Raw genomic sequence first — 57671 nt, forward strand, 5'->3', positions numbered from 1 at the left:
CACATTGGACCGCGGTCCAATGTGGGAGCGGGCTTGCTCGCGAAAGCGGTTTAATAGGCGCTACATATCTTTCAGAAGGTCGGCCATGTCATCGGCATGCTCTTCTTCCTGGGCCAGGATATCTTCGAAGATGCGCCGGGTGGTCGGGTCTTTTTCGCCGATGTACTGAATGATCTCGCGGTAGCTGTCGATGGCAATGCGCTCAGCGACCAGGTCTTCGTAGACCATCTCTTTGAGACTATTGCCGGCCACGTATTGAGCGTGGGAGTTTTTCGACAGCAGATCAGGGTTGAACTCCGGCTCACCGCCCAGTTGCACGATACGCTCGGCCAATCGGTCGGCGTGTTGGGCTTCCTGGGTCGCGTGTTCGAGGAATTCATCGGCGGCGACCTGGGCTTTCAGGCCGCTGGCCATAAAGTAGTGGCGCTTGTAGCGCAACACGCAGACCAGTTCGGTGGCCAGCGATTCGTTGAGCAGGCGCAGCACTTCTTCACGGTCGGCGCTGTAGCTTTCGGTCACCGCGCCGTTCTCGACGTTCTTGCGGGCACGTTCGCGAAGGGTGGTTACATCAGACAAATGCATGTCGCTCATCTCGATCTCCTGGAAGCTAATCCGGTTTGCGTCACCTTCTATAGAAGTGATCGCTACCTAAGGTGTGAGTGATGAGCGCGGCGAAAAGTTTTATGTAGTTTGCCAATCGAAAAGATCGCAGGCACCTACCTTGGAATACGTTCTCCCATAGGCGCTGCCGAAGGCCGCGATCTTGGCAATAGCCCCGACAACGCTGCTTCTTCCTGCAACCACGCAAAAAACGCCCGGACCGGCGGATGCCGTTCGCGTCCCGGCACACACAGTGCAGCGTAACCGGCACCATCGACCTGAACCTCACCCTTGTAAGCCACCAGCAATCCACTGGCCACGCTCTCGGACACCAGAATGTTGCTCGCCAGCACCAGGCCTTGCCCGGCAATCGCCGCTTGCAGGGCGTAATGTTCTTCGTCGTATTCGCGAACCGCTGGCTTCCCCGCAAGCCAGTTCTCGCCGGATTGTGCGCACCAGGCCTCCCAGCCGTGGGCGTACAGTTTGGAGTTATGCCAGCGCACGCTGATCAGCGTCGGCGCTCGGCTGGCGGCCAGGGCGACTTGCTCCGGCGAGCCATAAACACCGAAGGATTCGTCGAACAGACACAGGCCATAAAGGTTCGGGTAATCACCGAGGCTATAGCGCAGCACCAGATCGACGCTGGCGTCCTGATGCAAATCGATGACTTCACAATGGGTATCGAGCCGCAGGCTGATGTTCGGATGCCGGGCGTAGAACCGGCCCAGCCGGGGCACCAGCCATAACGCAGCGAAAGCGGCGGTGGTGGAGATCGTCAGGCTCGCGCCGCTGCGTTGCGGGCGCAGTGTATCGACACTTTGCGCCACTTCCAGCAAGGCACCGTGCAAGCTGTGGAACAGCCGTTCACCGCAGTCCGTCAGGCGAACTTGCCGTGGAAGTCGCTCGAATAACGGCACACCGAGCCAGGTCTCCAGCGAACGGATCTGATGGGAAACCGCCGTCGGCGTCACCGAGAGTTCTTCGGCGGCGGCCTTGAAGCTCAGCAGGCGCGAGGCGGATTCAAAAGCGCGCAGGGCGGTCAGCGGCAGCGAGGCAAACATTGAAAGCTCCATGGATGAAAAAAATTCATTCAGACTGATTTTTGCTCATTTGAAGAGGGACGGCTGCGCGCTTCAAGCTGCAAGCCACAAGCAGTTTGAGTTTAGTCCTTCAGGAGATTCAGATGAGCACAATTCTTGCCGTACATGCCAGCCCCCGTGGCGACCGTTCTCACTCCCGGCGCTTGGCCGAGGTGTTTCTTTCAGCCTGGCAAGCGGCCAATCCGCGGTCGCACCTGACCCGTCGCGAAGTCGGTCGGGCGTTGATTCCGCCGGTCAACGAGGCTTTTGTGGCCGCCGCGTTTTACCCCGAACCCGATGCGCGGCCGCTGTCGATGCAGGCCGACCTGGCGTTCAGCGATGAACTGGTGGGCGAGTTACTCGGTCACGATTTATTGGTGATTTCCACGCCGATGCACAACTTCAGCGTGCCCAGCGGCCTCAAGGCCTGGATCGATCAGATTGTGCGGTTGGGGTTGACCTTCAATCACACACTGGACAATGGCGTCGCTCAATACGAACCGCTGGTGCAGGGCAAAAAGGCGTTGATCGTCACCAGTCGCGGCGGGTTCGGTTTCGGGCCCGGTGGAGAACTTGAGGCGATGAACCATGCCGATCCGTTGTTGCGAACGGCATTGGGGTTCATCGGCATCACCGACATCACGGTCGTGGCCGCCGAAGGCGAAGAATCCGAGGCGCGCACCTTCCAGATCTCCGCCGCCGAGGCCGAGCAGCGTTTGCGGGCGCTGGCCAGGGAGTTCTAGATGGCCTGGCTGTTTTTGCTGATCGCCGCCGGCTTCGAAGTCACCTTTGCCATGGGCATGAAGTACGCCGAAGGCTTCACCCGGCTCTGGCCGTCGATGATCACCGTGGTAGCAGCCGTTGGCGGGATTTACTTCCTGACCCTGGCCATGCGTGAGTTGCCGGTGAGCATCGCTTACCCGATCTGGACCGCCATCGGCTCACTGGGCACGGTGTTTCTCGGGTTTGCGCTGCTCGGCGAAAGTCTGACGGCGGTCAAACTGGTGTCGGTCGGATTGATCGTGGCGGGGGTGGTGGGGCTGAAGTAGGGCGGGATGTCATAGACTGGTCATCTTCGATGCCGATGCTTGGCTGATGTCTTGCATTCAGCCTGGTGTCATCTCACCGATCACAAGGAAGTTTGTCCATGTCGCAAGGTTCTGCCACGCGTTGCCCGTTGGTGCTGGTTCCGGGAATGCTCGGGTTTATCCGTCTGCTGCTTTATCCGTATTGGTACGGAATCATCTCGGCGCTGCGCCGGGGTGGCGCAACGGTGATCGCGGTGCAGGTCTCGCCGATCAATTCCTGCGAAGTACGCGGCGAGCAACTGCTGGCGCGGATCGAGGAAATTCTGCGGGAAACCGGGGCCGAGAAAGTCAACCTGATCGGCCATAGCCAAGGGGCGCTGACCGCCCGTTATGCCGCCGCCAAACGCCCGGACCGGGTCGCCTCGGTTACCTCGGTGGCAGGACCCAATCACGGTTCAGAACTGGCGGATTACCTGCACAAACACTGTCCGGGAGACAGCGCCAAGGGGCGTTTGCTCAGCGTTTTACTGCGCTGGATCAGTGCGCTGATGAGCCTGCTGGAAACCGGTTATCGCGGGCCGAAACTGCCGGTGGATATCCATGCCTCCCATCATTCACTGACGACTGAAGGCGTGGCGCTGTTCAACCAGCGTTATCCACAGGGCTTGCCTGAAACCTGGGGCGGGCATGGGCCGGAAGAGGTCAATGGCGTGCGGTATTACTCATGGTCCGGGACCTTGCAGCCGGGCAAGACCGATCGCGGGCGAAACCTGTTTGATGGGACTAATCGCAGTTGCCGGTTATTTGCCAGGACCTTCGTTCGAGAGGTCGGGCATTGCGACGGAATGGTCGGGCGTTACAGCTCGCATCTGGGGACAGTGATCGGCGATGAGTATCCGATGGATCACTTTGACATCGTCAATCAGTCGTTGGGTTTGGTGGGCAAGGGCGCGGAGCCGGTGCGGTTGTTTGTCGAGCATGCGGCGCGGCTGAAAGCGGCCGGGGTTTAGACCGCGTTATCGTTCTTCGTCGGAACGCCGCCCGGAGCAAGCTCCCACAGGGGAATGCATTCCAAAATGTGGGAGCGGGCTTGCTCGCGAAAGCGTCAGATCAAACGACGCAAGTCTTACGGCCCAATACGGTGGTCCAGCGCTCGGAAAGAATCACCCCGCCCAGCGTCAACACTCCACCGACCAAGTGATACATCGCCAACTGTTCATGCAGCACCACCGCCGCAATCAGCGCAGTAATCAACGGCAGCAGATTGAAAAACAGCGTAGTCCGGCTCGGCCCCAGGCGGATCACGGCCTGCATCCACGCCAATGGCGCAACCATCGAGGCCAACAGGCAGGCGTAAAGCACCAGCGGAATGTTCTGCAGCGTCGGGCCGATCTTCGGTGAAGCGAGGAACAGCGGAAACAGCACCACCACCGCTACCCATACCTGCAAATACAGCAACACCAGCGGCGGTAAACGTAGCTGCCACTTTTTCAGCAGCGTGCTGTAGATCGCGTAGGCCAGGGTGGCGATCAGCATCATCGCGTCACCTAGATTCACGCCATGCTCCAGCAGCGCACCAAGGCTGCCGGACGAGACGACCACCAAAACCCCCGCAAACGACAGCACCGCTCCGCCCAAGGCCCCGATGGTCAGGCGCTGGCCGAGGCTAATGATCGCCATGGCCAGTGACATCAACGGCATCAGCGACAGGATGATGCCCATATTGGTGGCCGAGGTCAGGCTCGCCGCGAAGTACGCCAGGCTTTGGTAAACAGCCATGCCGAGCACGCCGAGCACAAAGATCTTGCCCAGGTTCGGGCGGATCGCTGGCCAATGGGCGATCACCGGTTTGAGCATGAAGGGTGTGAACAGCAGTCCGGCAAGCAGCCAGCGGTAAAAGCCGATCTCGGCGGGGAAGATCGCCCCGGCCGACATTTTGGTGATCACGGTGTTGCCGGCCCAGATGAAAATGGCCAGCAGGGGATAAGCGTATTGCATCAGAGAAAACCAGAACGTTAATGAGGGGCAATTATCCACCTGTCTGGATGCAAGCCTATACTTCGATCCAGACAACCTGCCCCTGATGACGGACAGCATGAACAGTAAACACATCGATCTGCTCGACTTCAGCGAACTGCCTGCCCCGGTGTACTTCCGTTATGCCGACTTTGATGCGCATCGTTATGCCTCGGCGCACCGTCATCCATGGGGCACGCTGGAGTATTCGGCCCATGGCGTATTGCACATGGACATCGGTGGCAGCCGCTTTATGTCACCGCCGCAATATGCGGTGTGGGTGCCGCCGCAGACCGAGCACAGTTTCTATAGCAACCAGCCAATCAACTATCGCGCGGTCTGCCTGGCTCCGCCGATGTGCCAGGATCTGCCGCAACAGGCCTGCACCCTGGCCATCAGCGACATCCTCAAAGCGATCCTCAAAGACTTTGCCGCACGCGATGTGAAGATTCCCGAGCACGACGCTGACAAACGTCTGGCTCAGGTGTTGGTAGATCAGCTGCAACAGGCGCCCATCCACGAGTGTTATTTGCCCTACGCCAGCAGCCCCGGCTTGCTCGGGATACTCGAAGCCTTGCAGGCCGAGCCCGGTGATAACCGGCCCTTGGCGGAATGGGCCGCGCAGATCCATGTCAGCGAACGCACCCTGGCGCGGCGATTCGTGCGTGAGTTGGGTATGAGTTTTGGTGAGTGGCGGCAGCGGTTGCGGTTTCTGGCGGCTATCGAAGCGCTGGACAGCCAACGCAGCATTCAGGAAATCGCCTTCGATATGGGCTACAGCACCGGTTCAGCGTTTATCGCGATGTTTCAACGCCAGGCGGAGTGCACGCCGGAACAGTATCGACGCAGCCACCTTGAGAGCAGGAAGGTGTAACAGGTGTTGTCTACACTCCAGAGCGAGGCCGTGCTCCTCGGCGCGGCAACAAGGAGAAAACTCCATGAAGATGTTGCGTGCCCCTTTGTTGATGATTGGTTTGCTGCTCTGCTCCCAGGGATTTGCCGCCACTGCCCAACAGAACAAAATGACCACCTGCAATGCTGACGCCACCGCAAAAAGCCTCAAGGGTGATGAGCGCAAAGCCTTCATGAGCACGTGCCTGAAAGCGGCACCGGCCGCCAATGACGTCAAAACCCTTACCCCTCAGCAAGAGAAGATGAAAACCTGTAACGCCGATGCCGCCACTCAAGCCCTCAAAGGCGACGCGCGCAAAGCCTTCATGAGTGATTGCCTGAAGAAGAAATAAACAACAGGGTCATGGGTGGGGCGGGAGATTTGTGGGGGACTGTGAGGTCCCCTTCGCGAGCAAGTCGAATCGTCGCACCGCCGCTCCCACATTTAGCCGCATTCCATCTGGAAGAACTCGGTCGAATGTGTGTGCGGGCTTGCTCGCGAAGAGGCCGGCAATGACATTGCAAAAATCCGCCACCATTGCGACCAAGGTCGACCTACACAATCCCTAGTGCTGGCATCGGAACGCTGGCAGACTGCCAATCCTTTTACGCCGTTCGTTTTGAGGCTGTATGCCAACGTTTTCTCAACGTCACGTCTTGCTACTCATCAGTTGGGTCATCATTTTCGGCGGTTTGTTGCTGGTGATACCGCTGCGGTTGCTGCCCAGTCTGCTAGCCGGGCTGCTGGTGTTCGAACTGGTCAACATGCTCACCCCGCAATTGCAGCGACTGATCGAAGGTCGGCGCGCGCGCTGGCTGGCGGTGGCGTTGTTGGGGACGCTGGTGGTCAGTGTGTTGACGCTGATCTTTGCCGGTGCCTTCAGCTTTCTGCTGCATGAAGCGGAAAACCCCGGCGCTTCTCTCGACAAATTCATGGGTGTGGTTGATCGGGCGCGCGGGCAACTGCCGCCGTTCATTGACGCCTATCTGCCCGCCAGCGCCGCCGAGTTCCGCGTGGCGATTGGCGAGTGGGTGAGCAAGCATCTAAGCGACTTGCAACTGGTGGGCAAGGACGCGGCGCACATGTTTGTGACGCTGCTGATCGGCATGGTGCTGGGGGCGATTATTGCCTTGCAACGCGTGCCGGACGTGACCAAGCGCAAGCCCTTGGCCGCCGCGCTGTTCGACCGCTTGCACCTGCTGGTCCAGGCGTTTCGCAACATCGTGTTCGCCCAGATCAAGATTTCCCTGCTCAACACCTTCTTCACCGGGATTTTCCTGGCGGTGGTCCTGCCGATGTTCGGGATCAAGCTGCCACTGACCAAAACCCTGATCGTGCTGACGTTCCTGCTCGGCTTGTTGCCGGTGATCGGCAACCTGATGTCGAACACCCTGATCACCATCGTCGGTCTGTCGCTGTCGATCTGGGTGGCCGTGGCGGCGCTGGGGTACCTGATTTTTATCCACAAGCTCGAATACTTTCTCAACGCGCGCATCGTTGGCGGGCAGATCAGTGCCAAGTCGTGGGAGTTGCTGCTGGCGATGCTGGTGTTCGAGGCCGCGTTCGGCCTGCCGGGGGTGGTGGCAGGGCCGATTTATTACGCGTATCTGAAGAGTGAGTTGAAGCAGGTGGGGATGGTTTGATCCAAGAGATGCAGCGCCTGGGCCGACGCCTTCGCGAGCAGGCTCGGTTTCGGGTCAGTCCATGTTGCCGTAGCGCTTCATCGCTTCAATCGCCAGGCCACTGCCGATACTGCCAAAGATGTTCCCTTCCACATGCCGTGCGTTCGGCAACATCGCCGAGACGCTGTTGCGCAGTGCCGGAATCCCGCTCGAACCACCGGTGAAAAACACCGTATCCACCTGATCGACCCGCACATTGGCATCGTTCAGCAACTGGGTCACGCTGTTGCGCACGCGCTCGAGCAGGTTGTCGATGGCCGATTCGAACAGTGCCCGGCTCAACTCCACGCTCAAACCCGGTTCGATGCGGTCCAGCGGCACATGGCGGCTGTCGGCGTTGGTCAGCTGGATCTTGGTTTCTTCCACTTCCATGGCCAGCCAGTGGCCGGCGCGCTGGTCGATCAGCTTGAACAGGCGATCGATGCCGCCGGTGTCTTCGATGTCGTAACGCATGCTGCCCAGTGCCAGGGTCGACTTCTGCGAATACACCGAGTTGATGGTGTGCCAGGTCGCCAGGTTCATGTGGTGGCTGGTCGGCATGTAAGCGCCGCTCTTCATCCGGCTGCCATAGCCGAACAGAGGCATCAGGCCTTGCAGGCTCAGTTGCTTGTCGAAATCGGTCCCGCCGATGTGTACGCCGCCGGTGGCGAGGATGTCATCGTGACGGTTGTCGTGGGTACGGCGTTCAGGGGACAGACGCACCAGCGAGAAGTCTGACGTACCACCGCCGATGTCGACGATCAGTACCAGCTCTTCTTTTTCGATGGTCGACTCATAGTCGAAAGCCGCCGCAATCGGTTCGTACTGGAACGAAACGTCTTTGAAACCGATGGCGCGGGCCACGTCCACCAGGGTGTTTTCGGCTTCCTGGTCGGCCATTTCATCGTCATCGACGAAGAACACCGGACGACCGAGCACCACTTCATCGAACTCGCGACCGGCGGCGGTTTCGGCGCGCTTCTTCAATTGGCCGATAAACAGCCCGAGCAGGTCCTTGAACGGCATCGCCGTGCCCAGAACGCTGGTGTCGTGCTTGATCAGCTTGGAGCCCAGCAGGCTCTTGAGCGAGCGCATCAACCGGCCTTCATAGCCTTCCAGGTACTCGTGCAGCGCGAGGCGGCCGTACACCGGGCGGCGTTCTTCCATGTTGAAGAAGACCACCGAAGGCAGGGTGATCTTGTCGTCCTCCAGCGCGATCAGCGTTTCCATGCCGGGGCGCAGCCAGCCGACGGTGGAGTTGGACGTGCCGAAGTCGATACCACAGGCACGGGCTGGAGATGCGTTTTTCATGTCTTTCGAGTTCCGGTTAAAAAACGGCCGCGCAGTGTATGTCAGTGCGGCGCAGATTCGAAGGCCGACTATCCGCTAAATCTCAGCGATTAGCGCCTTGATAAGATGCCCCGATGCCCCAAACTTGTCTGCATTGGGCCTGGCAGCCATCGGACGGTCGCAAGAACCGCCCACCGCTGCCGATATAAACTTCTGATGCGCTGCCCGGTCACAACCTTGAGATCGGTCAACCTGGCGGCTGCCAATAAGCGCATGCTGCCGGTGGTGGCGCGATATCGATAACGGATGGTGATCCTTAGATGGACTTCAAAGACTATTACAAGATTCTCGGTGTGGAACCGACCGCGGACGATAAGACGATCAAGGCCGCCTATCGCAAGCTGGCGCGCAAGTATCACCCGGACGTCAGCAAGGAAAAGGACGCCGAGTCCAAATTCAAAGACGCCTCGGAAGCCTATGAAGCGCTGAAAAGCGCCGACAAGCGCGCCGAATACGACGACTTGCGCAAATACGGCCAGCACGGCCAACCGTTCCAGGGCCCGCCGGGTTGGCAGGGTCGTGGCGCAGGCGGTTTCGGCGGTGGTCAGGACACAGGCGATTTTTCGGACTTCTTCAGTTCGGTTTTCGGCAACCGTGGCCCTGGTTTTGGGGGTGGACAGTCGGGCCGTAGCGCCGGGCGTCGAGGGCAAGACGTGGAAATGGAACTCGGGATTTTTCTGGAAGAAACCCTTTCGAACGAATCGAAGAAGGTCACCTTCCAGGTGCCGCAGTACAACGCGGCCGGCCAGCATGTCAGCAACACCAGCAAAAGCCTGAACGTGAAGATCCCGGCCGGCGTGACCGACGGCGAGCGCATCCGCCTCAAGGGCCAGGGTGCACCGGGCACGGGTGGCGGGGCCAATGGCGACTTGTTCTTGATCATTCGCTTTGCGCCGCACCCCAAGTTCGACGTCGAAGGCGAAAACCTGATCATTACCTTGCCGTTGGCTCCGTGGGAGTTGGCATTAGGTACTGAGGTGGCAGTGCCTACACTGACAGGCAAGATCAACCTCAAGATTCCGGCCGGCAGCCAGAATGGCCAGCGCATGCGCGCCAAGGGCCACGGTTTGATGAACAAGGCCGGCCATCGCGGTTATCTGTTTGTACAACTCAAGGCCGTGATGCCTAAAACCTCGGACGATGAGGTCAAGGCGTTGTGGCAGGAACTGGCGAAAAAAGCGGCTTTCAACCCCAGAGAAAACTTCTGATCCAAGAGACGGAGTAGCCCATCATGAGCCCCCCCCTGATCGTTCAACTGGACATGGCAGAATTCTGTGAGGCGACCGACCTGTCGGACGTCTACGTGATCGAAATCGTCGAACACGGCATCCTCGAACCTCAGGGCAACCAGCCCAAGGATTGGCGTTTCAACGATTATGAGTTGGCGCTGGCCAAACGTGCCGCCAAGCTGCGGCACGATCTGGAGCTGGAATGGGAAGGCGTCGCCCTGGCGCTGGACCTGCTGGAAGAGGTTCAGCAACTACGGGCCGAGAACCGTATGCTCAAGCAGCGGTTGGGGCGGTTGGTGGGCGAGTAGCCCCCAAAAAGATCGCAGCCTGCACGCGCCGAAAGTCTCCGGTTTACCTCGAAGTGCAGCCTTTCAGCGGTTCCGGCGGATCAAGATTGTCCAGCGGCTCTTAATGCTTGCCACATAGATTTGGGCATAGGGTGTTATTTATGTATGTTCAACTCTTTAATTTTTGAATGATCACGCTATTGACCTGTCGCTGGTTGAGCAGTTTTTTAGTCTTTTATTTTAGGGGGTGCCGCCTAAGCTGATTGCTTCTATCGTTATCTTTGGTTGTTACGTAATGTCTGGATTAAATGGAACGGAACATCTTATAAGGAAGCTGGTTACTACCGCTGAAAATAAGGGGCCTCACTTCGAACGTATTATCGGTGCATTGCCCCGCGCAATTACCGACGCGCCCATCAGCCGTCTGTTATCGCTGGACGGCACAAACGCAACATTGCCCAATTGGTACTTGAATACGTCGAGCCTGCGACGGCAGTACCTCAATGAACTGATCGAGGAACGCTGGCGTTTGCAAGCGTTGGTGGATGACTCCCTGAAAGATCTGCAACAGGACATCCAGGCGTTTGCCCTGCCCCTCCTGTCCTCGTACTTCCGGTCAAAGTTCAACATTGATACCGACATACTCAGGACGCTGAGGCTGAAATTATATGTGCCGGACAAGATCCTTCTGGTGATCGACAGAGGGGCCAGTTATTTGCGTGAGTCCGCCTTGATGGACGCGGCGTTGCATAATTTTGAAGAGCCGGAAACGGCGGAAGATTATTTCCGCACCGGTTCCGGGGTGTATTACAACAACTTCCGCGGTGAACAGACCCTTTTCAAACCGATGACGGTCGCAAAAGTCGCCACGTATTGCCGGCGCCTGGATATTGGTGCGCAGTACCAGACCCATATTAAAAGCATCCTGTTGCCAGCCGATCCAGACGCCAGGCGCTTATTGGAAAAGAACGGGGTGGCTGCGCAGAAAGGCGCGTTCAATATGGATGCGCTGATGGCCATGTTAAAAGACGATATCAGTGAGTACGCGTACGGCAAACTTCAACAGGTTCGCGATAGCAAGCCCGATATCACCTTCCATCATCAACCGCTGCACCAGCATCGACTGACACTGATGGGTTTCCCGTTGCACGGTATCGTGTTGTTCAGTGCGGTGACTCGGCCGAGCAAGCTCAAGCCGTTGATCGACTCATTGACGCCTGACGCTCTGAAGTTCTGGAGCAACTGGTCGCACCGTGTGCCGGTACTGCCGGGCAGTGAATACGACAAGTTCAAACTGCTGCAGTCGTTCCTGGCCAACGGTCCTTCCGGTGTCCAAGAGGACATGATGCGTCGTGAAGACATTTATCAGCAAAGCCATCTGGATGGGCCGGTGATTGCTTATGTGCCGGACGACCCGCTGCACCCGATCAAAGAATACAAGTCCCTCGCCGACTTCATGAAAGAACTGCTCAGCCAATTGCGCGATCGGGAGTATCAGGCGTTTTTCAGTCGTTTCGTGAGGCAAAAGGACAAGGGCCGATTCTTCGCCCGGGTCAACGAACGGCTGACGCGTATTGTCTGGCAGCAGCGCGAACCGTTGGACATGGGCCCCTGGTGGCGGGAAACCGCGGTCGAGAACCCCACCGCCGAGCCCATCACCAACCTGATTGCCGGTGATCTGTGGCAATGGCTGTATGTCGACAAGCGCGACAAAGCCATCGCCGATGCGCGCGTGATAGCGGTACCGACCGGGGATGAAGACGACACCACCCGCTGGAAGCGCCTGTCCAGCTACCTGGACATCGGTTGGAACGTGTTCAACTTTGTCGGGATGCTGATCCCCGGCGTCGGTGAAGTGCTGTTGGGGGTGATGGTGGCGCAGATCGCCGACGAGCTGATTGAGGGGCTGGAAGACTGGAGCAAAGGTGACCGTGATGAAGCGGCCGCCCACATTAACGGCGTGTTGATCAACTTTGCCCAATTGGCGTTGATGAGCGTTGGTCATGTACTGCCCAAAGGCGTGGCGGCGGTAAAGCCCAGCGCGCTGGTGGATAACCTCAAACCGGTCGAGATGCCCGGTGGCGAGACCCGCTTGTGGAAGCCCGACCTCGGGCCTTACGAACACTCGGTGGCGCTGCCTGCCGATTCGAAACCGAATGAAATCGGCCTGCATGAACACGGCGCCAAGCAGTGGCTACGGCTGGAGGACAAGCACTACCAGGTGAGCCAGGACCCGCAGACCGGGCAGCATCGACTGGAACATCCAAAGCGTCCCAGGGCGTATAAACCGGTGGTGGAGCACAACAATGCCGGTGCCTGGAAGGTTGAGACCGAAAGGCCGCTGGAGTGGGAGGCAAGTCGATTGATGCGGCGCATGAATAGCGACACGCAAAAGTACTCCGGCCAGACGCTGGCCAGGATTCAGCGAGTGAGCGGGGTCGATGAAAGTCTGTTGCGCAGGTTGCACGTCGAGCATGAGAGCCCGCCAGCGTTGTTGCGCGATACCCTCACCCGTTTCAACACCTACGCGGATGCGGAGGGATTTGCTCAGCACATCGAGGCCAACGAGATTCCAGACGCGCTGGTCGGCTTTGTGCCAGAGGTCATGGTTGAACTGCCGCACTGGCCCGAGAACCGGGCGTTGGAAGTATTCGAGGCTGCGGATCGCTCGGGGGCATCGTTCAAACACGGTAACGCAACGGCGTCTGAGCCGATGACGATCAAGGTCAGTCGCTCGGAACTCGCGGCGGGCAAGCTGCCCGAGCGGGTGATTGAGTCGCTGGACGAAACCGAGGTTCGCCACCTGCTTGGCGATCAGGTAGGGCGTGGCACACCCGAGCGTATTGATGCGCTGCGCAAACAGATGGTCACGCAAGCGGGGAAACATAAAAAAGCCGTGTTCGAGGGCCTTTATAAGGGCCGTGATGTGTCCAGCGATCCTCGTGTGCAACGACTGCGCAATGACGTTCCCGAGTTGCCGGCCAGCGTTGCCGAGGAGCTGCTGGAGCATGCCGAACCGACAGACCTGCAGCACCTGAGCGAAAAGCAAAGTGTCTCGCTGCGCTTGCGCCAAAATGCCCGACAGCTGCGAGACCGTGTGCGCGTGAACCGCGCCTATGAGGGTCTCTTCCTTGAGGAACTGGCCGGTGCCGACACCCGCAGACTCGAACTGGTTTCGCTGAGCGGTTTGCCGGGATGGTCCGCCGATGTGCGGATCGAAGTTCGTGAATTGGGATTCGCCGGCAAACTGCACGCCAGTGTCGGGCCGCAAAATGCGTCGATTCTCAGAGTGTTGATTCTCGAAGAGGACGGGCGCTATCAGGTGCGCGATGCCCATGATCAGCCTTTGCACGGCCCGGATGAGTTCTACCCGTCAATCTTGCAAGCACTGCCCGATGCCCAGCGCAACGCATTGGGCTATGGCGTGCACGAAGCTGAACGGCTGAAATTTGAAGTACAGCGTTCCCCGTTGGGTCGCGATCAGTTTGAATCGACGTTGCTTGAGCATCCGGTTCGCAAACCGGCCTACGACCCACAGAGCATGAAGTTGTTGGGAGGCATGGACGGCTATCAACGCACAGCAAGGGAGGCGACGGCACGGCATCGGGTGCGCAGCCTTTATCCAACCCTCACTGATCCTGAGCTTGAAACCTTTATCCAGGCCTTGAGCCAGCGAGGCACGTCGCTTGGCGCGCAGATCCAGGCCCTGGAAATAGAGTTCGACCAGATGGTGTCTACCCTGAACCGTTGGGTAAACGGACCGACCCGGGGCTTTCGTTACGGCCTCAGTGGTGTGGCCGAGAGGAATGCCAGGGAAATTCTTGCCAGAAAGATCAGGCAGTGCTGGCAACGTACCGGTCCAAGACACGTGGATGCGCATGGGGGCGTGATGGGCCAGACGTTGGACCTGAGCGACTTCAATATGCGGGCGCACATTGATGGTATGCCGACGCTGGAGGCCAATTTCGATCACGTTACGCGCCTGTGGTTGCGCAATTCAGGCTTGTCGAACATCGAGCAACCGTTTTTTCAGCAATTTCGTAAACTCCGCGTACTGGACGTGGCCAAAAACAATCTGACCAGGGTGCCCCCGAGCATCGCCGAGATGCCGCACCTCACAGACCTGGATCTGACAAGCAACCAGATAGTGCTTAACGACGCCGATCAGCAAATGCTCAAAAAAAGTACGCGCCTGGTCTCGTTACGCTTGGGGAATAACCCCTTGGGGATGCTGCCGCACGTCAGTCGCATGGCTGATTTGCATACTCTGGATTTGTCCAGCACCGGAGCGACTGGCTGGCCGCCGGGGCTTTTCGCTCGTAATCGGTATCGTCATTTTTTTCTGGACCTTCGCAACAACCCGCTGAGCAACATTCCGCAGGTCACCCCCGGCACCTGGCAGGCCGAGCTATTGGGGCGTACGTGGCTCAGCCGCGAGCCTGCCTGGATGTCAGAAGCCAATCTGAACCTTCTCAAAGACTATATCCGGTCGGCGGGCATGGACCCTGAACGTCCGTATCCGCCCCTGGGTGCGCGCAGCAATATCCAGTGGGGTGAGGGCTTGACCCGGGGTCAGTGGCTGGAAAAGCAACAGGTGTGGGACGAGGTGGAGGATGAATTCAACTCGAAGGATTTCTTTGAAGAAATCCAGGCCCTGACACTGTCAGCCGACTTCAAGGCCAGCAGGGCCTATCGGGCCGATCTGACGGCCAAGGTCTGGCGCATGCTCGACGCCATGAACAAAGATGCTCCGTTGCGCGAGCAATTGTTCAAGGAGGCCAATGCGCGCAGCGAATGCGTTGACGGTGCGACTCAGCTGTTCAACGTCATGGGGATGAAAGTATTGGCTCAAGAAGCGTTAGAGCTTGGCAACGTCGGTTTGATTGAAGCCGGGTTGGTGGAGCTGGCGAAGGGCAAATCACGGCTGGATGAACTCGAAAGTATTGCCGAGAATCATATCGTCGCCCGCCAGGCAGCGGGTGAGCGGTTCCGCAAGCTGGACGACGAGGGCAATGTCACCGGCTCGATCGACGAAGTCGAGGTTCACCTGGCGTTCATGACCGATTTGGCAGAACGGCTGGATCTTCCATGGCAGGCGCGCGGCATGCAGTTTCGCAACATTGCAGGCGTCACCACTGAAATGATCGAAGACGCGTACCAAAGGGTTCTGGCGCTGGAAGAGGGCACTTTGCTGCGTGATTCGATTGCCGGGCAACCGTTCTGGGAATCCTTCGTCAAGCGTTCGAACCGGGCGCGTTTCAGAGTGCTGGACCGCAAGGAAGTTGCAACAGTCGACTTCAAGGAGGCCCTGGATGAGAGAGCCGCCAGCACCGGCCAGACTCTGGAGGAAAAGGCTGGTTTGAAAGAAAAAATCCGTGTCCTGGCCGCCGAACTCGGGAAGCCGGAAAGCGCTTTCGCTCCGGGCGAGGTCATGTCTGAAGAGGCTTATGACCAGGCCCTGGCAGAAATTAAAGCGCAGAAGGAAGCCTTGCTTTTGCAACTGACCCAGGAAGCCATGGATCGGGCGAAATTGTAACGGGTTGAAGTGCCCTTTTCGGTCGCCCCGCAAAACTGATGACTGACCGTTTTGGCCATGATGCGCAACCGTCGGGTTTCGCATCGAGCACAGTGAGAAGAGGCAAAAAAGCCCCGAGTGCAGAGTTACGCACTCGGGGCTTTGTTTTGCGTGGCGCTGTTTCAGAACAGGAAATAACGCTGCGCCATCGGCAAGGTTTCAGCAGGTTCACACCACAGTAAAACCCCATCGGCCTTGACCTGATAAGTCTGTGGGTCGACGTCGATGTTCGGTAGGTAATCGTTGTGGATCAGGTCGGTTTTCTGCACCTCGCGGCAACCTTTGACCACGGCGATTTTCTTCTTCAAACCCAGGGCTTCGGGAAGCCCGGCCTCCTGCGCCGCCTGGCTGATGAAGGTCAGGCTGGTGGCATGCAACGAACCACCGTAGCTGGCAAACATCGGACGGTAATGCACCGGTTGCGGGGTCGGAATCGACGCGTTGGCGTCGCCCATCAGGCTGGCCGCGATGGCGCCGCCCTTGAGGATCAGCGTCGGTTTAACTCCGAAAAACGCCGGGCGCCAGAGCACCAGGTCGGCCCATTTACCGACTTCGACCGAGCCCACTTCATGGCTGATGCCGTGGGTGATTGCGGGGTTGATCGTGTACTTGGCGATGTAGCGTTTGGCGCGGAAGTTGTCGTTGCCTTCACCGTCGCCGGGTAGTGCGCCGCGCTGTTTTTTCATCTTGTCGGCGGTCTGCCAGGTGCGGGTGATGACTTCGCCAACGCGGCCCATGGCCTGGCTGTCGGAGCTGATCATCGAGAACGCCCCGAGGTCGTGGAGGATGTCTTCGGCGGCGATGGTTTCGCGGCGGATGCGGCTTTCGGCGAAGGCTACGTCTTCGGCAATGCTTGGGTCCAGGTGATGGCAGACCATCAGCATGTCGAGGTGTTCGTCGATGGTGTTGCGGGTGAACGGCCGGGTCGGGTTGGTGGAACTCGGCAGCACGTTGGCAAAGCCGCAGGCCTTGATGATATCCGGGGCATGCCCGCCGCCCGCACCTTCGGTGTGATAGGTGTGGATGGTGCGGCCCTTGAAGGCGGCGAGGGTGGTTTCGACGAAGCCCGATTCGTTGAGGGTGTCGGTGTGGATCGCCACTTGTACATCGTACTGGTCGGCGACGTTCAGGCAGTTGTCGATGCTGGCCGGGGTAGTGCCCCAGTCTTCGTGCAACTTGAGGCCGATGGCGCCGGCCTTGACCTGCTCGATCAGCGGCTCTGGCAGGCTGGCATTGCCCTTGCCGGTGAGGCCGATGTTCATCGGGAATGCATCAGCCGCCTGAAGCATCCGCGCCAGGTGCCACGGCCCGGACGTGCAGGTGGTGGCGTTGGTCCCGGTGGCCGGGCCGGTACCGCCGCCGATCATGGTGGTGACGCCGCTCATCAATGCTTCCTCGATCTGCTGCGGGCAGATGAAATGGATGTGCGTGTCGATGCCGCCCGCGGTGAGGATCATGCCTTCACCGGCGATCACTTCGGTGCTGGCGCCGATGGCAATGGTGACGTTCGGCTGGATGTCCGGGTTGCCGGCCTTGCCGATGGCGGCGATGCGCCCGTCCTTGAGGCCGACGTCGGCTTTGACGATACCCCAATGGTCGATGATCAACGCGTTGGTGATCAGCGTATCAACGACCTCTGCGGCGAGTAATTGGCTTTGACCCTGGCCATCGCGGATGACTTTACCGCCGCCGAATTTCACTTCTTCGCCGTAGGTGGTGAAGTCTTTCTCGACCTCGATCCACAGCTCGGTGTCGGCCAGGCGGACCTTGTCACCGACGGTGGGGCCGAACATGTCGGCGTAGGCCTGACGGGAAATCTTCATTCGTTCGCCTTGAGATTCAATTGAATTTGAGACCGCTCGCATAGCTCGCGATGGGGCCAGAGCCGGCACTGCATTACTTACAGGTCGCCCATGATCCTGCCGGCAAACCCGAACACCCGGCGATGCCCGGCCAGGTCTACCAACTCGACCTCGCGACTCTGTCCCGGCTCGAAGCGCACGGCGGTGCCGGCGGGGATGTTCAGGCGCATGCCGCGGCTAGCGGTGCGGTCGAACCTCAGCGCATCGTTGGTTTCGAAGAAGTGGTAATGCGAGCCGACCTGGATCGGGCGGTCGCCGCTGTTGGCCACTTTCAGGCTGAGGGTGCGGCGGCCAACGTTGAGTTCGATGTCGCCGGGCTGGATCTGGTATTCACCCGGAATCATCAATGAGCTCCTTGGAGAATCTTGTAGTAGAGGGCGGTCGGCTTGTAGCGGCCGCTCGGGTCGCAGGCATAGTCGGGAAGTTCACCTGCGCGGGTGTAACCCAGCGCCTTGTAGAAGTCTTCGGCGGGAGAGCCGGCCTCGGTGTCGAGGTAGAGCATGCCGCGCTTGTGCTGGAGGGCGGCCTGTTCCAGAGCGCTCATCAACTGTTGGCCCAAACCTCGGCGACGAGCATGTTCACGCACCAGCAGTTTTTGCACTTCGGCGCGGTTCAGGCCATTGGCTTTCTGGCACAGGGTCAGTTGCACGCTGGCCTGCACTTGCTCGTCCTTGACCACCACCCACAGCAGCACGTTGCCCTTGTTCAGGTTCTCCTGGACATCATCGAAATAGGCTCGGGCCTGGGTAGCGTCCAGATTGGCCATGAACCCGACGCTGGCGCCATAGCCGACGGCGTCGAGCAGCAGATCAATCAAACCCTGACGATAGTGCGCAAAGCTTTCAACATTGACGCGGCGCAGTTGGGCGGCGTTCATGGGCAATTACTCCTTGTTGGCGGTCGGCGGTTCCGCGCCAGGATTAAGGGTCAGTTGCATAAAGGTCAGGTCCAGCCAGCGACCGAACTTGGTGCCCACCTGGGGCATCTGGCCGGTCGTCACGAAACCGGCTCGTTCATGCAGGCGAATAGAAGCGGCGTTACCGCTTTCGATGGCGGCGACCATCACATGTTTGTCGCAGCCTTTGGCGCGCTCGATCAACGCGGTCATCAATTGCGGGCCGAGACCATTGCCACGCTGGTCGCTGCGCACGTAAACCGAGTGCTCGACGGTATGGCGGAACCCGTCGAACGGCCGCCAGTCACCGAATGAAGCGTAGCCCAGCACCGTGTTGTCGCCGTCGACGATCACCAGAATCGGGTAGCCCTGGGATTGCCGGGCGCTGAACCAGGCCTGGCGGTTACCCAAATCCACGGCCTGTTCGTTCCAGATGGCCGTGGTGTTGAGCACGGCGTCGTTGTAGATGTCGCGGATCGCCGGCAAGTCGGCATGCGCTGCATCGCGGATGTGGTAAGTCATGGCGCGGCCTCAGGCGATCGGTTGGTGGACGGTGACCAGTTTGGTGCCGTCGGGAAATGTCGCTTCGACCTGGATCTCCGGAATCATTTCCGGGATGCCTTCCATCACTTGTTCGCGACTGAGCAGGGTGGTGCCGAAGTGCATCAACTCAGCCACGGTCCGGCCGTCACGGGCGCCTTCAAGCAGCGCGGCGGAAATGTAGGCCATGGCTTCCGGGTAGTTGAGTTTGACGCCGCGCGCCAAACGCCGCTCGGCCACGAGGCCAGCGGTGAAGATCAGCAGCTTGTCTTTTTCGCGTGGGGTCAGGTCCATCGTTTGGAATCCATTGTTGGCAGAATGAAAATCTAATGTCTTGGTTCAGGTGGCCCATATTCGCGGCGGGACGGCTTCACGGCCGAATAGTGCCGGGCGCAGTAACCGCCACAAATCATTCAACCAGCCTCGGGCCAACAGCGCTTCACTGGCAAGGCATCGCGCCACCAACAGCCCTGGCAACTGGGTCAAATCCCCGCGTACGTCATTAGGCAGCGAGCGACAGGTTTCCAGCAGTTCACTGTTGATCTCCCCAGTCACCAACAACGTCGCAAACACCGGTTGCCCATCCAGCCCAATCGGCGAATCAAGCAAACCATCACCGCCGACAATGCGCTGGCGTTCATGCCAGAGCAACTGGCCGTCGCGACGGATGTCCAGCTGCGCCTGAAAATGCCCGAGGTCGAAACGCTCGCCGCTGGCCGGGCGACCCAGCGCCACCACATCCCAGTAAAACAACCGCGCATCGCCTTCCAGATCAATCGAGGTGCTGAGCTCCGCCTGGGCGTCGCTGAAGATAATCGTCTCTTGTGGCAACCATTCCAGTGTCGCGCCGGCGGCTACTTTCAAGTCGAGCTTCTGATAAGCGGGCCCCGCCGCGCGATACCACTTGGCCGCGCCGGGGCTGGTGATTTGCGCCCAGGCATCGCGGCCGACACTGGCCGAGATATCCAGCCGATCACCCCCGGCAATCCCGCCCGGCGGGTGCACGATGATGTGCTGGCAAACCTCCGGCCCTTCGGCATACAGGTGCTTCTGCACCCGTAGCGGGCCTTTGTGCCGGCGCTGTATCGGGCGCGTACTGTCGCCGAATCGGGCGTAGCCGAGTTCCAGCTCGGCGTGCCAGCTCGGGGTAAACAGGGCAGTGGGAACAGGTAAATTCATGGCTTCTAATTATCGTCGGGACGCTACAGATTAGATCGTAGCCTTATATCGTAACCAAGCCGCGTACACCCTCGGCTTCCATATTTTCTCCGCGACCCTGTTGCACGATTTCGCCCCGGGACATCACCAGGTACTGATCGGCCAGTTCGGCGGCGAAATCGTAGAACTGCTCTACCAGCAGAATTGCCATGTCGCCACGGGCTGCGAGCTTCTTTATCACCGCGCCGATTTCCTTGATCACCGATGGCTGGATGCCTTCGGTGGGCTCGTCGAGAATCAGTAAGCGTGGACGGCTGGCCAACGCTCGGCCGATCGCCAATTGCTGCTGTTGGCCACCGGACAAGTCGCCGCCGCGGCGCTGTTTCATTTGCAGCAGCACCGGGAACAGCTCGTAGATGAACGCCGGGACTTCCTTGGCTTCAGAGCCGGGAAATCTCGACAGGCCCATTAGCAGGTTTTCTTCCACGCTCAGTCGACCGAAAATTTCCCGACCCTGAGGTACGTAAGCGATCCCGGCGTGAACCCGCTGGTGTGGCTTGAACGCGGTGATCGTTTTACCTTCCCAGTTCACCGCGCCTTCTTTTGCCGGCAGCAAACCCATCAGGCACTTGAGCAGGGTGGTCTTGCCGACGCCGTTACGGCCGAGGAGGCAGGTGACTTCGCCGACCTTCACCTCGAACGTCAGGCCGCGCAGGATGTGGCTACCGCCGTAATACTGGTGCAGCTTGTCGACTTGCAGCATGTTCAAATTCTCCTCAGTCCCCTGTGGGAGCGGGCTTGCTCGCGAAGGCGGACTCACATTCAACATATGAGTTGACTGACACACCGCTTTCGCGAGCAAGCCCGCTCCCACATAGAGCAGTCCTCAACTGGCCTTAGCGGCCGAGATAAACCTCGATCACACGCTCGTTGTCCTGCACCTGCTCCAGCGACCCTTCGGCCAGCACGCTGCCCTGGTGCAACACGGTGACGTGATCGGCGATGGAGCCGACGAAGCCCATGTCGTGTTCCACCACCATCAGCGAATGCTTGCCCGCCAGGCTCTTGAACAGTTCGGCGGTGAATTCGGTTTCGGCGTCGGTCATGCCCGCCACCGGCTCGTCGAGCAACAAGAGTTGCGGGTCCTGCATCAGCAACATGCCGATTTCCAGAAACTGCTTCTGACCGTGGGACAACAACCCCGCGGGGCGATTGACCGACGTGGTCAGGCGAATGGTGTCCAGCACCTCGCTGATGCGATCTTTCTGCTCGCCACTGAGGCGCGCCCGCAGGCTGGCCCACACCGATTTGTCGGTTTTCTGCGCCAGCTCCAGATTTTCAAAAACGCTCAAGGCTTCGAACACCGTCGGCTTCTGGAACTTGCGACCGATGCCGGCCTGGGCGATTTGCACTTCGCTCATCTGCGTCAGGTCGAGGGTTTCACCGAACCAGGCCTTGCCGTGACTGGGCCGGGTCTTGCCGGTGATCACGTCCATCAGCGTGGTCTTGCCCGCGCCGTTGGGGCCGATGATGCAGCGCAATTCGCCGACGCCGATGTACAGGTTCAGATCGTTCAGCGCCTTGAAGCCATCGAAGCTGACGCTGATGTCTTCCAGGGTCAGGATCGTGCCATGGCGAGTGTTCAGGCCGGGGCCGACGCGGTGGCCGAGGCCGATGGCGTCACGGCTGCTGCCTGCGTCTCTGTTGGGTTCCAGTGGTGGAAAAAACGCCGGTTCAAGCATGAATTCAGCCGTTGCTGTCACTCTCATTGTTCACCCCTTTTTTTCAGCAGACCAATCGCGCCTTTGGGCAGGTACAAGGTCACGACGATGAACAACGCGCCGAGGAAGAACAGCCAGTACTCCGGGAAAGCCACGGTAAACCAGCTCTTCATGCCGTTGACCACGCCGGCACCGAGCAACGGACCGATCAGCGTGCCGCGACCACCCAGCGCCACCCAGACCGCAGCTTCAATGGAGTTGGTCGGTGACATTTCACTCGGGTTGATGATCCCGACTTGCGGCACGTACAGCGCACCGGCCAGACCGCACAACACCGCGCTCAGCACCCAGACAAACAGCTTGAAACCGCGTGGGTCGTAACCGCAGAACATCAGGCGGTTTTCCGCATCCCGCAGGGCGGTCAGCACCCGGCCGAACTTGCTTTGCGCCAGCCGCCAGCCGATGAACAGGCTTGCCACCAGCAACACCACGGTGGCAAAAAACAACACCGCGCGAGTGCCCGGTTCGGTGATGCCAAACCCGAGAATGGTGCGGAAGTTGGTGAAGCCGTTGTTGCCGCCAAACCCGGTTTCGTTGCGGAAGAACAGCAACATCCCGGCGAAGGTCAGGGCCTGGGTCATGATCGAGAAATACACGCCCTTGATCCGCGAGCGGAAGGCGAAGAAGCCGAACACCAGTGCCAGCAACCCCGGCGCCAACACCACCAGACACATCGACCAGAGGAAGCTGCTGGTGCCGGTCCAGTACCACGGTAATTCGGTCCACGACAGAAAGGTCATGAATGCCGGCAAGCCATCGCCCGAGGCTTGGCGCATCAGGTACATGCCCATCGCATAACCGCCGAGGGCAAAGAACAAACCGTGACCAAGGGACAACAGACCGGCGTATCCCCAGACCAGATCGAGGGCCAGCGCGACAATCGCGTAGCAAAGAATCTTGCCCACCAGCGTCAGGGTGTACGCTGAGACGTGCAACGTGCTGTCCGGTGACAACAACGACAGCAACGGCAATGCCAGCAGCAGAACGAGGATCACTGCGCCAACGGCAATCGTGACCTTGGGTCCGGCTTTTTGTGTTGCGGTAACGAGCAGGGGCTGGTTCATCAGTCGATCACCCGTCCTTTCAGTGCGAAGAGGCCTTGCGGACGTTTCTGGATGAACAGAATGATCAGCGCGAGGATCAGGATCTTGCCGAGTACGGCACCGATCTGCGGTTCGAGAATTTTGTTGGCGATGCCCAGGCCAAAGGCAGCCAGCACACTGCCGGCCAGTTGGCCGACGCCACCGAGCACCACCACCAGGAACGAGTCGATGATGTAGCTCTGACCGAGGTCCGGGCCGACGTTGCCGATCTGACTGAGGGCCACGCCACCAAGGCCAGCGATGCCTGAGCCGAGGCCGAAGGCGAGCATGTCCACGCGTCCGGTCGGCACGCCACAGCAGGCGGCCATGTTGCGGTTCTGGGTGACGGCGCGCACGTTCAAACCGAGGCGAGTCTTGTTCAGCAGCAGCCAGGTCAGCACCACCACAAACAGCGCGAAGGCGATGATCACGATGCGGTTGTACGGCAGCACCAGATTCGGCAGCACTTGAATCCCGCCCGACAACCACGCCGGGTTGGCCACTTCAACGTTCTGCGCACCGAACATCAATCGGACAAGCTGGATCAGCATGAGACTGATGCCCCACGTCGCGAGCAGGGTTTCCAGCGGGCGGCCGTAGAGGTGACGAATCACCGTGCGTTCCAGCGCCATGCCGATGGCGGCGGTGACGAAAAACGCCACCGGCAACGCGATCAGCGGATAGAACTCGATGGCTTGCGGGGCGAAGCGCTGGAACATCAGCTGCACCACGTACGTCGAGTACGCGCCGAGCATCAGCATCTCGCCATGCGCCATGTTGATCACGCCGAGCAGGCCGAAGGTGATCGCCAGACCGAGCGCTGCGAGCAGCAGGATTGAACCGAGGGACATGCCGCTGAAGGCTTGACCGAGGATCTCGCCGATCAGCAGTTTGCGTTTGACCTGAGCGAGGCTGGTTTCGGCAGCGGTGCGTACGCCGGCGTCGGCTTCGACACCGGGTTGCAGCAGGCTTTCGAGGCGGGTGCGAGCCAGTGGGTCGCCGGTTTCACCGAGCAGACGCACAGCAGCAAGGCGCACGGCCGGATCGGCGTCGACCAGTTGCAGATTGGCCAAGGCTAAACTCAGTGCGGAGTGGACGCTTTCATCTTTTTCGCCAGCCAGTTGCTGGTCGAGAAATTTCAACTGCGCCGGTTTGGCGCTTTTCTGCAATTGCTGCGCGGCGGCCAGACGGATGTTGGCGTCGGTGGCGAGCAATTGGTGGCTGGCCAGTGCGGTGTCGATCAGACCCCGCAGGCGGTTGTTCAGGCGCAGGGTTTTCGGTTGGCCGTCGACGGTCAACTCGCCTTGCTGCAGGGCGTTGATCAGCTCGATACGGGCCGGATCGGGCTGCGCGGCCCAGGCGTCCAGAAGCTTGGCTTGCTGCACGGGATTGGCCGCGACGAAGTCTTCGGCGTCGCTGGCAAAAGCAGCCATCGGTAAAAGCAATGCGATGACCAGGAAGAAGCGGTAAAGGGCGGTGGGCATATGTATGGCCTTGCGCGGACTAAATGTGGGAGCGGGCTTGCTCGCGAATGCGGTGTGTCAGTCACATTAATGTTGGATGTGCCGCCGTCTTCGCGAGCAAGCTCGCTCCCACAGGGATTTGTGTCGGGCCCGAGCTCCATACCCGGCCCCGACATCCAATGGCTTAGTTGCTCTTCACCGCATAATCCGGCTTCTTGTCGTTACCCGAGATAAACGGGCTCCACGGCTCGGCACGGATCGGCCCTTCGGTCTGCCACACCACATTGAACTGACCGTCCGCCTGGATCTCGCCGATCATCACTGGCTTGTGCAGGTGGTGGTTGGTCTTGTCCATGGTCAGGGTGTACCCGGACGGCGCGGCAAAGGTCTGGCCCGCGAGGGCTTCGCGGACTTTGTCGACGTCAGTGGACTTGGCTTTTTCAGCCGCTTGCGCCCACATGTGGATGCCCACGTACGTGGCTTCCATCGGGTCGTTGGTCACCGCTTTGTCGGCGCCCGGCAAGTTGTGTTTCTTGGCGTAGGCTTTCCAGTCGGCGACGAATTTCTTGTTCGCCGGATTCTCGACCGATTCAAAGTAGTTCCATGCCGCGAGGTTGCCCACCAGCGGTTTGGTGTCGATGCCGCGCAGTTCTTCTTCACCCACCGAGAACGCCACGACCGGAACGTCAGTGGCTTTCAAGCCCTGGTTGGCCAATTCTTTATAGAACGGCACATTGGAGTCGCCGTTGACAGTCGAGATGACGGCCGTCTTGCCACCGGCCGAGAATTTTTTGATGTTGGCCACGATGGTTTGGTAATCGCTGTGGCCGAACGGGGTGTAGACCTCTTCGATGTCCTTGTCCGCCACACCTTTGGAGTGCAGGAACGAGCGCAGGATTTTGTTGGTGGTGCGCGGGTAGACGTAGTCGGTGCCCAACAGGAAGTAACGCCTGGCGCTGCCGCCTTCTTCACTCATCAGGTATTCCACCGCCGGGATCGCCTGCTGGTTTGGCGCAGCACCTGTGTAGAACACGTTCGGCGACATCTCTTCGCCTTCGTATTGCACCGGATAGAACAGCAGGCCGTTGAGTTCTTCGAACACCGGCAACACCGATTTACGCGACACCGACGTCCAGCAACCGAAGACCACGGCCACCTTGTCCTGAGTCAGCAACTGACGACCTTTTTCAGCGAACAGCGGCCAGTTCGACGCCGGGTCCACGACCACCGGCTCCAGCATCTTGCCGTTCACGCCACCCTTGGCGTTGATCTCGTCGATGGTCATCAGCGCCATGTCTTTGAGCGACGTTTCGGAGATCGCCATGGTGCCGGACAACGAGTGCAGAATACCGACCTTGATGGTCTCGGCGGCCTGGAGGCTCCAGGTCATGCCCATCGCGGCAATGCTTGCCGAAAGTGTGAAAGCCTTGATCAAGCTGCGACGCTTCATTGTGCGATCTCCATGAACTTATGAATTTTCTTGGTTGGCAGATGCGGACTACTGAAGGGTCTTTAGCAAGGGCTGTGCCTAAGACCCGAAGTGCTTTGCCTGAGGGTGGAGAAAGCACGGCGGGTGAACTTGCTGCACCGTGAGCGGGCACAAAAAACGCAGGCGGGCATGGCGGTGCGCTCAAGTGGTGCCGAGCGCGGGAAGTAGTAACTATGTACCGCCTGCGGAATATTGTTCGGTGCGAGAGTGGGTCATTACTGATGACTTGACGGAGTTCTACTTCATGGATGAACAACCACAATCACCCGCCTCGATAAGGTCGGTACCAGCACTGACTGTACTGGACAGGGCATTTCTTTCGGCGGACGATGCCGCACGTTATGCCCATGAGCGGGTAGGTCGGCGCCGCGACCGCGAGTATTACGGCTACATCCTTCAGCGCAACGATCAACGATTTTTCATTACCGAACCGTCCGAGCAATCGAACAGCTCCAGCACGCATCACGATAGGGTTCCCGACAATCATGTCTTGCACAGTCGGTTTTATTCTCACCCTGCGCTTTCGACGCTAGACGCGCGCAAGGTAGCGGATCTGGAGTGGTCCATCGATGATGCTGCGACGAGTCTGTTGATGTTCAGCGTCAAGGAGTTGCGCAACATCCTCGCAAGCAACCTGCCGGCCTATCTGTCGGGATCCGAGGACAGTTTGATCGGCTTCACAGCCGACAGCTCGCGCTGGTTGACGCGTCTAAAACAGATAGGCACCGCAGAGGCACCCGGCAAGCTTGCCCTGGATCTTGAAAAGGGTACCGTCAAACCGGAGCAACTCGTTGTTGAGGCGGCGGCTGCCGGCGATTTGCAGGTCATCGTCAGCAACGGTCGCTGGCGGCCTCGAGGAAAAGTCACCGCAGAAATCGTCCCTGGCCCCTGGGAGCGGAGCGTGCCGGAGCGGGTGTCGTTTGGTGCGGTTTTCAAATCAGCCGATGAAGCGGCACTCGATCGTTATTCCAGGGACACGGGACAACATGACGAGGAACAGACCTGGTTCGGGTTCATCCTCAAACAAAAGGGCAAGCAAGAGTACATCGCCTCCGAGTTGGTCCCGGTCAGCGGGGTGAGAGACAAGCTTTACTCGTTGCGCAGCCTGTTCGGCATTTCCCCAACGACCAGGGAACATCTCTATCCCGAGTCATTCATCCCCCACTCCTATTTCTATTCGCGTCAAAGGGTCAAGCATGCACGGGACGCGCCCAGACGCTGGTTGGCGCAACACTTCATCGTACCCAGAGATCTCTGGGTCGTTGTTTACAACTCAAAAAGACGTCCAGTCATCGAAACGAACGCAAGCATTCCACTTTATGTTGCGACTCAGGACGGAGCCCTTCTGAGGTATGTCGCTCGCAAGGGCACCAGGCTGTTCGACAACGACGTCCCGAACATGGGCCTGGACGTGATTCAGAAAAACCTGGCCAGTGGAAAGCTGACCACGACCGATTTTGTCAGGGTGGTCGCCAACAGCGGTGTATTGCAGGTGATGCGCACCAGTCTGTGCTGGGACAGGAAAGGGCTGGTCGACACCTATTGGACGCCAAGCGTGTACCTGGAGCGTCGTGCGCTTGGCCCAGTCTTCCCTACGGCCGATGACGCCGCCGTGCATGCGCGCTCGCAAGTGCCCGAGGGCAACGCAAGGGCATTTGGCGGCCTGATCCTGAAACGCACTGACGGATTTTTTGTAGCGACCGATCCGGTCGATATTCCCCAGGAAGACTTCGACATCAAGTGGATTTTCCCGGATGAAGCGGTGACCACCGGCCAGTTTCCGGCGGGTTGCAATATCGTTGCGCGCTATCGCTCTCGGGGGCCGCGAGCGTTACCCGTCGTATTGTCGACGGTTGATAAAGAGCTCTACCTCAATATGCTGTCTGTCGATGTGGTTTACACGGCATTCACCCGTAAGGAACAACCGCTCGATGAGTACCTGTTTGCGCCTGACGGATCGATCATTCGTTATCGGGTCGGGGTGTGGGAGCGAATCCGCGCCGACCTGGCCGTAGCATTGAGTGCATCGGGTAAGCCGGGTCGTGACCTGGATGCTGCGTGGATCAAGGACCAGATCTATCAGGGCCTTTTGTCACCGACAGACTGGGTAAAAAAACTGGCGAAGTCCGGTTATCTGCAAGTCGTCTTGGGCAGCCGACTGTGGGGGCGCGCCCGTGCGGTGACAGAGTTTGTGCCATTTACCAGGTCGATTCGTACGAACGCTGCCAGGAATGCTGTGTCGGAGCCGGCTTACAGCCCGGTGCACATTCGAGAGCAGGATGCCGCGCGTTTCGCTCATGAGCAGGCCGGCAGTCGTGCGGCACTGAGTTTCGGATTCCTGCTCATGCATTCTCGCAATGGGTACTACGTGGCAACACTGCCCATCGAGGCGCTGAATTCATCGTTTTCTTATGGACGTGTCTTTCCCGACACATTGCCTTATCGCTACGTCACCAGTGGGATTTTCCTGTGCGCCACCAAAGCGCCGTCGGGTTTGACGGACGATGATTACCGGCACTTCTTTTCACCCATCGACGTGAGCCTGGCGCGTGCCGTTGTCCGCACCAACCATGGCTACCAGCCGATTTATTTCTCCTGCGCCGACGGTGCCTTGCTACGTTTCAAACTCCACGCCTTCGATCCGGCCAATACGCTGGACAAGTTTGGTCAGGTCGAGCTCAAGGACAATCCGTTTGCAACGCCTGCGCAGGCGCAGCATGACTGGAACGGTATCAGTCAGGGCCGATTCAGCCTGACCGGTTACATTCGAAACATGACGGCATTCGGGCAACTGGAAGTTCTGGTGACCAGTCCCTACTGGTCCTGTCCGGGCACAGTGGGCCAGGACTGGTCGCCCCGGATGCCTGCTGTTTCCGACGAGGAGCTATGGGCAAACAAACCCGTATTCCCCTTGGGGCCGGTGTTCCACCATCCCGACGATGCGGCTCGCCATACCCAGCTTCGCGCAGCGCGTGTCGGTGGGCAGTCCGTGTCGCTGGCCAGTGCGGTGCTGAGCAAACCCACGACCCATTCTTACGTCGGCCTGGAGCCGGTGGTGGATTCGCCTTCCTCCTATAAGGCGCACAATCGAATCTTCCGCACCGCGAGTGATCCATCGACCACCCCCAGGAATAAAGCGCCGCTGTTTCCAGACGGATACGCACTGACAGCTGGCTACGAACTCTCCCGGTCGACCACCATCCCCGCCGTCCCGCAAGAGGTGAACTATGCCACCGCAGGGTCGGTGTATGCGTACACCCATGTCTTGACGGCCAAAGGATTTAATATCGAGGCGTTCTACTACTCGACGCGACATGGGGCACTGCTCAAATACGTACCTGCTCACACCCAGGAAGAAGCACGGTTTTTACTCACGGGGCAGTTGCTTTCATCCGAAGACTTTGTGTACAGATTGGCAAATGTCAGCGTGCTGAAAGTGCTGAAGACGGCAGCGGACTGGAACCAGCCGGGGCGACTTGGACAAGACTGGAAGATCACACGGCAACAGGTGCCCGATGTATTCGATAGACCCACTCGGGATGAGCTGTAATTTCGATGTGAAGTCGCGGCCGTCGACGCCTGGTGTCAGCGTTTACGCATCAGCCCGATAAAAAACAATCCACCAATCGCCGCTGTGGCCACGCCAATAGGCAAGTCCTCGGGGGTGATCAGGGTGCGTGCCGCGACATCCACCCACACCAGGAAAACACTGCCCAACAACACGCACACCGGCAGCAAACGCCGATGCTCCGCCCCGACCAACCGCCGCGCAATGTGCGGCACCATCAGCCCGACAAACCCGATAGATCCGCTGATCGACACCAGCACCCCAGTCATTAGCGAGGCAATCAAAAACACCCGCAATCGCACGGTGCGCGCATTGAGCCCGAGGGTCACCGCTGTCTGTTCACCTGCCATCAACGCGTTCAACGGTCGAGCCATTCCCAGCAACAACACCAACCCTAGCAACACGCTGGCCGCCGGCACGGCCAGCAACTCCCAACGCGCCAACCCGAGCCCACCGAGCATCCAGAACATCACCGCCGAACTCGCGCGGTGATCGCCGAGAAACAGCAGCAGATTGGCGATCGCCATCATCACGAAGGACACCGCCACGCCGCACAGCAGCAGCCGATCACTGTCCAGCCGTCCGTTGCGGTTGGCGATGATCAGCACGATCAACATGCTCAGCATCGCGCCGATAAACGCCGCGATCGGCAAGGTCAGCAAGCCGACGATTTCACCCACATGCAGCACTACGATTACCGCGCCTAGGGTGGCGCCTGAGGTGACCCCGAGCAAATGCGGGTCGGCCAGCGGGTTGCGCGTCACCGCTTGCAGCACCGCACCGATCAGCGCGAGCCCGGCGCCCACCAACGCACCCAATAGCATGCGCGGCACACGAATCAGCCAGACGATGTGTTCCTGCCCGGCGGCCCAGTCCGGCACGCCGAAACCGAAAATCTTGTGCAACACAATCCGCCACACCACATCCACCGGCACCCGCGCCGGACCGAAGCCCAGCGACACCACGCACGACACCAGCAACAGCGCACCGAGGGCAATCAGCAACAAGGCGTAGCGACGATTGATCATTCGCCGTGGAAACCCTTGGCCAGGGTTTCAACTGCCAGCACGTTGTCGATACCCGGCGTGGCCTGCACATACGGAATCACGATGAAGCGCTGGTTCTTGATCGCATCCACCGATTGCAGCGCCTTGTTGTTGAGCAGAAATTGCTCTTTCTGTTCGGCGGTGACTTCGCCGTAGTCGACGATCACGATCACCTGCGGATTACGCTCGACCACGTTCTCCCAGTTGACCCGGGTCCAACTCGCTTCGACGTCATCCAGAATATTACGCCCGCCAGCGGCGTCGATCAGCGCTTGCGGCATACCGAGGCGGCCGGAGGTCATGGCGCGGTCTTCACCGCTGTCATAGAGGAAGACGCGAGGTTTATCTGCCGGCAGGTCCTTGCGCACTTGGGCGACTTGCGCCTGCATCTGGGCGATCAAGTCGTTGGCGCGATCCTGCACGTCAAAGATTTTGCCGAGGTTGCGCAGGTCGTTGTAGGTGTCTTCCAGACTGGCCGGCGGACGCTTCATCACGAACGCGCAGGACTCGGTCAGCTCGTAGACATTGATGCCCAGCGGTTGCAACGTTTGCGGCGTCAGGTCACCCCCCACGCGCATGCCGTAATCCCAACCGGCGAAGAAGAAATCGACGTTGGCGTTGAGCAGGGTTTCCACCGACGGGTACTTGGCCGCCAGCTCCGGCAAGCCATCGAGGATGGTCTGCATCTGGGGCGTGACCGACTTCCAGCCGGTCACACCGCTATACCCGGCCATGCTGGGTTTCAGGCCGAGGGCGAGCATCATCTGGGTCATGTTGATGTCGTGGCTGACCGCGTGTTTCGGCGCTTGCTTGAAGGTCACTTCGCGGTTGCAGCTCTGCACGGTCAACGGGTAGTGAGTGGCCTCGGCAAATGCTTGGGCATTGCCCAGCAACACAGCGGCGCAAAGCAGGGAACGCAAAGTCATGGTTGAGTTATCCAGGTGATTCGTGGGTAGCCGTGCAAAGGATGTTCATCGATCAGCGCTTCGACGCCAAACACGTCGCGCAGCAGTGGGGCGGTCAGGACTGCTTTGGGCGTGCCGCTGGCGACGATGCGGCCGTGATTGATCACGTACAGCCGATCGCAGAAAGCAGCCGCCAGGTTCAGGTCGTGGATGCTCGCCAGGGTGCCGATTTTCAGGCGTTTGACCCGTTGCAGCAGTTCGAGCTGATAACGCGGGTCGAGGTGATTGGTCGGCTCGTCTAGGATCAGCATTTGCGGTTGCTGAGCCAGGGCGCGGGCGAGGATCACGCGCTGTTTTTCACCGCCGGAGAGGGTGGCGAAGGCATGATCCTCGAAGCCTTTCAGACCGACTGATTCCAGGGCCTGGGTTGCGAGTTTTCTGTCCTCCAGGGTGTCGCCGTCGAACAGACCTTTGTGCGGTGTGCGGCCCATGGCGACGACTTCGTCGACGGTCAGGCCGAAGGCGTCGGGGAATTCCTGCAGGACAACGGCGATGCGTTGCGCGCACCAGCGCGAGGATTGCTTCCAGACGTTGTGGTGGTCGAGCTTGACCTCGCCGGCCTCGGGTTTGCTGAAGCGCCAGGCACAGCGCAGCAGGCTGGTTTTGCCGCTGCCGTTGGGGCCGATCAAACCGACAAACTCACCGGGGAGCACGTGCAAGGTTGCATCACGCAGTTGGAACTGGTGATGGCAATGGCCGTGGCCCAAGGGTGTCCAGGCGAGGTTCGTGAGGTTCAGCGAGGTCATGCATTAACTCTGAGATTTTTGGTGCGGCTGATGACGCCTTCGCGAGCAAGCCCGCTCCCACATTAGAACGCGGTCAAATGTGGGAGCGGGCTTGCTCGCGAAGGGGCCTTTGAAGTCGGCCGGGAGATAAGCGCGGGAAGTCTACAGGTCCCTCTAAACCGCGCATCTCGCCTGTTTCATGATGAAGGTGAGGCCGATTCAGTTTGCCGATTGAATCGCGACAGCAGCACCCGATCCAGCAGCCAGACCACCACCAAGGACGCGCCCACCAATGGAAACGCCACCGCCAGTGCGAACATGATGACCATCGCGGTTTTCCATTTCGGCAGGTCGTGGCGCAGCGGCGGAACACCGAATTTTCCTTGTGGACGGCGCTTCCACCAGATCACCACGCCGCTGACGGCGCTGAGCAGAATCATCAGGCAGATCAGCAGCACAATGATCTGATTGAACGCACCGAACATTTTACCTTCGTGCAGCATCACGCCGATTTCCGTCGCGCGGGCGACGGCGCCGTATTGCGCGTAGCGCACGTCGGCGAGGACGTCGCCGGTGTATCGATCCACATGCAGCGTGGCGTCGTTGCGCGGGTCGTCGGCGAACACCGCGATGGTGAACACGCCAGTCGCCGTGGTCGGCAAGGTGATGCTGTAGCCCGGTTCGACCTGGCGTTGCGCAGCGATGTTCTGCACGTCTTGCAAGCTGATGGTCGGCGCGGCGGGGCCCGTTTGCGCGCCACCGTGGGCCATGTGTTCGGCGTGGTCGCCGGACATCGGCATCGGTGTGTTTTCCATCGCCCAAGGCACGGTCTGGCGGGTGGCGGTGTTGAGGCTGCGGGCCTCGACATCGGACTTGGGCACGTCATCCCACATCGCTGCCGGAAAGACATTCCACACTTCGGCGTATTGCTTGCCCCAGAACCCGGTCCAGGTCATGCCGCTGAGCAGCATCACCAGCAGCAACGACGCGCCCCAGAATCCGGTCACCGCGTGCAGGTCACGCCAAAGCACGCGACCGCGACTGCTCAAGCGTGGCCACAGGATGCCGGCCGCCTGGCCACGCGGCCACCACAGAAAGACGCCGGAGACCACTAACACCACGCCCCAGCCGGCGGCCAGTTCGATCAGTCGATCACCGGCGGTGCCGATCATCAATTCGCCATGAATTGCTCGCGCAACGGCTTGCAGATTCTTCTTCGCGTCTTGCTCGCCGAGGACATCGCCGTGGTAGGGGTCGACGAATACGTTGAGCTCGTTACCGCCATTGATCACGACAAATTGCGCGCTGCGTTCGGCGTTGATCGGTGGCAAATACTGCTTGATCGTGGCTTGTGGATAAGCCTCTTTCACCCGCTTGAGCAGGTCATCGGCCGGGACACTGTGATGCCCGGCCGGGACGTTCAAAAGGCTACCGTACATCAACGGGTCGAGTTGCGGCTTGAACAGGTAAATGATGCCGGTCAGGGCCAGCATCACCATGAAAGGCGCGACGAACAGACCGGCATAAAAATGCCAGCGCCAGGCCAGGTTGTAGAAATTCGGTTTGGGCTGTTTCATCGGTTGTGCTCCGCTTGGCTTGGATCTTTTGTTGTTGTCTGGTGACTGCTGCGCAGTCATTCGCGAGCAAGCTCGCTCCCACAGGTTCAACACTGTCCATGTGGGAGCGAGCTTGCTCGCGATGCTCTTAAAAACTCATGTCCACTTTGGTCCAGAGCGTGCGCCCCGGTTCTTTAATGGCTTGCGGGTCATTGGCCGGGTAGCCGAAACCGGCGTTGCCGGCCAGGTTCAAGTGCTCGGCGTACGCCTTGCCGAACAGGTTGTCGACGCCGCTGCTGACCTTCCAATTTTTGTTAATCCGATAGGCACCGTTGAGCGAGAACACGCCAAACCCCGAGGTCTTGTCGAAGTCCTTGCCAACGACGTTGCCCTTGTTCTGGTCGATGCGGTTTTGCGCCGCAACCACCCGCCACAAGGCCCCGGCGCTCCAGTTGTCTTCGCTGTAGGTCAGTCCGAAACGTGCGTCCAGCGGCGGCATTTGCGGCAGTGCGTTGCCATCGCTACTGTTTTTGCCCCAGGCGTAGGCCAGGGTCGCATCGGCTTTCCAGTTGCTGGTCAGCTTGTAGGCCGCACCCAATTCGCCGCCCATGATTCGCGCGTCGATGTTTTGTGCTTGCGAGGTCATGCCCATCATCCCGGGCGTGTAGTTGAACAGGATGTAGTCGCGCACCTGCCCGACGTAACCCGAGGCCCAGGCTTCGAGGTCTTCGGTCTTGTATTGCAGGCCGAAGTCGAGCTGGGTGGTTTTTTCAGGCTTGATCGCATCGAAAGCATTCACCGAGCCGGCGGGGCCCGACTTGGGCGAAAACAGCTCCCAGTAATCCGGGAAACGCTGGGTGTGACCGAGGCCGGCATACAGCGTGGCCGGACTGTCAGCCAGGTCATGCTCGTAACGGACGAAGCCGCTTGGCAGGGTGTCGGCACGGGTGTCGTCGGCAGTCGGGTTGGCGCGGGTCATCATTCCCGAGCCAATGGTCTGCCGGTAATCCTTGGCCGAAGCACGGTCCAGTCGCGCGCCGGTAATCAGCCGGTCACGGTCGGCGGCGTACCAGGTCAATTCGCTGAACACGCCGTAGTTGTGGAAGTCGGCGTCCTTGTTGCGCGGCAAGTCCTTGTAGACGTCGATGCCCATGGCGCTGCGCTGGCGATGTTCGCTGGTTTGCGCGTCGATGCCGCTGATCAACTGCACATCGGCCCAGTGCCAGGTGGCTTTGATCCGTGCGCCGAGGGTTCGACGGTCGACGTTGGAGGCCATCGGGCCGGCCATCATTCCGGTGCCGGACGGCGTGCGCAGGGTGTAGTTGTCCATCACGTGGTCGGCATAGTTGTAGTAGATCTGCGCCTCGACCTTGTCCAGCACATCGCCGATGTTCGACTTCTCGAGCCGCAGGCCCAGGCTTTCGCGCTTGAACTGCGAACCGTCCATGCCGCGTCCCGCGTAACGCGCTTCGCCATCGCCCTTGCCGGCGGTGAGTTCCAGCAGGGTGTCGGCGTCCGGGGTCCAGCCCACCGCGACGTCGCCATTCCACTTGTCGTAGCGCGACGGCACAGTGTCGTTGTTGCCGTCCTGGTAGTCGTCGGCATGCGCGGTGTTGCCGATCACTCGCACGTAACCCAATGGCCCGCCGGCAGCAGCGTCCAGCACTTTGTCGAAACGCCCGTTGGAGCCAGCCAGCACGCTGGCGTTCACCCGCGTGCCGAGTTCACCAAAGCTTTCCGGCTCACGGTCGAAGAGGATGGTCCCGGCCGACGCCCCCGGTCCCCAGAGCACGGTTTGCGGGCCTTTGATGACGGTCAGTTTGTCGTAGGTTTCCGGTGAGATGTATGAGGTCGGAGCGTCCATTCGGCCGGGGCAGGCGCCGAGCAACTGGCCGCCGTTGGTGAGTATGTTCAACCGCGAACCGAACATGCCGCGCAGCACCGGGTCGCCGTTGGTGCCGCCATTGCGCACCAGGGCGAAGCCAGGGATGGTTTTCAGGTAATCGCCACCGTCGCTGGCCGGCACCGGTTGGCGTGGGTCCTTGGGATTGGTGACGATGGTCAGTGGCGAACTCGGCGCGATGGCGGTGATCACCGTCGGGCTCAGTTCTTCGCTGTGACCGGCGTGTTCATCGGCCAATACCATCGGTGTCAGCAGGGCACCGCAAAGGAAGGCGGTGGCGTGCCTGAAACGAATACTGGATTCGTTCGGGGCAAAAGAAGCTTGGGCAGCGCTCAAGCGTGTGTCAGCAGAAAACCTGGACATGACAATTTCCATCGAACAGTCGTAAACGACACGGCCGGCAGCCTGCGGCTGTCTTCTAAACCGTGTGAGATCGGATGTGAGGGTTTACGCGTCGATGGGCGGGGCGCGGGTGCGGGCGCCGGGGAAGAAGGTTTGCCGGGCGTGGCCCAGGCGAGGGGAAGGCGTGGTGAAAGTGGTGGCTTTTGGCGTGTCGAATGCAACGAAGGACTGGCCGCCGGTCAGCGCCGGGCAATTGAACAGCAGGCTGCAATAGCCGCATTTTTCCCAGAACGCGTGATGTGAGGCTTTTGGCGGGCAGTGTTCGGCAGCGGGTTGTGCGCCGTGGTCGGCGTGATCCATTGCCGACATGTCCATGCTCATGTCCATCGACATGGAGGCGCGTTGATCCATCGGCATCGACTGAGAAATCAGCGGGCCGATAAAGATCATCAACATGGCGAACAGGCTGATCCAACTGCCGCGCGTCAGGCTCAATGGCTGACGGCGGTGTGCGGATGACCTGGCGCTAAGCGGGCGCATGGACGTTTTTGCTCAGTCGATTACTGGGCGTGGGCGTGCATCTGCATGCCTTCCGGTGGCTTCTTTTGCACCGAGACGTCGACCGTCACGTCACCGGATTTTTCGAAATGCATCGTCAGCGGGAAGTGTTTGCCGTCGCTCAACAGGCTGCGGTCTTTCAGGTTTACCAGCATCACGTGGTAGGCCATCGGCGCAAAGGTGACGTTGCCACCGGCAGGAATGTCGACGCTCGGCACCTGCTGCATTTTCATCAGATCGTTTTGCATTACGTGCTCGTGCAACTGGGCTTCGCCTGCAATCGGCGAGTCGACGCTGAGCAGTCGGTCGGCCGTTTTGCCGCCGTTGTGAATCACGAAATACGCCGCGACCGTTGGTGCGTTGGGCGGCAACTCTTGCGACCACGGATGAGCGATTTCCAGCTCCCCGGCCTTGTATTCGTGGGCATTGGCAAAACAGGCAGGCAGCAGCAACACAGCCAGAACGATGAGTTTGTTCAACATGGCAGTTCTCCAGAACGATTCAAAACGCAGGTCAATTGCGAGAAGGAATCACACCAGAGGGGAAGCGCGGGGATTAAGACTTGGCCATTGCTGGCGCGGTGTCGGTGTATCGAGAGAGGCGTGAGGCAGGCTTCGATTGGCCTCGAAACGCGCGAAATACAGTTGCGGCATGTGCCCGGGCAACGCCACCAGTGGCGCGGAACCTGAGCAGCACCAGCAATGTTGCATGTTGGAGTGTTCGTCACTCTGCGGGGCTTTCTGTTCGATATCGCCCAGGGAAATGGCCACCATCCTGGTGCCGCTGGAAGAACAGAAACTGCCCCACAACAACTGCTCGGCAGGCGATTTCGCCGTCTGCGTCATCGCTCCTGTCATCGGCATGGCGAGCATGTTGAACAGCACTGCGAAGCAGGCGATCCAGGCAAATGCGAGCCGTTGTCGGGACATGGGACAAATCCGGTTGGGTGGGCGAACAGGCGCGGCTATTTAGCCTGATCAGGGCCGATAAGTAAAAAAGCGGCGTGCGGTGTGGTGTCGCAGTGCAATCAGAGAGTGCTGGCGTGCAAGCGCAGACCCAAAGCTTTCATAACCTTCATGATAGTCGCGAATTCCGGATTGCCAGTGCTGCCCAATGCTTTGTACAGACTTTCACGACCCAGGCCTGCATCACGGGCAATCTGTGTCATGCCCTTTGCTCGGGCTATGTCGTTAAGGGCTGCGCGTATGAGCACTCCGTCGCCAGCATCCTCTTCAAAACAGGCGTCCAGGTAGGCGGCCATTTCTTCCGGTGTTTTTAGAAATTCGGCGGCATCGAAACGGGTGAATTGTTCGGCCATGATTTACTCCTCATTACCGATGTTTTGCGCCATTTGAATTGCGCGTTTTATGTCTCGTTTTTGAGTCGACTTGTCACCTCCCACCAGCAGCAGGTAAACCACTTCACTTCGGCGGGTGAAATACATCCTGTAGCCGGGACCGTAATGCACACGCATTTCATAAACAGTTCCGCCTACCGGTTCGCAATCACCAAAATTTCCATGCTCGGCAGCTCGGAGCCTAGCGATGACTCGAACTTTGCCAATGACGTCTCTCAGTGAATCAAGCCAATCGGCAAATGCACGGGATCGTTCGAAGTCGATCATGCTTGATCGTATTCCTTGGGATACAGGTTGGCAAGCCGCACGTTCCTCGGAGCGAATTTAGTCGTCCCTTAGGATGTAAGGTGGGTGTGCTTGTTAGGATCAGAGGGCTCGGACTATAGGATTGAAGCCATAGAGTGGATAGCCGGCTCCGTCCGAGAGTGTTGCCGGCAAAGTTGCAAGGTTATGGATATCTCAGGAATTGTCTTACACCGATAGGGCTTTCAGTGCTTCACTCACCGACCCAAACTCCCGATCAACCGACGGCAACACCGGACGCTGCAAAACAATCACCGGCACCCCACGCTCCCGTGCCACTTCCAGCTTCGGCTCGGTCGCGGTGCTGCCGCTGTTCTTGCTGATCAGCACATCAATCTGCCGACGTTCAAACAGCTCACGTTCATCTTCAATCAGAAACGGCCCACGCGCGCCAATCACTTCGCAGCGTTCGTTACCGGGGTAAACGTCCAGTGCACGCAAGGTCCAGAATTGCTCTGACGGAATTTCGTGCAGGTGCTGCAACGGTTCGCGGCCGAGGGTGAACAGCGGTCGCCGGAACGGTTTCAGCGCTTCGATCAACTCGGCCCAGTCGCTGACATCTCGCCAGTCATCCCCGGCCTGTGGTTGCCAGGCTGGACGCCTTAACGCCCAGCATGCAATGCTGCTCAACCGTGCAGCAGTCGCTGCGTTCTGGCTGATTTGTGCGGCATAGGGATGAGTTGCGTCCAGGAGCAGGTCGATCCCTTCGTCCCGAATGAACTGCGCCAGACCTTCGGCACCGCCGTATCCACCGACGCGGACCTGACAGGTCAAATCCGTCGGTACGCGCCCGACGCCGGCCAGGCTATAGATGTGTTCTGACCCGAGGGTCCGGGCGATGGCCAAGGCTTCCGTCACGCCACCCAGCAACAACACGCGCTTCATTGAAACGCTCCCGCATGGCCAACAATCCCGCCCTGGCGATCGATGGCGAATACTTCGACTTGAACCTGCGCCGGCACCACGCTGCGGGCAAACTCCAAGGCGTGCTGACACACCGCATCACCCAGGGCGATCCCGGCAGCGCTGGCCATTGCCAAGGCTTGCTGGCTGGTGTTGGCCTCGCGAATACCTTGCTGCAACGCCTCATCGGCGCCAATCGCAGCCGCCCACTCGGCCAGTTGCGGCAGGTCGATGCTCGAATGCCGGCTGTGCAAATCCATGTGCCCGGCCGCCAGTTTGCTGATCTTGCCGAAACCACCGCAGAGGCTGAGTTTATCCACAGGCACTTTGCGCAGATGTTTGAGCACTGCGCCGACGAAGTCGCCCATTTCGATCAGGGCGATTTCCGGCAAGCCGTAGACCCGGCGCATGGTGTCTTCGCTGGCATTGCCAGTGCACGCGGCGATGTGCAGGTAGCCGTTGGTTTTTGCCACGTCGATGCCTTGATGAATCGAGGCGATGTAGGCCGCACAGGAAAACGGCCGGACGATGCCGCTGGTGCCGAGGATCGACAGCCCGCCAAGAATCCCCAGGCGCGGGTTCATGGTTTTCAGCGCCAGCGCCTCGCCGTCCTCGACGTTGACGGTGACCTCAAAGCCGCCGCTGTAGCCGAGTTCGTCGGCCAGCAGGGTCAAGTGGTCGGTGATCATCTTGCGTGGCACCGGGTTGATCGCCGGCTCGCCGACACCCAGCACCAGCCCCGGTCGGGTCACCGTGCCGACGCCACGACCGGCGTTGAAACGGATGCCCGGTTCACTACTCAGTCGTACTTGAGAAAAAAGCAATGCGCCGTGAGTCACGTCAGGATCATCCCCGGCATCCTTGATCGTTCCGGCTTCGGCACCGTCGTTGATAAGTCGGCAAAACTCCAGGCGCATTTGCACCTGCTTGCCCTTGGGTAAAGCAATCTCGACGGCATCAGCACTCATCCCGCTCAATAACAAACGTGCCGCCGCCAGACTGGTCGCGGTGGCGCAGCTGCCCGTGGTCAGGCCGCTGCGCAGCGGTGCGGGTTGTTCGGCGGTTTCGTCACGCATCGAAGGGCTTCGTCATGTCCAGCAATGTAATCGGCAACGCCTGGCGCCAGGTGTCGAACTCCCCGAGCGGCTGGGCCTGAGCGACGTGAATGCGGGTCAGCTCACCGCCGTGGCGTTCACGCCAGGCCATCAAGGTAACTTCGCTTTGCAATGTAACCGCGTTGGCAATTAGCCGGCCGCCGGGTTTGAGTTGTGCCCAGCAGGTGTCGAGCACGCCTTCGCGGGTCACGCCGCCACCGATGAAAATCGCATCCGGACGTTCGAGCCCGGCCAAGGCCTGCGGCGCACAGCCGCGAATCAGCTGCAAACCGGGGACGCCAAGCGCATCGCGGTTGTGCTCGATCAACAGTTGCCGACCTTCATCGGCCTCGATGGCCAGCGCCCGGCAACTTGGGTGCGCGCGCATCCATTCGATGCCGATCGAGCCGCTGCCGGCGCCGACGTCCCACAGCAGTTCGCCGGGGATAGGGCCAAGACGCGCGAGCGTGAGGGCGCGCACGTCGCGTTTGGTCAGTTGGCCGTCGTGCTTGAAGGCTGAGTCCGGCAGACCGGCCAATCGGGAGAGGCGCGGCGTATTGGGTTCGGCGATGCATTCGATGGCGATCAGGTTCAGATCGGCGACCGCGGGATCGTTCCAGTCATTGGCCACCCCATCGATGCGTCGTTCGGCTGCACCGCCCAGATGCTCTAGCACGGTCAGGCGACTCGCCGCGAAACCGCGTTCACGCAGCAGCGCAGCAATAGCGGCCGGGCTCTTGCCGTCGTTGCTCAACACCAGCAAGCGAACACCGCTGAACAACTGCGCATTGAGTGCAGCGATGGGACGAGCAACCACCGAAAGCGTGACCACCTCCTGCAACGGCCAGCCCATTCGCGCCGCCGCCAGCGAGCAAGAGGAGGGCGCCGGGAGTACCTGCATTTCATCGCCGGGCACTTGCCGGGCCAGGCTGGCGCCGACACCAAAGAACATCGGATCACCGCTGGCCAGCACGCAGACCGGTTCGCCGCGCAGCGCCAGAACCGGTTCAAGGGAGAAAGGACTGGGCCACAACTGCCGCTCGCCTCGGATGCAGGCTGGCAGCAAATCCAGTTGTCGCTGGCCGCCAATGATCCGCGAAGCGCGCAGCAGGGCGTGTCGGGCATTTTTGCCCAGGCCCTTGAAGCCGTCTTCGCCGATTCCCACTACTGTCAGCCAGGGTGACATCTGCAGTCCTCAAAAATAGTCTTCAAACGAGCTGTTCCGACGGGCAGGCTTTTCATGCCGTCGAACAAAGCAGGCATAATACCGCGCCTTCGCCCCCTAAGCGCCTTTCCCACACAGCCGGTCGCCCCCTTGAACAAACGCCCGATGTCCTTAGCCTTACGCCCCTCGGCCTGCCCGGGGTTGCTGCGTATTGTCCAGGCGCTGGACGGCGGTATCTGCCGGATCAAGTTGAATGGCGGTTCGATCAGTGCGGGTCAGGCCGAAGCGGTGGCCATTGCGGCCGAACGCTTTGCCGCAGGCGTAATCGAGGCGACCAACCGTGCCAATCTGCAAATTCGCGGGATCGGCAGTGAACATGACGCCTTGATCGATGGCCTGATGGCTGCCGGGTTGGGGCCAAGCACCGCCGCTGGCGACGATGTGCGCAATTTGATGCTCAGCCCGAGTGCGGGCATTGATCGGCAGATGCTGTTCGACACGCGCCCGCTGGCCGAACAGATCCTCGTCACGCTGCAAAGCCGTGAACGCTTCCACGACCTCAGCGCCAAGTTTGCCGTGCAACTGGATGGCGGCGAAGGTCTGGCGATGCTCGAGCATCCTCATGATCTGTGGTTGTCCGCCACTGAGCGAGAGGGCGAGTTGGTTTTTGCATTCGGTCTGGCAGGGTGTCCCGTGGATTCGCCTGCTGGCTCGGTGTCATTGGAACAGGGTCATGCGTTGGTGGTTGCGGTGCTTGAGTTGTTTCTTGACCTGGCGCGTCTCGATCAAACGCGCATGCGGCATTTGCTCGCTGAATGCTCGCTTGACGAATTTCTCTCCCGTCTGGCCGAGCGTGTGCCGCTGATGCCCATCACGGGTTGGCAGCGCAAGGTAAGTCCGGGTGTCTTGCACATCGGCGCTCATCCACAGCGTGAGGCCGAGCGTGTGTATATCGGTGCGGTGCCGCCGCTGGGCCGTCTCAATCCCGCGATGCTCAGAGGCGTTGCACAACTGGCGTGTGACCAGGGTGACGGCAGCCTGCGCTTTACGCCTTGGCAAAGCCTGTTATTGCCCGGTGTTCATGCCGACGATGCGCCGCAAGTTATCCACAGCCTTGAACAGCTCGGTCTGCGTTGCTCGGCCGACGATGCCTTGGCGCATCTGATCGCCTGCACCGGCTCGACCGGGTGCGGCAAAGGCCTGGCCGACACCAAGGGCGATGCCCGAGAACTGGCGGCGCTGCTGCAACGTCACGGCCAGGCACTAAGCGTGCACCTATCCGGCTGCCAGCGTTCCTGCGCCGCCGCACACATCGCACCCATCACGTTGCTGGCGGTTTCTCCCGGTCACTACGACCTCTATTTTCGCGATGCAGCGCAGCCGGGTTTCGGCGCGCTGCACGCACGCAACCTTACTATTGAAGCGGTCGCAGCCTTGCTCGACGCCCGCTCACGGAGCCCCCTTGATGCTTGATTACATCCGCGACGGTCAGGAGATCTACCGCAACTCCTTCGCGATCATTCGTGCCGAGGCCAACCTCGAGCGTATTCCGGCCGACCTGGAAAAACTCGCGGTCCGTGTGATCCACGCCTGCGGCATGGTCAACGCCATCGACGGGCTGCAATTTTCCGAAGGCGCGGGCAAGGCCGGACGTGATGCGCTGGCCGCCGGTGCGCCGATTCTGTGTGATGCGCGGATGGTTTCCGAAGGCGTGACCCGGACACGCTTGCCAGCGAACAATCAGGTCATCTGCACTCTGCGCGATGACAGCGTTCCGGAGCTGGCCCGTGAGTTGGGCAACACCCGCTCCGCCGCCGCGCTGGAGCTATGGCGCCCGCACCTGGAAGGCAGCGTGGTGGTGATCGGCAACGCGCCGACCGCGCTGTTTTATCTGTTGGAAATGCTCGACGCCGGCGCGCCGAAACCGGCACTGATCCTCGGCTTCCCGGTGGGCTTCGTCGGCGCCGCCGAATCCAAGGCAGCGCTCGCGGCGGACAGCCGCGGCGTGCCCTTCGTCATCATGCAAGGCCGGCTGGGCGGCAGCGCCATGGCCGCCGCCGCCGTCAATGCCCTCGCCACGGAGATCGAATGATGCAGCAACCTGGACGTTTGATCGGCCTGGGCGTCGGCCCCGGTGATCCGGAACTGATTACCATCAAAGCCCTGCGTCTGCTGCGCGAATCGCCGGTGGTGGCGTACTTCGTCGCCAAGGGCAAAAAGGGCAATGCCTTCGGCATCATCGAGGCGCATTTGCAAGACGCGCAAACGCTGCTGCCGCTGGTGTATCCGGTGACCACCGAAGCATTGCCGGCGCCGCTGTCGTATGAACAAGTGATCAGCGATTTCTACGATGCAGCCGGCGAAGAACTTGCCGCGCACCTGGACGCTGGCCGTGACGTGGCGGTGATCTGCGAAGGCGATCCGTTCTTCTACGGCTCCTACATGTACCTGCACGATCGGCTGGCCGAGCGCTATGAAGCCGAAGTCGTACCGGGCGTTTGCTCGATGCTCGGCGGCGCCTCGGTACTGGGCGCGCCGCTGGTGTATCGCAATCAGAGTTTGTCAGTGCTGTCGGGTGTGTTGCCCGCCGACGATCTCAAGCGTCGTCTCGCCGATGCCGATGCGGCCGTGATCATGAAGCTGGGGCGCAACTTCCCCAAGGTCCGTCAGGTGCTCGAAGAGCTCGGGCTGGCGGAGCGTGCGTTGTACGTTGAGCGCGCGACCATGGCCAATCAGAAAATCGTCCCGCTGGATCAGGTCGAGCCGATGTCCTCGCCGTACTTCTCGCTGATCATCGTGCCGGGCGAACGGTGGCAAGGCTGATGGCCCGTCCAGTTCCGGCGATTGTCATTCTGGGCAATGGCAGCCTCGCGACCGCGCGCAAGATTGCGCAGCTGTACCCCGGCGCATTGATCCATGGCCTGGCCGATCGGGTGGAAGGCGCGGACCGCGTCTATCACGAGTTCGGCGCCACCTTGCGTGAGTTCTATCAACAGGACACGCCGATCATCGCCTTGTGTGCGGCCGGCATTGTGATCCGCACCCTGGCGCCGTTACTGCTGGAAAAAGGCGCCGAGCCGCCAGTGCTGGCCGTGGCTGAAGACGGCAGCGCCGTGGTGCCGCTGCTCGGCGGCCTCGGTGGCGTGAACGTCATGGCGCGCGAGATTGCCGCCGGTCTCGAGGTTGCTGCGGCGATCACCACCAGCGGTGAATTGCGCTTCGGCACCTGCCTGCTCAATCCACCCAGCGGTTATGCCCTTGGCGATCTGGAACTGGGCAAGCGCTTCGTCTCGGATTTGCTCGCCGGCCAAAGCGTACGTGTCGAAGGAGCTGCGCCGTGGCTGGCGCAGGCGCAGTTGCCGCAAGATCCTCACTCGCAGCTGTCGATCCATGTCGGCCATGCCGAGCGTGCGCCTGCGGCCAATGAATTGATGATTTACCCGCGCAATGTGTTGGTGGCGGTGAGCAATGAGGTGACGGGGCTGCCAGGCGCCATTCGCGCGACCCTGCATCAAGCGAAAATTGCCGTGCAATCGGTGGCCTGCCTGTTGGCCAGCGATCTGAACATGGCCAGCACGGCATTGCGCGAAGCGGCACTTGAACTGGGTGTACCTCTGCGGTTTGCGTCGGTCAGCGGCGGCGTTAGCGAGTTGTCCCGCCACACCGTGCCGAACGCTAACATCGTGTCAGCGGATCCCGGCATTGCCATCGCGGTGGCCACTCAGCCGCTAGACGTTGCGCAGATCGGCCGTGCACGCGGTCGTTTGGCGGTCATCGGTCTGGGCCCTGGCGCCGCCGAACTGATGGTGCCAGCGGTCAAGGCCGAACTGGCCAGGGCCACCGACGTACTCGGCTACGAAACCTACGTGCGCATGGCCGGGCCGTTCCGTGAAGACCAAGTACTGCATTGCACTGACAACCGCGAAGAAATGCAGCGTGCCCGCCACGCCTTCGAGCTGGCGGCGCAAGGCCGTTCGGTGATTGTGGTGTCGTCCGGTGACCCCGGTGTGTTCGCCATGGCGGCGGCAGTGCTTGAAGCGTTGCATGAGTCGAGTGAGCCGAGCTGGCACAGCGTCGATCTGGAAATCCTGCCGGGTGTTTCCGCTTCGCTGGCGACCGCTGCGCAGGCCGGTGCGCCGCTGGGGCATGACTTCTGCGTGATGTCGCTGTCGGACAACCTCAAGCCCTGGGCGATCATCGAGAAGCGCCTGGACCTGGCCGCCGAAGCCGATCTGGCGCTGGCCTTCTACAACCCGATCTCCCGCGCGCGGCCGTGGCAATTGGGCCAGGCACTGGAAATCGTCGGCCGGCATCGCACGCCGGAAACGGTCGTGGTGCTGGGTCGCGACATTGGCCGTCCTGGCCAGACGCTACGGGTTACCACGCTCGGTGAACTGACCCCCGACCAGGTGGACATGCGCACCATGGTGCTGATCGGTTCGTCCACCACCTGCGTGTTCCCTCGTGCCGAGGGTGGCGAGTGGGTGTATACGCCTCGTTGGTATGGCGAAAAACCGACCAGCTAAGCCATGGCGGTCAGTTCTGCTGACCGCCACCGCCCCTCGACCGCGTAAGATTGTTCACTGAAAGACACCGGAAACACGCTCGTATTGAAGTCGTAAATCGGCGGCGCGAGTGTTGAACTGTCGTGCCCGCGCATAAGTTTTTTTACTTCCGTTGTTTTCATGTTATGAAACAGTCGTTAGAGGCCTTGGTCCTTCTTGACGTGCGCAGTTTGTAAGTGTGTGTTAGGGCGAAAGATTAATAGTTACACTTGCTCTATGGGTTAAGTGTAATTAATTAATTGCTTAAGTGTGTAGTTGAAGTCTTGGTTGTTATCAATTAGTGTTTTTCCGGTCTGGTGAGGGCTGGCGCTGTTGGGTGTTTGTTGCTTCCTCAATAGTCTTCGGCTCTTTCTCGAGTGCTTTTCACATTTAATTACGAAGTTGAAATAATGTCCGAATTTATCTGCCGGGCGTGTCGCTTCGCGTGTGGATATTTACTTATTGAACGTATTTGATTGAAAAGGGTGTGACGCGTTATGAGCTATAGGGATGGCAAGGCAGCGGGCTTCAAAGAATTTATCGGCCTTTTTAAACTGGTTGAACTTGAAAAGGCACTGCAGGACTTCAATAAAACACCCGAATATGAGGCGATCATTCGGTATTACTTTGCGTGTATCAATACGCTCAAGCCTGAACGGCAACTGGAGCCGATCGGGTTACTCAAGGAGGCCCTGGCAGCGTTACCCGGGTCTGAAGTACGTCGTCGGCGTGCCTCCGAGTTGGAGTTGCCGGTCGGTCCCGGTGCCAACCAGGCACCCGATCTGGCGGAGATCTACGACCGGGTCGAAGGGTTTCAAGGGCGTTTGAATAGTTATGTCGCGTTATCCCAATCCACCCCGATCGACGTGCCGAAGAACCTTCACTTCGTTTGGCTGGGCGGGGGGGTGGGGAGTATTCAGCGCGACTACATCAACGTATGGAAGCAAGTGCTGAGTCATCAGGGCTATACGTTGAAACTTTGGTATGACAGTGATGCATTGCTCGCCCACGAAACCACTCGGGTCATTGTCGAGGCGGCAAAAGCTGATGCCATGACTCAGGGGGGGCAAGCGGTTAGCGATCCGCAAGAACTTTCAACCCTGTACGAAGAACGCGCCATCGCACTCAAGACCCAGATGTTTGCGCATATCAAAGAGGCGGTCGAAAAAGGCGGGAAAGCCGATGAAGCAAGAATTGACCTTCTGGTGCGCGGCTACGGTCAAGATGAGATCGCGCTGAAAGCGCTGCTAGATAAAAACCTTCGAAGCATTTCCATTGAAGGTTTAGAGCTGCGGGATGTGAGGGATGAAAAATCTTCGTTTCGGTTGAAGGATATCTACGAGCGTGAAATCGGATTACGGGGAAACCTTGCGGCTGCCTCTGATGTTGTGCGTGTCGAGGTGGTTTTGGCCGAAGGCGGCTTGTACTCCGATGTCGATAACCTGCCGCCCCTGAGCAACACACTGGGTACTGTAGATATCAGCCAATTGACCCCCCGTGCTCGCTTGGGCGTTTTGCAATTACTGCTTGATCAGAATCCAGAGTGGATGCCGGGCCGACAGGCAAGCAAATATTCAAACCATTTCGAGAGTATCCCGCAGGAACATCGTGCAGCATTGGAACAATTTGCCAAAAGCAGTCCTTCGCTCAATGACGTTTTTCTTCCCCCTCGCGAACGCCTTGTACGTCCCGATGGTTTGCGGGCAGTATTTGACTCTAGCAGTCTGAACAATGCGTTTCTGATGGCGCACGCAGGTTCGAAAACACTAGAAACTGTGCTCGAGCGTTTCAGAGCCAATTATGACTATCTCGATAGCGTTACACGGCTGGCCATCAAGAACGGTGTCTCTTTTTCAGATGTTGAGGCGATGATCGGGGTGGCACGTGAAGTTGCGCTGCAACGTTTTGGCGTGCTGGAACAGATGGCGGAGCTGGAAGAGATAGCGGTGGAAAAATTAATGAAGGGAGTCGTCGGTTATTTTGCCGATGGCATCCTTCCAGAGGGTGATAGCACCATCTATATGACGGGGCCAGCGGCGGTACGTCATGGCATGGCCGAGGCACAGAAAATGCCTTACACCTTCCAAATGGCCGAACGCTGGAACGCAGAGGCCATACTCGCAGATGGCGTCAACCGTTTTACCGAGGAGGAGCAGGACCACTCCTGGAAAGTCGCCGAGGGTAACTCGAATCAATGGCTGATCGGTGAAAAAAAGCACTGGCAGGAGGGAAGGTTCAAGGCCCGTTATGCCGGTGATGTCACGCAGTTGCTCAAGTACCAGAGCATTGATTTCGAAGAAGGATGGCCGGTCATCGAAGGTCGTCATGTGTTGATCACCGACCTGTTGCAGCAACTGGCTGATGATCTGGGTGAGCCATTTCGCCAGGCGATGAGTCAGCGCCACAACGGCAGCGTGACGTTTGAACACTCATTGTCCCTGAGCTTCGATGACCGGCAAGCGATCATCGCTCAGGATGCCAGCATCCGACCCCCGGCTTCCCTCCTGGACGCGGCGACACAAACTCTGTCGATGGATGAACTGCTGAGCCAGGTCGGCAAAGACCCGCTTCTCACCCTGAATCTAAACCCGCTGCAACGTCTTTTGCTGGGTGGCCTGTTGGGGGTCAATGCACTGGATAACCAGCATTTTGACGTCGCCAGTGCAACGCTTGAAAACCTTTCCAATACGATGGAGGAGTTGGGGGTCAGCCACCGTTACGGGGTCATTGAACGGGAGCTGTTCAAGCAACGTCACCCGGCTTTCCTTGCGGGTTTGACGGGGGCTTCCAATCCGCCCGTGGCCCTGTCCGAAACCAGTGTCGAACTCAAGAAACAGGCACTCGAACGTCCGCTGGCCCTGAAGGAGTGGGGACGGTTGGTCGCCAGAATTCAGCAAGTGTCGAAGCTCGAATACCGCGACCGGATTGGCGAACGAATCGGTGAAGTGCTGGAGAGCTTTGATTACGGCAGTTTCAAATTGGTGCCCCAGGATTTGTTGCTCGAAGGAGCGGGCGATCGGGTTGCCGGACGCTGTTACCCGCTGGCGCTGGCCATGGCTGCTGCGCTCCACAAAGACAGCACCGCGGCCAACACTTTGCGGGAACGCTTTTACCTGGCAGTTACCGAACCTGAAGCCGCCGACTCAAGGGCGTTTGTGAGCATGATCGAGGAGCTGCGTGACGCCCCTGTCAGTGAAATAGGCAAGCCATTGATGCGCTCCGATCTGACTGAGATCGTAGCGATGCTGGAAGAAAAAACGGCCACCACCACCGTGATGCTCAACTCTGACAACCACTCGATGCTGGTTGCAAAAACGCTAGAGGGGCCGCATAGCACTTACCTGCTCTACGATCCGAATTTCGGGATCTTCGAGTTTGCGACTGCCTCGGAGTTCGGTGAGGCGCTGACGCATTTTTTCATCCGCAAGGAGATGGCCAGGCATTACGCCGCTTTTGGGGATGTGGCGCGGCCGACCTTTGATCTGATTGAACTCAATGGTGCCGGGCTGAACGCCACGGTGCTTTCGTCCGGTGTTCAGGTCTCAAGCCTGTCGGAGCCAGGCGCGTTGCCGGAGCAAACGGCGCCGCGGGTACGACAACGGTTGGCCAGTGCCCGCGGGCAGTCGTTGGTCAACAATGCGGCCCTGGGCAGTTCATTGCTGGAACTGGACGCGCACTGGTGGGGTGGGCAGATCGCGCAGGCGACACGGCAGTTGCAGGAGCAACACGGGCTGGCGTCGGATTCTGTTGCGTTGTTCGAGACACTGGAGATAACTCCGACAGGGGAATACACAATCAGTCTGGTCAACACCGATGCCGGGCAGACCATTGAGCGTGTCACCACCCGCGATCACCGGTTCCTGAGAATTAAAAACTTCCTCTCCGAAACCTTCCATTCATTGGCCGCTCGCCCGCGTGCGCCGGTCAATCGGCTTGATCCGACGGACGCCGGCAGCGTCCATACGCTCAATGCCGGGTTCACCGTACAAGCCTTGATGAACGTACTGCGTCGTCACGAGAGTGCAGCGAGCGGTGGTGACAAGGCCCTGACCACCGCCATTCGCCTGCATGCCTACGTCAACTATGCCCAGCTGGCCCATGGCAACGTAGTGGACGTTATTGGTGTGATCAAACTGGTCCGCCAGGCACTGGACGATGAAAAGCTGATCGCCAGGACCAGCGCGCCGTTAGTGCGCAGGGCGTTGGGGCATATCGCCAATGAAGGGGTCGGTACGGTATTGGGGATGGTGAATGTCGGGTTTGATATTTACCAGTTGAGCCACGCCACCAATGAGATTGAAAAAGCGCAGTTCGGGACGCAGTTGGCCTTCGACTCCGCGAGTGCGGTGTTGGGCGTAGCGGGTCTGGGGGCAGCCCTGGCTGGCGCGGGTACGGTGGCCGCAGTGCTGGGGGGGCGCCGGGGTAATTCTTGGCGGGTTGGCAGTGGGCGTTACTGCGCTGGCCGAAGGTTTTGCGACGATTGCGGAGGAAGCCAAGGAGGTCGCGCTGTTTTTTGATGGGCTTGAAAAGTCGTATGTACAAGGCGGCTACTACCTGGACAAGGCGTCGAATGCCTGGATTGCGCATCCCTTGGTTGTGTTTGCCGATTTGGATTTGCGCGCATCCACCGTCCATTTCGACAGCCCGAAATTGTTCCCGCTTCGGGACCATTTCGGGGTCCCGGATTTCGACGTGGATTACAACCGCGCCGTCGATATTCGCCAAGGCCTTGGGTTACCGAACTCGGCACGTTTTTCACCACAGGCAGGACAGACGATCGTTCTGCCCTGCAGACCAAAAACCTGGTACGGCTACGAATACAAGTTGCTGCCGTTTGTCACGTTTCGTCATGCCGGCGGGTACGACACGGCACGTCGACTGGAGAAAAAGAACAAACAGGGGCAATGGCAGTTTCTGTTTTCGTTCTACTCGTTTCCCGGCGAGTACGTGGTCAACCGGCTGAACCCGGTCTACAAACCAACGGTATTCAACGTTCGTCTCGATAACGTCGAGCGTTCACTGGCGGTACCTGCGCTGCCGAAGGTGTGGCACGGGCTGGTGTCCTACCGGGTAGAAGGCGCAGGAGCTCAATGTTCCATGCTGCTCAATCCCGGGGTAAGCCTTGAACTCGCCGCACCCGGTCACATTGCTATGCAATGGGTGCTGCTGACTCCATGGCTGGCGGAGACAGACATCCGGATAGAAGCGGGGGGACGCCTTGTTTCGGGGACGCTGGATGTGACGTTCAGTGGCGCTGGCGTTCACCATGTGTTGCTCAAGCTGTCGAAAAACAAAATCGTGCGTGTAGATCTTGCTGCCCGGCGGCTGGAGGTTGTCGAAGAAGAGGCCGATCCGGCCCTCGGAGAACAAGCGTTGCTGGATCACTTCAAGACACTGACCCATGAACATCGCCTGGCCACGTCTTACACCCCCGTTCGCAACTTCGTGGTGCCGTTCGAAAAGCCGGACGAACCCAGGACGGTAGTCGCGTATTACGACTCGGCTCAGGATCGTTTTCTGTACATCCGCGACCCGAATGTCCTGTTGTCCGATGGGGTGATATTGGGCGCGGTGCTGGAGGATTCGGCTTACTTTTATCACCCCGAGAGTTTCGATGTCTGGCAGGTCGATGCCATCACCGGGACGCTGGTTCAGCACTATCGTTTGCTTATTAGAGATAGCCTGGCGATTGTCCGCTGTGAGGCCGTGACCAATGGCGGCATTCAGATCGTGCAGCAGCTCACGGGAAAGGACGGCCAGCGCGATGAACTGACCTATGTGATCCATGATCGGGCCGTGTTACTCAGCTCGATCACTCGCGGTCAGGATCCTGCGTTGCAGGTCGTTTTGGAGGCTGACACGCTGAAGGACTGGAAGCAGGTGCTGGGTGACTATGTGTTGCTGGCAGAGTCCGCCAATACAGTGAACTGGCGTCCCGGTGCACTGGTTTCGATTTGTTGGCAGATCGATGCCGAGTTGCGGGATCTGGTCTGGGTGCGCAACGGTGACGGGTTGATTATTCGTGCGCCTGCCAGGCGTCACCGCGAGCGGGGATGGGCAGACTCGATCAAGGCCTTGAATGATCTTCTGCTCATCGCCCCTGCCGGTGCCGAGGGCGAAGTGTTCGTTACCTACGACAAGCCTCACAGAAGGCTCGTGCGACAGCAAAGGTCGATGGTGAAGGGTCGCGCACAATGGTCGTCCAGCAACATCTCCCCCCCGGGGCTGAAAAATGTTGTCGCCGTTGAGCGGGACTATCTCGCCTTGACCGACTCCGGTTTGTTCTTTGACATTACGCCGGACGGGAATCTGAGATTTGGCGGGCTGACCGAGCACTGGTTCAAAGGCAAAACCCAGTGGTGGTCGGCGCTGGCAACGGTTGCGTTGCAATACCCGGTGCCGAGTTTTGCCATCCTGGGCTTGGCCGGTTTCAAGGGCGGTTTGTGCGCCTGGTACTCGGGTGGTCGGCTGCTGCTCGCTGAAATGGGGCACGGCAAAGAAGTACGGTTGCTGAGTATTACTCCAGACAATCAGGCCACCTGGCTGTTCGATCTTTCAACCGGCAAGATTGTCCGTCAGGGTTTTATCGATCCAGACCACTTGAGCACGGCATTTGCCCAAGGAACGAAACTGTTACTGGCTGAGGCATTGCCAGTCCCGACGCAGGAATGGGCGAGCTGGACCTTTAGCGACGTGACAGTGGAAGGCTCTGGACTGAGCGCAACGACGCTTGAAGGTGTGGAGGTGGATTTACAGTACAACGAACCGGTACGGATTACGGGCGTTGACAGCCATTGGGTCGCTGCACTGGAAGGTGAATTGAGTGAGGGCCTGGCGGCGCTGGCGAACGAACATCGATGCGCCGATTTTCTGTCCATCAAAGACCCTGACTACCAACAATGGTACGTGGTCCGGACCGGACGGTTGATCCGCATTCCGAAGTCCGCTATTGCTGCGCAATTCACGCTCGTCGGCACCCAGCATCAAACCAATGTGATGCTGCATGACAGCGGGGATGGTTTTTTGCACACCTATCCGCAAAACAACAGGGTCGGGCCGCTCGACTATGTCCAGCGAAACGCCGAAGCACTGGTGGTCGAGGGGGCGAAAACGCGTACGGACCTGCTCCCGTTGATTGCCGATGATGTCAGGATCCTGGTGCTCAAAATGGGTCAAGGTTCAACGACCTGTCGGCTTACCAGAGCCGCATGGTTGAAACTTGAATCGGTCATTGTCGATTGCCGCCATTCGCTCGACCACTCGCCCTCGGTTCCGGGAAAACTGATCTGGGATATCGTGGTTGCGGATCAGTTGTGGGCGAGCCGGGTCGATGAGCACTTGGTGATTGTGGATGCGGACAGCGGACACAGTTTGATCTTTCGCGACGTATTCTCGACCGATGTCGTTTTGCAACGGAACGTATTTCTGGCGATGAGCGGCTATCAGTCTTTCGCGGTGTCAACACTGGTGAGTGCCCTGGTTGCCAGGAAAGGCAGTACGAGCAGTGTGTTACTCAAAGATATTTTGCCCACCGCAATAGTTGAAAAAATAGGAAATTGAGTTCTGACAGCCAATCACACATTGAACCTGTTCGATGTGTGATTGGCTGTCGGCTTTTTTCCAGACTGACACGTTAGTGCAGGTACTGGCCATCGATGGCGAGGACAGGCAGCTTGCCGCACTAATGACGAAGGTGGGCGTCACGGAACCAGATAGCCCTTTACCCCTGTAAAGATGATCTGCGCCGCCAATGCGCAGACGAACAACCCCATCAACCGGCTGACGATCTGCAAACCCTGGTCACCGAGAATCCGCTCGATACGGTTGGACAGATAAAGCACCACGCCGACGGTGAAACTGGCCAGGGCAATACTGAGAATGGCCGTGAGTTTGTCGTCCCAATGCGGCTGACTCACGCCCATCACCAGCAAGGCGCCGATGGTGCCGGGGCCGACCGTCAGGGGAATGGTCAGCGGGACGATAGTCACGTCCTGCTGCACGTTGTCGGTTTGCACCGCCGACTTGCCCTGGGCCATGCCCAGCGCCGAGATAAACAACACACTGCCGGCGCCGATGCGGAACGCGTCCACGGTGATGCCGAAGACACTGAAAATCACCCGCCCGAACAGGTACAGCAAGACGCTTGAAACCAGGGTGGCGGTTGCCACTTTCCAGGCCAGGCGGCGTTGTTCCTTGCGCGAATAACCGCGGGTCAGGCTGATGAAGCAGGACAACACGAAGAACGGGCTGTAGAGCACCAGCATTTTCAGGTAAACGCTGAATAACACGTGGAGCATGGTCGAAGCTCGCGGCGATTGAAATTGACGTGGAGTCTATCAGGCGCCGGGCAGTCTGTCGGCTTGCAGTCATGGGGCGGCTGCAAGTGTCAAAGTCCTCGTTATATTAATAGTGGCTTAGTTGTTATTTTGTTGTTTGTAGTTGGTGACTGTCTTGTCTGGATAATAATAAATTACATTATCTTAAGTTACAGTTGTGCGCTTGTTCGTTTTTTATAAGTTGCGTAAGTTTATCGCTCGGGTCCGCGGAGGGCCTTAATTAAATAAAGGGAAGTTGAAATGAATGTTGAGTCTAATTCAGTTGTAACTCTGTCTGATCGCCTTGAGCGTTTGAATGCTTATGATGTAGCGCCTGATAATGTCGTTATCGCTCCACGGGGTATGGCGATCAAATCTGTGCAGATTAATACCGATATCGAACAGCCGGATCGTGCATCGATTGTAGGTGACGGTGTACTGTCCTTTGTGTCGGGGATGTCCGAACAAAACAAGACCGACATTCAACACACTTATCTGTTTGCCTCGTTAGTGGCGAACAAAAAGTATCCGCGCGATGATCAAGGCAAGGAGTGGTATCAGTACTTCCTGCAAGTCATGCAGGATTCGGGCTGGACCATCCTGCAGAGGTATTACGACACCGTTGCGGCCTCGGGCAAGAGCTTCAAAATGGATCAACTGGTCCTGAAGATTCTGGGCTCCGCCGTTGCCGCCGCCGCCGTACCCGGTCCGACCTCGGCGCTGATGTTGAAAGTTGCCGGCGATGCGCTGGCTGCACTGCAAGCCAGTGATAAACCGCTTCAGGTCTTCGACCAGAACATCAAGGATTCCGGTACGGGTGGTTTTGGTGTGGCGTCCTGCATCGAGAGTCAACACGGTGAAGTCATCCTGGCTCTGGGCGCGGTGCGCTTCATCAAACATGTTAACCAGACCAAAGTCCTGTTTGTTGACTGGGATGCCAGTTCGGTTGATCTGTACAAAGGCGAGTGCCATATGACCATGGTGCCATCCATTGTTGCGCGTACTCGTGCCACTATCATCGCGAAGTTAGGTGGTCGTGCGCTGACTAAAATCGACGAATACGAACTCTGATCACGGGTGATCGCTTTGGCGACTGCGCAGCAGTCGCCATTTTTGAATGGATCAGGAGAACGTGATGGTTGATCAGGATTCAGTTTTTATTAATGCAGGTGCCGTTGTATTGCTGTCCTCTACGCTGTTGGAACAGGAGCGGCAGGATGTATTAAATTCGGTATTGTTTGCGCAGTTAGTGGCTAATAAGAAATACCCGGGATTCGACCGCGCTGATGGGTGGTATGAGACATATCAGGGGGTATTAAAAGACAGTTGGTTGCAGAGGTCTGTTGCGTGGGACAGTTTCGCCGTTGACGACGCGTCAAAACGCGCCATGGTCAATTGGGTTGAGAATCGGCTGGAAGCGACATCAGCTCGCACGATTGCCCATGTCATGCGTGCCTTCAACGATATTGCCCACGTTCCTGGTAACCACCCGGCGATTGAGCGGCTGCGGGAACAAACACTCAGGCCAGAAAATGACGGGGATGGGCACTCGCCAGCGAGTTGTAACGTCAGGTTGCAGATCATCGTGGCCCGACAAGGGGTGTTGATGGACAGTCTTTTTGTCGAGTTCAGGACCACCAAGCAAGGGGCTAATTATCCCTTGGACTACCTTTTTTCTACCGATGAGGTGCAGGGGGATATCGATCTAAGGTGGTTTCATGCCAACTTGTCGCCTGTACTTTATGGCTCAATTCGTGAAGCCGTGGTAAGGAAACTGGGGGGCAGGGCCGCGAATAACATCTTTGCCGTTGACGTCCAAGCGGGCGAAGTGCCGTTAAAGCCAGGAGCCTCTTTATGAATACCCTGAGCGCTCGGCTTGCAGTCAGTCAGGTCATCAACGATGGCACCTCTCCAGGCGCAGCAGTGGTTGGCAGTAGCATTGTTTCATTCAATGAGGGCCTGTCTCCCCAGGACAGGGAAGATATCTACCTGAGCAATCTGTATGCGCAACTCGCCACCCGTTCGGCATACGAGGACGGGTTGGTTGGCAACTGGTTCGATTACTACAAAAACAAACTCAAGTTTCTGGGTTGGGATTCCACGCGTCCTGTCACTCCTGCACAGGCAAGGGGAGGACAGATGGCGGATAGCGTGTCGCGGCAACTATCAGACTCGGCGGGCGACCGCTTTTCGCGCCCGGCAAGTCAGGCGTTAGCGGCTCTGAAGCGTAACAGCACAGCGCTTGAGGAATTTGAAAGGACCAGTCTGCTACGTGAGAAGGGGATCTTCCAGATGATTCCCTGTGCGCTGAAATCACCCGGAAAAGTCGAAATAGCCCTGTATCACAAGCAGTTCAACACTCGCCGACGGGTCTCGAAGTTTTTGTTCTGGCCCATCGAGGAAGTCGTGGAAAGCAGTCAGGAGCAAATGGCGATCACTACCTTCAGCACGCTGCATTACGCAACCTTCCGGGATAAAGTCGCGGCTGCTGTTGTCGCCGAAACCACCCGTCATTTACATGAGCTGGAGATCTGAGGCTCAGGAGGTCTGAGCCGTCGCCCGATTCTGCTGATCACGTTGAGCCACCCAGTGCTCAATCAATTCACGCAACTGCGACAGCTCGACCGGTTTGGCCATATGCCCGTCCATGCCGGCCTGGCGTGCACGTTCTTTGTGTTCGGCGAGGATGTGCGCTGTCAACGCCACCACCGGCGTGCGAATCCGCTGATTACCGACTTCCCAGGCACGCAATTGCTGAGTCGCGGAGAAGCCGTCGAGGATCGGCATTTCGCAGTCCATCAGGACCAGGTCATAACGCTGGGCTTTCATCGCCTGCAAGGCTTCTTCGCCATTGCTGGCGGTATCCGGTTGCAGGTTGAGCTTGCCAAGCATGCCGCGAATCACCTTGGTCGAGATGCTATTGTCTTCGGCCACCAGGATGCGGAAATCACTTGGCACCTTAACCGGTAAGGTAGGGCCGGCGGGCAGGTGCTGCGAGATGGAAAGGCCCTTGTTTCGCTGGTTCAGCTCGTCGGCCAACGTCGTCTTGAGGGTGTACCCGGCCACCGGTTTGGCGAGGATGCGTTTGATCCCGGAGTTGCGCGCGATGATCTTGCTGGGCGCATTGCTGATGCCGGTGAGCATGATCAGCAGGATGTCGTGGTTCAGGCTCGGGTCTTCCTTGATCTTGGCGGCCAGTTGCATGCCGGTCATGCCGGGCATGTTCTGGTCCAGCAGGACCACGTCGAAGTAATCGCGCAAGTGAGCCTTGGTGCGCAGCAGCGCCAGCGCTTCCTTGCCGGACGCTACGGCACTGACGTTCAGGCCCCAGGCTGTGCAC

Annotated in this window: 49 protein-coding genes (1 of these 49 running past the window's edge); 19 read left to right on the forward strand and 30 right to left on the reverse strand. The window is 59.1% G+C overall.

Going from position 1 to position 57671, the window contains the following annotated elements:
- Positions 1–60: 60 nt before the first annotated feature.
- Together FQ187_RS15605 and FQ187_RS15610 are read right to left on the reverse strand one after the other, a co-directional pair.
- On the reverse strand, positions 61–591 hold the full coding sequence (locus FQ187_RS15605) for a bacterioferritin (RefSeq protein WP_149630178.1): 531 nt from the start codon (positions 589–591) through the stop codon (positions 61–63).
- Between the two features lie 125 nt (positions 592–716).
- Positions 717–1673 (reverse strand): LysR substrate-binding domain-containing protein, encoded by a 957-nt coding sequence (locus FQ187_RS15610; RefSeq protein WP_178122727.1) that lies wholly within the window; start codon positions 1671–1673, stop codon positions 717–719.
- A gap of 110 nt (positions 1674–1783) precedes the next feature.
- Between FQ187_RS15610 and FQ187_RS15615 the strand changes: the two genes are divergently transcribed.
- From FQ187_RS15615 to FQ187_RS15625, 3 genes are all read left to right on the forward strand, one after another.
- Positions 1784–2422 (forward strand): FMN-dependent NADH-azoreductase, encoded by a 639-nt coding sequence (locus tag FQ187_RS15615; RefSeq protein ID WP_149630180.1) that lies wholly within the window; start codon positions 1784–1786, stop codon positions 2420–2422.
- On the forward strand, positions 2423–2728 hold the full coding sequence (locus FQ187_RS15620) for a multidrug efflux SMR transporter (protein ID WP_008157366.1): 306 nt from the start codon (positions 2423–2425) through the stop codon (positions 2726–2728).
- A gap of 98 nt (positions 2729–2826) precedes the next feature.
- Complete coding sequence (locus FQ187_RS15625) at positions 2827–3717, forward strand: triacylglycerol lipase (protein WP_149630181.1); 891 nt, start codon at positions 2827–2829, stop codon at positions 3715–3717.
- A 100-nt stretch (positions 3718–3817) separates the two neighbouring features.
- Here the strand turns inward: FQ187_RS15625 and FQ187_RS15630 are convergent, their stop codons facing one another.
- Positions 3818–4705: a DMT family transporter gene (locus FQ187_RS15630; protein WP_149630182.1), complete on the reverse strand. Its 888-nt coding sequence runs from the start codon at positions 4703–4705 to the stop codon at positions 3818–3820.
- 97 nt (positions 4706–4802) lie between these two features.
- Between FQ187_RS15630 and FQ187_RS15635 the strand changes: the two genes are divergently transcribed.
- The 3 genes from FQ187_RS15635 to FQ187_RS15645 all read left to right on the forward strand — a co-directional run bounded on the left by FQ187_RS15635 (position 4803) and on the right by FQ187_RS15645 (position 7258).
- The gene (locus tag FQ187_RS15635; protein WP_178122728.1) at positions 4803–5597 is read left to right on the forward strand and encodes a helix-turn-helix transcriptional regulator; all 795 of its coding nucleotides are present in this window, start codon (positions 4803–4805) and stop codon (positions 5595–5597) included.
- Positions 5598–5661: 64 nt separating this feature from the next.
- A complete protein-coding gene (locus FQ187_RS15640; protein ID WP_149630184.1) occupies positions 5662–5967 on the forward strand; it encodes a PsiF family protein in 306 nt (101 codons plus the stop codon).
- Between the two features lie 277 nt (positions 5968–6244).
- A complete protein-coding gene (locus FQ187_RS15645) occupies positions 6245–7258 on the forward strand; it encodes an AI-2E family transporter (protein ID WP_149630185.1) in 1014 nt (337 codons plus the stop codon).
- 54 nt (positions 7259–7312) lie between these two features.
- Here the strand turns inward: FQ187_RS15645 and FQ187_RS15650 are convergent, their stop codons facing one another.
- On the reverse strand, positions 7313–8587 hold the full coding sequence (locus FQ187_RS15650; protein ID WP_149630186.1) for an Hsp70 family protein: 1275 nt from the start codon (positions 8585–8587) through the stop codon (positions 7313–7315).
- 299 nt (positions 8588–8886) lie between these two features.
- Here FQ187_RS15650 and FQ187_RS15655 point away from each other — a divergent pair, with 299 nt between their 5' ends.
- The 3 genes from FQ187_RS15655 to FQ187_RS15665 all read left to right on the forward strand — a co-directional run bounded on the left by FQ187_RS15655 (position 8887) and on the right by FQ187_RS15665 (position 15678).
- Positions 8887–9834, forward strand: coding sequence for a DnaJ C-terminal domain-containing protein (locus tag FQ187_RS15655; protein WP_149630187.1), 948 nt, complete (start codon positions 8887–8889; stop codon positions 9832–9834).
- Between the two features lie 23 nt (positions 9835–9857).
- Positions 9858–10163 carry a chaperone modulator CbpM gene (locus FQ187_RS15660; protein WP_149630188.1) on the forward strand — a complete coding sequence of 102 codons (306 nt, stop codon included), beginning with the start codon at positions 9858–9860 and terminating at the stop codon, positions 10161–10163.
- Between the two features lie 367 nt (positions 10164–10530).
- Entirely contained in the window at positions 10531–15678 is a 5148-nt protein-coding gene (locus FQ187_RS15665; protein WP_256667325.1) for an NEL-type E3 ubiquitin ligase domain-containing protein, read from the forward strand.
- A 161-nt stretch (positions 15679–15839) separates the two neighbouring features.
- Here FQ187_RS15665 and ureC read toward each other — a convergent pair whose 3' ends face one another.
- The 11 genes from ureC to urtA form a co-directional block, all read right to left on the reverse strand.
- Positions 15840–17540, reverse strand: a complete 1701-nt coding sequence (gene ureC, locus FQ187_RS15670; protein WP_149630190.1) for an urease subunit alpha — start codon at positions 17538–17540, stop codon at positions 15840–15842.
- A 77-nt stretch (positions 17541–17617) separates the two neighbouring features.
- Positions 17618–17923: an urease subunit beta gene (locus FQ187_RS15675; protein WP_149630191.1), complete on the reverse strand. Its 306-nt coding sequence runs from the start codon at positions 17921–17923 to the stop codon at positions 17618–17620.
- Complete coding sequence (locus tag FQ187_RS15680) at positions 17923–18456, reverse strand: GNAT family N-acetyltransferase (RefSeq protein ID WP_149630192.1); 534 nt, start codon at positions 18454–18456, stop codon at positions 17923–17925. The genes FQ187_RS15675 and FQ187_RS15680 overlap by 1 nt, the downstream gene beginning before the upstream one ends.
- A gap of 6 nt (positions 18457–18462) precedes the next feature.
- On the reverse strand, positions 18463–18996 hold the full coding sequence (locus FQ187_RS15685; RefSeq protein ID WP_111449219.1) for a GNAT family N-acetyltransferase: 534 nt from the start codon (positions 18994–18996) through the stop codon (positions 18463–18465).
- Positions 18997–19005: 9 nt separating this feature from the next.
- Entirely contained in the window at positions 19006–19308 is a 303-nt protein-coding gene (gene ureA / locus FQ187_RS15690; RefSeq protein ID WP_033055605.1) for an urease subunit gamma, read from the reverse strand.
- Between the two features lie 45 nt (positions 19309–19353).
- On the reverse strand, positions 19354–20193 hold the full coding sequence (locus tag FQ187_RS15695; protein ID WP_149630193.1) for an urease accessory protein UreD: 840 nt from the start codon (positions 20191–20193) through the stop codon (positions 19354–19356).
- Between the two features lie 43 nt (positions 20194–20236).
- Positions 20237–20935, reverse strand: a complete 699-nt coding sequence (urtE, locus tag FQ187_RS15700; RefSeq protein ID WP_149630194.1) for an urea ABC transporter ATP-binding subunit UrtE — start codon at positions 20933–20935, stop codon at positions 20237–20239.
- A 133-nt stretch (positions 20936–21068) separates the two neighbouring features.
- Positions 21069–21941, reverse strand: coding sequence for an urea ABC transporter ATP-binding protein UrtD (urtD, locus tag FQ187_RS15705; protein WP_149630195.1), 873 nt, complete (start codon positions 21939–21941; stop codon positions 21069–21071).
- Positions 21938–23017 (reverse strand): urea ABC transporter permease subunit UrtC, encoded by a 1080-nt coding sequence (gene urtC, locus FQ187_RS15710; RefSeq protein WP_149630196.1) that lies wholly within the window; start codon positions 23015–23017, stop codon positions 21938–21940. The genes urtD and urtC overlap by 4 nt, the downstream gene beginning before the upstream one ends.
- Complete coding sequence (gene urtB / locus FQ187_RS15715) at positions 23017–24519, reverse strand: urea ABC transporter permease subunit UrtB (RefSeq protein ID WP_149630197.1); 1503 nt, start codon at positions 24517–24519, stop codon at positions 23017–23019. The genes urtC and urtB overlap by 1 nt, the downstream gene beginning before the upstream one ends.
- 163 nt (positions 24520–24682) lie before the next feature.
- A complete protein-coding gene (gene urtA / locus FQ187_RS15720) occupies positions 24683–25948 on the reverse strand; it encodes an urea ABC transporter substrate-binding protein (protein WP_149630198.1) in 1266 nt (421 codons plus the stop codon).
- Between the two features lie 283 nt (positions 25949–26231).
- Between urtA and FQ187_RS15725 the strand changes: the two genes are divergently transcribed.
- Positions 26232–29537, forward strand: coding sequence for a DUF4329 domain-containing protein (locus tag FQ187_RS15725; RefSeq protein WP_149630199.1), 3306 nt, complete (start codon positions 26232–26234; stop codon positions 29535–29537).
- Positions 29538–29572: 35 nt separating this feature from the next.
- Here FQ187_RS15725 and FQ187_RS15730 read toward each other — a convergent pair whose 3' ends face one another.
- From FQ187_RS15730 to cbiE, 13 genes are all read right to left on the reverse strand, one after another.
- Positions 29573–30583, reverse strand: coding sequence for an iron ABC transporter permease (locus tag FQ187_RS15730; RefSeq protein ID WP_149630200.1), 1011 nt, complete (start codon positions 30581–30583; stop codon positions 29573–29575).
- Entirely contained in the window at positions 30580–31527 is a 948-nt protein-coding gene (locus tag FQ187_RS15735; RefSeq protein WP_149630201.1) for an ABC transporter substrate-binding protein, read from the reverse strand. Before FQ187_RS15735 ends, FQ187_RS15730 begins: the two co-directional genes overlap by 4 nt.
- A complete protein-coding gene (locus tag FQ187_RS15740) occupies positions 31524–32312 on the reverse strand; it encodes an ABC transporter ATP-binding protein (RefSeq protein WP_149630202.1) in 789 nt (262 codons plus the stop codon). Before FQ187_RS15740 ends, FQ187_RS15735 begins: the two co-directional genes overlap by 4 nt.
- 176 nt (positions 32313–32488) lie before the next feature.
- Positions 32489–33868 carry a PepSY domain-containing protein gene (locus FQ187_RS15745; protein ID WP_149630203.1) on the reverse strand — a complete coding sequence of 460 codons (1380 nt, stop codon included), beginning with the start codon at positions 33866–33868 and terminating at the stop codon, positions 32489–32491.
- A 127-nt stretch (positions 33869–33995) separates the two neighbouring features.
- A complete protein-coding gene (locus tag FQ187_RS15750; protein WP_149630204.1) occupies positions 33996–36113 on the reverse strand; it encodes a TonB-dependent copper receptor in 2118 nt (705 codons plus the stop codon).
- 84 nt (positions 36114–36197) lie between these two features.
- On the reverse strand, positions 36198–36632 hold the full coding sequence (locus FQ187_RS15755; RefSeq protein ID WP_149630205.1) for a DUF2946 domain-containing protein: 435 nt from the start codon (positions 36630–36632) through the stop codon (positions 36198–36200).
- A 20-nt stretch (positions 36633–36652) separates the two neighbouring features.
- Positions 36653–37132, reverse strand: a complete 480-nt coding sequence (locus FQ187_RS15760; RefSeq protein WP_149630206.1) for a copper chaperone PCu(A)C — start codon at positions 37130–37132, stop codon at positions 36653–36655.
- A gap of 48 nt (positions 37133–37180) precedes the next feature.
- Complete coding sequence (locus FQ187_RS15765; RefSeq protein WP_149630207.1) at positions 37181–37579, reverse strand: DUF2946 domain-containing protein; 399 nt, start codon at positions 37577–37579, stop codon at positions 37181–37183.
- A 98-nt stretch (positions 37580–37677) separates the two neighbouring features.
- On the reverse strand, positions 37678–37968 hold the full coding sequence (locus FQ187_RS15770; protein ID WP_149630208.1) for an addiction module antidote protein: 291 nt from the start codon (positions 37966–37968) through the stop codon (positions 37678–37680).
- A 3-nt stretch (positions 37969–37971) separates the two neighbouring features.
- Complete coding sequence (locus tag FQ187_RS15775; RefSeq protein ID WP_149630209.1) at positions 37972–38274, reverse strand: type II toxin-antitoxin system RelE/ParE family toxin; 303 nt, start codon at positions 38272–38274, stop codon at positions 37972–37974.
- A gap of 204 nt (positions 38275–38478) precedes the next feature.
- Positions 38479–39195, reverse strand: coding sequence for a cobalt-precorrin-6A reductase (locus FQ187_RS15780; RefSeq protein WP_149630210.1), 717 nt, complete (start codon positions 39193–39195; stop codon positions 38479–38481).
- Positions 39192–40289, reverse strand: a complete 1098-nt coding sequence (locus tag FQ187_RS15785; RefSeq protein ID WP_149630211.1) for a cobalt-precorrin-5B (C(1))-methyltransferase — start codon at positions 40287–40289, stop codon at positions 39192–39194. The genes FQ187_RS15780 and FQ187_RS15785 overlap by 4 nt, the downstream gene beginning before the upstream one ends.
- On the reverse strand, positions 40282–41493 hold the full coding sequence (gene cbiE, locus FQ187_RS15790) for a precorrin-6y C5,15-methyltransferase (decarboxylating) subunit CbiE (protein WP_149630212.1): 1212 nt from the start codon (positions 41491–41493) through the stop codon (positions 40282–40284). The genes FQ187_RS15785 and cbiE overlap by 8 nt, the downstream gene beginning before the upstream one ends.
- Positions 41494–41637: 144 nt before the next feature.
- On the opposite strand from cbiE, the gene cobG reads away from it, so the two are divergent.
- The 6 genes from cobG (at position 41638) to FQ187_RS30750 (ending at position 53576) form a co-directional block, all read left to right on the forward strand.
- A complete protein-coding gene (gene cobG / locus FQ187_RS15795) occupies positions 41638–42945 on the forward strand; it encodes a precorrin-3B synthase (RefSeq protein ID WP_306108654.1) in 1308 nt (435 codons plus the stop codon).
- A complete protein-coding gene (locus FQ187_RS15800) occupies positions 42938–43564 on the forward strand; it encodes a precorrin-8X methylmutase (protein ID WP_149630214.1) in 627 nt (208 codons plus the stop codon). Before cobG ends, FQ187_RS15800 begins: the two co-directional genes overlap by 8 nt.
- On the forward strand, positions 43564–44295 hold the full coding sequence (locus tag FQ187_RS15805) for a precorrin-2 C(20)-methyltransferase (RefSeq protein ID WP_149630258.1): 732 nt from the start codon (positions 43564–43566) through the stop codon (positions 44293–44295). The genes FQ187_RS15800 and FQ187_RS15805 overlap by 1 nt, the downstream gene beginning before the upstream one ends.
- Positions 44295–45998 (forward strand): precorrin-3B C(17)-methyltransferase, encoded by a 1704-nt coding sequence (cobJ, locus tag FQ187_RS15810; RefSeq protein WP_149630215.1) that lies wholly within the window; start codon positions 44295–44297, stop codon positions 45996–45998. Before FQ187_RS15805 ends, cobJ begins: the two co-directional genes overlap by 1 nt.
- Before the next feature lie 515 nt (positions 45999–46513).
- A complete protein-coding gene (locus tag FQ187_RS30745) occupies positions 46514–50533 on the forward strand; it encodes a TcdA/TcdB catalytic glycosyltransferase domain-containing protein (RefSeq protein ID WP_306108655.1) in 4020 nt (1339 codons plus the stop codon).
- A complete protein-coding gene (locus FQ187_RS30750; RefSeq protein WP_306108656.1) occupies positions 50460–53576 on the forward strand; it encodes a TcdA/TcdB pore-forming domain-containing protein in 3117 nt (1038 codons plus the stop codon). Before FQ187_RS30745 ends, FQ187_RS30750 begins: the two co-directional genes overlap by 74 nt.
- 140 nt (positions 53577–53716) lie before the next feature.
- On the opposite strand, the gene FQ187_RS15820 is transcribed toward FQ187_RS30750, so the two are convergent.
- A complete protein-coding gene (locus tag FQ187_RS15820; protein ID WP_007937197.1) occupies positions 53717–54313 on the reverse strand; it encodes a MarC family protein in 597 nt (198 codons plus the stop codon).
- 279 nt (positions 54314–54592) lie between these two features.
- Between FQ187_RS15820 and FQ187_RS15825 the strand changes: the two genes are divergently transcribed.
- From FQ187_RS15825 to FQ187_RS15835, 3 genes are all read left to right on the forward strand, one after another.
- Positions 54593–55402 (forward strand): hypothetical protein, encoded by an 810-nt coding sequence (locus FQ187_RS15825; protein ID WP_149630216.1) that lies wholly within the window; start codon positions 54593–54595, stop codon positions 55400–55402.
- 64 nt (positions 55403–55466) lie between these two features.
- Entirely contained in the window at positions 55467–56189 is a 723-nt protein-coding gene (locus tag FQ187_RS15830; RefSeq protein ID WP_149630217.1) for a hypothetical protein, read from the forward strand.
- Positions 56186–56866, forward strand: a complete 681-nt coding sequence (locus tag FQ187_RS15835; protein WP_149630218.1) for a hypothetical protein — start codon at positions 56186–56188, stop codon at positions 56864–56866. The genes FQ187_RS15830 and FQ187_RS15835 overlap by 4 nt, the downstream gene beginning before the upstream one ends.
- 3 nt (positions 56867–56869) lie before the next feature.
- Here the strand turns inward: FQ187_RS15835 and FQ187_RS15840 are convergent, their stop codons facing one another.
- Positions 56870–57671 carry the 3' end of a hybrid sensor histidine kinase/response regulator gene (locus FQ187_RS15840; protein WP_149630219.1) on the reverse strand. The gene runs 1976 nt beyond the window's last position, so 802 of the gene's 2778 nt are visible here — the last part of the coding sequence; the start codon falls outside the window, past its right edge; the stop codon is at positions 56870–56872.

It is taken from the genome of Pseudomonas sp. ANT_J28 (assembly GCF_008370005.1).
GTDB lineage: Bacteria > Pseudomonadota > Gammaproteobacteria > Pseudomonadales > Pseudomonadaceae > Aquipseudomonas > Aquipseudomonas frigoris.

Excerpts from the sequence above, each read along its gene's own strand:
- FQ187_RS15605 (WP_149630178.1), bottom strand. The coding sequence starts at position 591 with ATGAGCGACATGCATTTGTCTGATGTAACCACCCTTCGCGAACGTGCC.
- FQ187_RS15610 (WP_178122727.1), bottom strand. The coding sequence starts at position 1,673 with ATGGAGCTTTCAATGTTTGCCTCGCTGCCGCTGACCGCCCTGCGCGCT.
- FQ187_RS15615 (WP_149630180.1), top strand. The coding sequence starts at position 1,784 with ATGAGCACAATTCTTGCCGTACATGCCAGCCCCCGTGGCGACCGTTCT.
- FQ187_RS15620 (WP_008157366.1), top strand. The coding sequence starts at position 2,423 with ATGGCCTGGCTGTTTTTGCTGATCGCCGCCGGCTTCGAAGTCACCTTT.
- FQ187_RS15625 (WP_149630181.1), top strand. The coding sequence starts at position 2,827 with ATGTCGCAAGGTTCTGCCACGCGTTGCCCGTTGGTGCTGGTTCCGGGA.
- FQ187_RS15630 (WP_149630182.1), bottom strand. The coding sequence starts at position 4,705 with ATGCAATACGCTTATCCCCTGCTGGCCATTTTCATCTGGGCCGGCAAC.
- FQ187_RS15635 (WP_178122728.1), top strand. The coding sequence starts at position 4,803 with ATGAACAGTAAACACATCGATCTGCTCGACTTCAGCGAACTGCCTGCC.
- FQ187_RS15640 (WP_149630184.1), top strand. The coding sequence starts at position 5,662 with ATGAAGATGTTGCGTGCCCCTTTGTTGATGATTGGTTTGCTGCTCTGC.
- FQ187_RS15645 (WP_149630185.1), top strand. The coding sequence starts at position 6,245 with ATGCCAACGTTTTCTCAACGTCACGTCTTGCTACTCATCAGTTGGGTC.
- FQ187_RS15650 (WP_149630186.1), bottom strand. The coding sequence starts at position 8,587 with ATGAAAAACGCATCTCCAGCCCGTGCCTGTGGTATCGACTTCGGCACG.
- FQ187_RS15655 (WP_149630187.1), top strand. The coding sequence starts at position 8,887 with ATGGACTTCAAAGACTATTACAAGATTCTCGGTGTGGAACCGACCGCG.
- FQ187_RS15660 (WP_149630188.1), top strand. The coding sequence starts at position 9,858 with ATGAGCCCCCCCCTGATCGTTCAACTGGACATGGCAGAATTCTGTGAG.
- ureC (WP_149630190.1), bottom strand. The coding sequence starts at position 17,540 with ATGAAGATTTCCCGTCAGGCCTACGCCGACATGTTCGGCCCCACCGTC.
- FQ187_RS15675 (WP_149630191.1), bottom strand. The coding sequence starts at position 17,923 with ATGATTCCGGGTGAATACCAGATCCAGCCCGGCGACATCGAACTCAAC.
- FQ187_RS15680 (WP_149630192.1), bottom strand. The coding sequence starts at position 18,456 with ATGAACGCCGCCCAACTGCGCCGCGTCAATGTTGAAAGCTTTGCGCAC.
- FQ187_RS15685 (WP_111449219.1), bottom strand. The coding sequence starts at position 18,996 with ATGACTTACCACATCCGCGATGCAGCGCATGCCGACTTGCCGGCGATC.
- ureA (WP_033055605.1), bottom strand. The coding sequence starts at position 19,308 with ATGGACCTGACCCCACGCGAAAAAGACAAGCTGCTGATCTTCACCGCT.
- FQ187_RS15695 (WP_149630193.1), bottom strand. The coding sequence starts at position 20,193 with ATGAATTTACCTGTTCCCACTGCCCTGTTTACCCCGAGCTGGCACGCC.
- urtE (WP_149630194.1), bottom strand. The coding sequence starts at position 20,935 with ATGCTGCAAGTCGACAAGCTGCACCAGTATTACGGCGGTAGCCACATC.
- urtD (WP_149630195.1), bottom strand. The coding sequence starts at position 21,941 with ATGAGAGTGACAGCAACGGCTGAATTCATGCTTGAACCGGCGTTTTTT.
- urtC (WP_149630196.1), bottom strand. The coding sequence starts at position 23,017 with ATGAACCAGCCCCTGCTCGTTACCGCAACACAAAAAGCCGGACCCAAG.
- urtB (WP_149630197.1), bottom strand. The coding sequence starts at position 24,519 with ATGCCCACCGCCCTTTACCGCTTCTTCCTGGTCATCGCATTGCTTTTA.
- urtA (WP_149630198.1), bottom strand. The coding sequence starts at position 25,948 with ATGAAGCGTCGCAGCTTGATCAAGGCTTTCACACTTTCGGCAAGCATT.
- FQ187_RS15725 (WP_149630199.1), top strand. The coding sequence starts at position 26,232 with ATGGATGAACAACCACAATCACCCGCCTCGATAAGGTCGGTACCAGCA.
- FQ187_RS15730 (WP_149630200.1), bottom strand. The coding sequence starts at position 30,583 with ATGATCAATCGTCGCTACGCCTTGTTGCTGATTGCCCTCGGTGCGCTG.
- FQ187_RS15735 (WP_149630201.1), bottom strand. The coding sequence starts at position 31,527 with ATGACTTTGCGTTCCCTGCTTTGCGCCGCTGTGTTGCTGGGCAATGCC.
- FQ187_RS15740 (WP_149630202.1), bottom strand. The coding sequence starts at position 32,312 with ATGACCTCGCTGAACCTCACGAACCTCGCCTGGACACCCTTGGGCCAC.
- FQ187_RS15745 (WP_149630203.1), bottom strand. The coding sequence starts at position 33,868 with ATGAAACAGCCCAAACCGAATTTCTACAACCTGGCCTGGCGCTGGCAT.
- FQ187_RS15750 (WP_149630204.1), bottom strand. The coding sequence starts at position 36,113 with ATGTCCAGGTTTTCTGCTGACACACGCTTGAGCGCTGCCCAAGCTTCT.
- FQ187_RS15755 (WP_149630205.1), bottom strand. The coding sequence starts at position 36,632 with ATGCGCCCGCTTAGCGCCAGGTCATCCGCACACCGCCGTCAGCCATTG.
- FQ187_RS15760 (WP_149630206.1), bottom strand. The coding sequence starts at position 37,132 with ATGTTGAACAAACTCATCGTTCTGGCTGTGTTGCTGCTGCCTGCCTGT.
- FQ187_RS15765 (WP_149630207.1), bottom strand. The coding sequence starts at position 37,579 with ATGTCCCGACAACGGCTCGCATTTGCCTGGATCGCCTGCTTCGCAGTG.
- FQ187_RS15770 (WP_149630208.1), bottom strand. The coding sequence starts at position 37,968 with ATGGCCGAACAATTCACCCGTTTCGATGCCGCCGAATTTCTAAAAACA.
- FQ187_RS15775 (WP_149630209.1), bottom strand. The coding sequence starts at position 38,274 with ATGATCGACTTCGAACGATCCCGTGCATTTGCCGATTGGCTTGATTCA.
- FQ187_RS15780 (WP_149630210.1), bottom strand. The coding sequence starts at position 39,195 with ATGAAGCGCGTGTTGTTGCTGGGTGGCGTGACGGAAGCCTTGGCCATC.
- FQ187_RS15785 (WP_149630211.1), bottom strand. The coding sequence starts at position 40,289 with ATGCGTGACGAAACCGCCGAACAACCCGCACCGCTGCGCAGCGGCCTG.
- cbiE (WP_149630212.1), bottom strand. The coding sequence starts at position 41,493 with ATGTCACCCTGGCTGACAGTAGTGGGAATCGGCGAAGACGGCTTCAAG.
- cobG (WP_306108654.1), top strand. The coding sequence starts at position 41,638 with ATGTCCTTAGCCTTACGCCCCTCGGCCTGCCCGGGGTTGCTGCGTATT.
- FQ187_RS15800 (WP_149630214.1), top strand. The coding sequence starts at position 42,938 with ATGCTTGATTACATCCGCGACGGTCAGGAGATCTACCGCAACTCCTTC.
- FQ187_RS15805 (WP_149630258.1), top strand. The coding sequence starts at position 43,564 with ATGCAGCAACCTGGACGTTTGATCGGCCTGGGCGTCGGCCCCGGTGAT.
- cobJ (WP_149630215.1), top strand. The coding sequence starts at position 44,295 with ATGGCCCGTCCAGTTCCGGCGATTGTCATTCTGGGCAATGGCAGCCTC.
- FQ187_RS30745 (WP_306108655.1), top strand. The coding sequence starts at position 46,514 with ATGAGCTATAGGGATGGCAAGGCAGCGGGCTTCAAAGAATTTATCGGC.
- FQ187_RS15820 (WP_007937197.1), bottom strand. The coding sequence starts at position 54,313 with ATGCTCCACGTGTTATTCAGCGTTTACCTGAAAATGCTGGTGCTCTAC.
- FQ187_RS15825 (WP_149630216.1), top strand. The coding sequence starts at position 54,593 with ATGAATGTTGAGTCTAATTCAGTTGTAACTCTGTCTGATCGCCTTGAG.
- FQ187_RS15830 (WP_149630217.1), top strand. The coding sequence starts at position 55,467 with ATGGTTGATCAGGATTCAGTTTTTATTAATGCAGGTGCCGTTGTATTG.
- FQ187_RS15835 (WP_149630218.1), top strand. The coding sequence starts at position 56,186 with ATGAATACCCTGAGCGCTCGGCTTGCAGTCAGTCAGGTCATCAACGAT.